This window comes from Mycobacterium sp., from assembly GCF_035274705.1.
Lineage (GTDB): Bacteria > Actinomycetota > Actinomycetes > Mycobacteriales > Mycobacteriaceae > Mycobacterium.
In genome coordinates this window covers 1-57,671 of the sequence record NZ_DATENY010000070.1, presented here as the reverse complement: position 1 = coordinate 57,671, position 57,671 = coordinate 1, and the positions used below count along the sequence as shown (strand labels likewise).

The 57,671-nt window shown below is 65.3% G+C and carries 50 protein-coding genes, 1 tRNA gene and 1 pseudogene (1 of these 52 running past the window's edge); 35 read left to right on the top strand and 17 right to left on the bottom strand.

Features of this window, described 5'->3' with window-relative positions; all coding sequences use genetic code 11:
- Both VJV41_RS16570 and VJV41_RS16565 read right to left on the bottom strand, forming a co-directional pair.
- Nucleotides 1-664, bottom strand: partial view of a S9 family peptidase gene (locus VJV41_RS16570; RefSeq protein WP_325335664.1) — the start only. The gene continues 1,439 nt to the left of window position 1, outside the view; the window shows 664 of its 2,103 coding nt (coding positions 1-664); the start codon lies at nucleotides 662-664; its stop codon lies beyond the left edge, outside the window.
- Nucleotides 664-1,551: a phosphoribosylaminoimidazolesuccinocarboxamide synthase gene (locus VJV41_RS16565; RefSeq protein ID WP_325335571.1), complete on the bottom strand. Its 888-nt coding sequence runs from the start codon at nucleotides 1,549-1,551 to the stop codon at nucleotides 664-666. Before VJV41_RS16565 ends, VJV41_RS16570 begins: the two co-directional genes overlap by 1 nt.
- A gap of 29 nt (nucleotides 1,552-1,580) precedes the next feature.
- Between VJV41_RS16565 and VJV41_RS16560 the strand changes: the two genes are divergently transcribed.
- Both VJV41_RS16560 and VJV41_RS16555 read left to right on the top strand, forming a co-directional pair.
- Nucleotides 1,581-2,204 (top strand): hypothetical protein, encoded by a 624-nt coding sequence (locus tag VJV41_RS16560; RefSeq protein ID WP_325335569.1) that lies wholly within the window; start codon nucleotides 1,581-1,583, stop codon nucleotides 2,202-2,204.
- Between the two features lie 120 nt (nucleotides 2,205-2,324).
- Nucleotides 2,325-3,185: a DUF559 domain-containing protein gene (locus tag VJV41_RS16555; RefSeq protein ID WP_325335567.1), complete on the top strand. Its 861-nt coding sequence runs from the start codon at nucleotides 2,325-2,327 to the stop codon at nucleotides 3,183-3,185.
- Here VJV41_RS16555 and VJV41_RS16550 read toward each other — a convergent pair.
- Genes VJV41_RS16550 through purB form a run of 3 tightly spaced genes read right to left on the bottom strand, consistent with a single transcriptional unit; the run spans nucleotide 3,148 to nucleotide 6,688 of the window.
- Nucleotides 3,148-4,029 carry a tellurite resistance/C4-dicarboxylate transporter family protein gene (locus VJV41_RS16550; RefSeq protein ID WP_325335565.1) on the bottom strand — a complete coding sequence of 294 codons (882 nt, stop codon included), beginning with the start codon at nucleotides 4,027-4,029 and terminating at the stop codon, nucleotides 3,148-3,150. The two genes, VJV41_RS16555 and VJV41_RS16550, sit on opposite strands and share 38 nt — an antisense overlap.
- Complete coding sequence (locus tag VJV41_RS16545) at nucleotides 4,026-5,264, bottom strand: cytochrome P450 (protein ID WP_325335563.1); 1,239 nt, start codon at nucleotides 5,262-5,264, stop codon at nucleotides 4,026-4,028. The genes VJV41_RS16550 and VJV41_RS16545 overlap by 4 nt, the downstream gene beginning before the upstream one ends.
- Nucleotides 5,261-6,688 (bottom strand): adenylosuccinate lyase, encoded by a 1,428-nt coding sequence (gene purB / locus VJV41_RS16540; protein WP_325335562.1) that lies wholly within the window; start codon nucleotides 6,686-6,688, stop codon nucleotides 5,261-5,263. Before purB ends, VJV41_RS16545 begins: the two co-directional genes overlap by 4 nt.
- A 40-nt stretch (nucleotides 6,689-6,728) precedes the next feature.
- Between purB and VJV41_RS16535 the strand changes: the two genes are divergently transcribed.
- A complete protein-coding gene (locus VJV41_RS16535; RefSeq protein WP_325335560.1) occupies nucleotides 6,729-7,586 on the top strand; it encodes a DUF429 domain-containing protein in 858 nt (285 codons plus the stop codon).
- Between the two features lie 10 nt (nucleotides 7,587-7,596).
- On the opposite strand, the gene VJV41_RS16530 is transcribed toward VJV41_RS16535, so the two are convergent.
- Nucleotides 7,597-8,226: a TetR/AcrR family transcriptional regulator gene (locus VJV41_RS16530; protein WP_325335663.1), complete on the bottom strand. Its 630-nt coding sequence runs from the start codon at nucleotides 8,224-8,226 to the stop codon at nucleotides 7,597-7,599.
- A gap of 93 nt (nucleotides 8,227-8,319) precedes the next feature.
- Here VJV41_RS16530 and VJV41_RS16525 point away from each other — a divergent pair, with 93 nt between their 5' ends.
- A complete protein-coding gene (locus VJV41_RS16525; protein ID WP_325335558.1) occupies nucleotides 8,320-9,228 on the top strand; it encodes an alpha/beta hydrolase in 909 nt (302 codons plus the stop codon).
- Between the two features lie 63 nt (nucleotides 9,229-9,291).
- Here VJV41_RS16525 and purD read toward each other — a convergent pair whose 3' ends face one another.
- Nucleotides 9,292-10,560: a phosphoribosylamine--glycine ligase gene (purD, locus tag VJV41_RS16520; protein ID WP_325335556.1), complete on the bottom strand. Its 1,269-nt coding sequence runs from the start codon at nucleotides 10,558-10,560 to the stop codon at nucleotides 9,292-9,294.
- Between the two features lie 86 nt (nucleotides 10,561-10,646).
- On the opposite strand from purD, the gene VJV41_RS16515 reads away from it, so the two are divergent.
- From VJV41_RS16515 to VJV41_RS16505, 3 genes are read left to right on the top strand one after another with little or no spacing between them, the layout of a single operon-like run.
- Nucleotides 10,647-13,106: an Ig-like domain-containing protein gene (locus tag VJV41_RS16515; protein WP_325335554.1), complete on the top strand. Its 2,460-nt coding sequence runs from the start codon at nucleotides 10,647-10,649 to the stop codon at nucleotides 13,104-13,106.
- Between the two features lie 40 nt (nucleotides 13,107-13,146).
- On the top strand, nucleotides 13,147-14,376 hold the full coding sequence (locus tag VJV41_RS16510) for a cytochrome P450 (protein ID WP_325335553.1): 1,230 nt from the start codon (nucleotides 13,147-13,149) through the stop codon (nucleotides 14,374-14,376).
- Nucleotides 14,377-14,403: 27 nt separating this feature from the next.
- Nucleotides 14,404-15,048, top strand: a complete 645-nt coding sequence (locus VJV41_RS16505) for a TetR/AcrR family transcriptional regulator (RefSeq protein WP_325335552.1) — start codon at nucleotides 14,404-14,406, stop codon at nucleotides 15,046-15,048.
- Here the strand turns inward: VJV41_RS16505 and VJV41_RS16500 are convergent.
- Genes VJV41_RS16500 through VJV41_RS16490 form a run of 3 tightly spaced genes read right to left on the bottom strand, consistent with a single transcriptional unit; the run spans nucleotide 14,987 to nucleotide 17,512 of the window.
- On the bottom strand, nucleotides 14,987-16,213 hold the full coding sequence (locus VJV41_RS16500; protein ID WP_325335550.1) for a hypothetical protein: 1,227 nt from the start codon (nucleotides 16,211-16,213) through the stop codon (nucleotides 14,987-14,989). The genes VJV41_RS16505 and VJV41_RS16500 overlap by 62 nt on opposite strands.
- Nucleotides 16,203-16,658 carry a carboxymuconolactone decarboxylase family protein gene (locus VJV41_RS16495; protein WP_325335548.1) on the bottom strand — a complete coding sequence of 152 codons (456 nt, stop codon included), beginning with the start codon at nucleotides 16,656-16,658 and terminating at the stop codon, nucleotides 16,203-16,205. Before VJV41_RS16495 ends, VJV41_RS16500 begins: the two co-directional genes overlap by 11 nt.
- A gap of 2 nt (nucleotides 16,659-16,660) precedes the next feature.
- Complete coding sequence (locus tag VJV41_RS16490; RefSeq protein ID WP_325335545.1) at nucleotides 16,661-17,512, bottom strand: NAD(P)-dependent oxidoreductase; 852 nt, start codon at nucleotides 17,510-17,512, stop codon at nucleotides 16,661-16,663.
- Nucleotides 17,513-17,795: 283 nt separating this feature from the next.
- On the opposite strand from VJV41_RS16490, the gene VJV41_RS16485 reads away from it, so the two are divergent.
- On the top strand, nucleotides 17,796-18,281 hold the full coding sequence (locus VJV41_RS16485) for a transposase (protein WP_414684978.1): 486 nt from the start codon (nucleotides 17,796-17,798) through the stop codon (nucleotides 18,279-18,281).
- 50 nt (nucleotides 18,282-18,331) lie between these two features.
- Here VJV41_RS16485 and VJV41_RS16480 read toward each other — a convergent pair whose 3' ends face one another.
- Together VJV41_RS16480 and VJV41_RS16475 are read right to left on the bottom strand one after the other, a co-directional pair.
- Nucleotides 18,332-19,084, bottom strand: a complete 753-nt coding sequence (locus tag VJV41_RS16480; RefSeq protein ID WP_325335541.1) for an SDR family oxidoreductase — start codon at nucleotides 19,082-19,084, stop codon at nucleotides 18,332-18,334.
- A gap of 80 nt (nucleotides 19,085-19,164) precedes the next feature.
- Nucleotides 19,165-20,634 carry an aldehyde dehydrogenase gene (locus tag VJV41_RS16475; protein ID WP_325335539.1) on the bottom strand — a complete coding sequence of 490 codons (1,470 nt, stop codon included), beginning with the start codon at nucleotides 20,632-20,634 and terminating at the stop codon, nucleotides 19,165-19,167.
- Between the two features lie 139 nt (nucleotides 20,635-20,773).
- On the opposite strand from VJV41_RS16475, the gene VJV41_RS16470 reads away from it, so the two are divergent.
- The 11 genes from VJV41_RS16470 (at nucleotide 20,774) to VJV41_RS16420 (ending at nucleotide 31,112) form a co-directional block, all read left to right on the top strand.
- Nucleotides 20,774-21,358, top strand: coding sequence for a TetR/AcrR family transcriptional regulator (locus VJV41_RS16470; protein WP_325335538.1), 585 nt, complete (start codon nucleotides 20,774-20,776; stop codon nucleotides 21,356-21,358).
- Entirely contained in the window at nucleotides 21,355-22,557 is a 1,203-nt protein-coding gene (locus VJV41_RS16465; protein WP_325335536.1) for a cytochrome P450, read from the top strand. Before VJV41_RS16470 ends, VJV41_RS16465 begins: the two co-directional genes overlap by 4 nt.
- Before the next feature lie 9 nt (nucleotides 22,558-22,566).
- A complete protein-coding gene (locus VJV41_RS16460; RefSeq protein WP_325335534.1) occupies nucleotides 22,567-23,385 on the top strand; it encodes an SDR family oxidoreductase in 819 nt (272 codons plus the stop codon).
- A gap of 11 nt (nucleotides 23,386-23,396) precedes the next feature.
- Nucleotides 23,397-24,740, top strand: a complete 1,344-nt coding sequence (locus tag VJV41_RS16455; RefSeq protein ID WP_414684977.1) for a cytochrome P450 — start codon at nucleotides 23,397-23,399, stop codon at nucleotides 24,738-24,740.
- 11 nt (nucleotides 24,741-24,751) lie between these two features.
- Nucleotides 24,752-24,958 carry a ferredoxin gene (locus VJV41_RS16450; protein ID WP_325335530.1) on the top strand — a complete coding sequence of 69 codons (207 nt, stop codon included), beginning with the start codon at nucleotides 24,752-24,754 and terminating at the stop codon, nucleotides 24,956-24,958.
- Nucleotides 24,958-25,542, top strand: coding sequence for a nuclear transport factor 2 family protein (locus VJV41_RS16445; RefSeq protein WP_325335528.1), 585 nt, complete (start codon nucleotides 24,958-24,960; stop codon nucleotides 25,540-25,542). Before VJV41_RS16450 ends, VJV41_RS16445 begins: the two co-directional genes overlap by 1 nt.
- Nucleotides 25,543-25,612: 70 nt before the next feature.
- Nucleotides 25,613-26,740: an NDMA-dependent alcohol dehydrogenase gene (locus VJV41_RS16440; RefSeq protein WP_325335526.1), complete on the top strand. Its 1,128-nt coding sequence runs from the start codon at nucleotides 25,613-25,615 to the stop codon at nucleotides 26,738-26,740.
- Between the two features lie 7 nt (nucleotides 26,741-26,747).
- On the top strand, nucleotides 26,748-27,815 hold the full coding sequence (locus tag VJV41_RS16435; protein WP_325335524.1) for a dihydrodipicolinate reductase: 1,068 nt from the start codon (nucleotides 26,748-26,750) through the stop codon (nucleotides 27,813-27,815).
- Nucleotides 27,812-29,809: an NAD(P)/FAD-dependent oxidoreductase gene (locus VJV41_RS16430; protein ID WP_325335522.1), complete on the top strand. Its 1,998-nt coding sequence runs from the start codon at nucleotides 27,812-27,814 to the stop codon at nucleotides 29,807-29,809. The genes VJV41_RS16435 and VJV41_RS16430 overlap by 4 nt, the downstream gene beginning before the upstream one ends.
- A gap of 15 nt (nucleotides 29,810-29,824) precedes the next feature.
- Nucleotides 29,825-30,259 carry a nuclear transport factor 2 family protein gene (locus VJV41_RS16425; protein ID WP_325335520.1) on the top strand — a complete coding sequence of 145 codons (435 nt, stop codon included), beginning with the start codon at nucleotides 29,825-29,827 and terminating at the stop codon, nucleotides 30,257-30,259.
- A gap of 25 nt (nucleotides 30,260-30,284) precedes the next feature.
- Nucleotides 30,285-31,112 carry an SDR family oxidoreductase gene (locus VJV41_RS16420; protein ID WP_325335662.1) on the top strand — a complete coding sequence of 276 codons (828 nt, stop codon included), beginning with the start codon at nucleotides 30,285-30,287 and terminating at the stop codon, nucleotides 31,110-31,112.
- On the opposite strand, the gene VJV41_RS16415 is transcribed toward VJV41_RS16420, so the two are convergent.
- Nucleotides 31,109-32,113: an AraC family transcriptional regulator gene (locus tag VJV41_RS16415; protein WP_325335518.1), complete on the bottom strand. Its 1,005-nt coding sequence runs from the start codon at nucleotides 32,111-32,113 to the stop codon at nucleotides 31,109-31,111. The genes VJV41_RS16420 and VJV41_RS16415 overlap by 4 nt on opposite strands.
- A gap of 159 nt (nucleotides 32,114-32,272) precedes the next feature.
- Here VJV41_RS16415 and VJV41_RS16410 point away from each other — a divergent pair, with 159 nt between their 5' ends.
- Nucleotides 32,273-33,646, top strand: a complete 1,374-nt coding sequence (locus VJV41_RS16410; protein WP_325335660.1) for a DUF1254 domain-containing protein — start codon at nucleotides 32,273-32,275, stop codon at nucleotides 33,644-33,646.
- A 3-nt stretch (nucleotides 33,647-33,649) separates the two neighbouring features.
- On the opposite strand, the gene VJV41_RS16405 is transcribed toward VJV41_RS16410, so the two are convergent.
- Entirely contained in the window at nucleotides 33,650-34,882 is a 1,233-nt protein-coding gene (locus tag VJV41_RS16405; protein WP_325335516.1) for a bifunctional glycosyltransferase family 2/GtrA family protein, read from the bottom strand.
- Nucleotides 34,883-34,963: 81 nt separating this feature from the next.
- On the opposite strand from VJV41_RS16405, the gene VJV41_RS16400 reads away from it, so the two are divergent.
- Nucleotides 34,964-35,368, top strand: a complete 405-nt coding sequence (locus VJV41_RS16400; protein ID WP_325335514.1) for an HIT family protein — start codon at nucleotides 34,964-34,966, stop codon at nucleotides 35,366-35,368.
- 3 nt (nucleotides 35,369-35,371) lie between these two features.
- On the opposite strand, the gene VJV41_RS16395 is transcribed toward VJV41_RS16400, so the two are convergent.
- The gene (locus tag VJV41_RS16395) at nucleotides 35,372-36,802 is read right to left on the bottom strand and encodes a HAMP domain-containing sensor histidine kinase (RefSeq protein ID WP_325335512.1); all 1,431 of its coding nucleotides are present in this window, start codon (nucleotides 36,800-36,802) and stop codon (nucleotides 35,372-35,374) included.
- Between the two features lie 21 nt (nucleotides 36,803-36,823).
- Nucleotides 36,824-37,543 (bottom strand): response regulator transcription factor, encoded by a 720-nt coding sequence (locus VJV41_RS16390; protein WP_325335658.1) that lies wholly within the window; start codon nucleotides 37,541-37,543, stop codon nucleotides 36,824-36,826.
- A 126-nt stretch (nucleotides 37,544-37,669) separates the two neighbouring features.
- Between VJV41_RS16390 and VJV41_RS16385 the strand changes: the two genes are divergently transcribed.
- From VJV41_RS16385 to VJV41_RS16370, 4 genes and pseudogenes are all read left to right on the top strand, one after another.
- The gene (locus tag VJV41_RS16385; protein WP_325335510.1) at nucleotides 37,670-38,371 is read left to right on the top strand and encodes a hypothetical protein; all 702 of its coding nucleotides are present in this window, start codon (nucleotides 37,670-37,672) and stop codon (nucleotides 38,369-38,371) included.
- Nucleotides 38,372-38,394: 23 nt separating this feature from the next.
- Nucleotides 38,395-38,469: transfer RNA gene (locus VJV41_RS16380), tRNA-Thr, on the top strand.
- A 319-nt stretch (nucleotides 38,470-38,788) separates the two neighbouring features.
- Nucleotides 38,789-39,118, top strand: a pseudogene (locus VJV41_RS16375) (LysM peptidoglycan-binding domain-containing protein); the annotation flags it as partial.
- A gap of 2,340 nt (nucleotides 39,119-41,458) precedes the next feature.
- Nucleotides 41,459-42,736, top strand: a complete 1,278-nt coding sequence (locus tag VJV41_RS16370) for a hypothetical protein (RefSeq protein ID WP_325335509.1) — start codon at nucleotides 41,459-41,461, stop codon at nucleotides 42,734-42,736.
- A 166-nt stretch (nucleotides 42,737-42,902) separates the two neighbouring features.
- On the opposite strand, the gene ponA2 is transcribed toward VJV41_RS16370, so the two are convergent.
- A complete protein-coding gene (gene ponA2 / locus VJV41_RS16365) occupies nucleotides 42,903-45,365 on the bottom strand; it encodes a transglycosylase/D,D-transpeptidase PonA2 (protein ID WP_325335508.1) in 2,463 nt (820 codons plus the stop codon).
- A gap of 227 nt (nucleotides 45,366-45,592) precedes the next feature.
- Here ponA2 and VJV41_RS16360 point away from each other — a divergent pair, with 227 nt between their 5' ends.
- From VJV41_RS16360 to VJV41_RS16315, 10 genes are all read left to right on the top strand, one after another.
- Nucleotides 45,593-45,997: a hypothetical protein gene (locus VJV41_RS16360; RefSeq protein ID WP_325335507.1), complete on the top strand. Its 405-nt coding sequence runs from the start codon at nucleotides 45,593-45,595 to the stop codon at nucleotides 45,995-45,997.
- Between the two features lie 168 nt (nucleotides 45,998-46,165).
- A complete protein-coding gene (locus VJV41_RS16355; protein WP_325335505.1) occupies nucleotides 46,166-46,825 on the top strand; it encodes a cutinase family protein in 660 nt (219 codons plus the stop codon).
- A 108-nt stretch (nucleotides 46,826-46,933) separates the two neighbouring features.
- Nucleotides 46,934-48,196, top strand: coding sequence for a hypothetical protein (locus VJV41_RS16350; RefSeq protein WP_325335503.1), 1,263 nt, complete (start codon nucleotides 46,934-46,936; stop codon nucleotides 48,194-48,196).
- Nucleotides 48,193-49,155 (top strand): glutamate ABC transporter substrate-binding protein, encoded by a 963-nt coding sequence (locus VJV41_RS16345; protein ID WP_325335501.1) that lies wholly within the window; start codon nucleotides 48,193-48,195, stop codon nucleotides 49,153-49,155. Before VJV41_RS16350 ends, VJV41_RS16345 begins: the two co-directional genes overlap by 4 nt.
- 2 nt (nucleotides 49,156-49,157) lie before the next feature.
- Complete coding sequence (locus VJV41_RS16340; protein WP_325335500.1) at nucleotides 49,158-50,303, top strand: hypothetical protein; 1,146 nt, start codon at nucleotides 49,158-49,160, stop codon at nucleotides 50,301-50,303.
- Nucleotides 50,300-52,501, top strand: coding sequence for a serine/threonine-protein kinase (locus VJV41_RS16335; protein WP_325335498.1), 2,202 nt, complete (start codon nucleotides 50,300-50,302; stop codon nucleotides 52,499-52,501). The genes VJV41_RS16340 and VJV41_RS16335 overlap by 4 nt, the downstream gene beginning before the upstream one ends.
- Complete coding sequence (locus VJV41_RS16330) at nucleotides 52,498-53,523, top strand: protein serine/threonine phosphatase 2C family protein (RefSeq protein ID WP_325335496.1); 1,026 nt, start codon at nucleotides 52,498-52,500, stop codon at nucleotides 53,521-53,523. The genes VJV41_RS16335 and VJV41_RS16330 overlap by 4 nt, the downstream gene beginning before the upstream one ends.
- Nucleotides 53,510-54,799 carry a VWA domain-containing protein gene (locus VJV41_RS16325; protein WP_325335494.1) on the top strand — a complete coding sequence of 430 codons (1,290 nt, stop codon included), beginning with the start codon at nucleotides 53,510-53,512 and terminating at the stop codon, nucleotides 54,797-54,799. The genes VJV41_RS16330 and VJV41_RS16325 overlap by 14 nt, the downstream gene beginning before the upstream one ends.
- Complete coding sequence (locus VJV41_RS16320; protein ID WP_325335492.1) at nucleotides 54,799-55,422, top strand: FHA domain-containing protein; 624 nt, start codon at nucleotides 54,799-54,801, stop codon at nucleotides 55,420-55,422. Before VJV41_RS16325 ends, VJV41_RS16320 begins: the two co-directional genes overlap by 1 nt.
- 2 nt (nucleotides 55,423-55,424) lie before the next feature.
- Nucleotides 55,425-57,671: AAA family ATPase (locus VJV41_RS16315; RefSeq protein ID WP_325335490.1), on the top strand; the 2,247-nt coding region annotated here is incomplete at its 3' end.

Genomic DNA, 57,671 nt, shown 5'->3' with positions numbered 1-57,671 from the left:
CGGTCGGCAACCCTGAGCCGAGGCGGTGTCGCCATACCGTGTCGGGCCGCCAGGCGTCGTCCACGGTGACGTAGTAGATGGTGCGGTTGTCCGCGGCCCAGGTCGCGCCGGCTCCGATGCCGACGATCTGCTCCTCGTAGAGTCTGCCCGTGCGTAAGTCCTTGAACCGCAACGTGTATCGCTCGTCCCCCTTGACGTCTACGGAATACGCCAGGATGTTCCCGTCGGGGGTGACGCCGGCGGCGCCGAGCGCGAAGTAGTCGTGGCCTTCGGCCTCGACGTTCTCGTCGAGCAGGACCTGCTCGCCCGGAATTTCGGTGCTCTCGTCCAACTGCGGCGGTACCCAGTCGTCGGGATCGGTTACCGGGCAACGGCAGTGGACGCTGTACTGCTTACCCTCGAAGCTGCGGCCGTAGTACCACCATTCGCCGCGGCGGGTGGGCACCGACAGGTCGGTTTCCTTGGTGCGGGCCTTGATTTCGTCGAAGATCTTCTGCCGCAGCGGCGCGAGATGCTCGGTGGCCTGTTCGGTGTAGTCGTTCTCGGCCTTGAGGTGGTCGATCACCTCGGGGTTGGACTTGTCGCGCAGCCACTCGTAGGGGTCGACGAACACGTCGCCATGATTCTCCCGACGGGCGTCGACGCGTTTGGCCTCGGGCGGCATCACGGCTTGATCCAATCGCCGAACTTCAGCCCCGAGATGCGTTCGTAGGCTTCGATGTAGCGCTCGCGCGTCGCATCGACGATGTCGGGCGGCAGCGGTGGTGGCGGCTTGTCGCCGTCGCGGTCCCAGCCGGATTCGGGGCCGGTGAGCCAGTTGCGGACGAACTGCTTGTCGAAGCTCTGCTGCACGACGCCTTCCTGATACTGGTCGGCCCGCCAGTAGCGGCTCGAGTCGGGCGTGAATACCTCGTCGGCGAGTCGCACGTTGCCATGCTTGTCGACGCCGAATTCGAATTTGGTGTCGGCGATGATGACGCCTTTCGTGAGGGCGTGGTCGGCGCCCTGGATGTAGGTCTGGAGTGTGCGTTCGCGCAACTGCTTGGCGCGTACCGTACCGACGAGCTCGATCACGTCGGCGAATGTGATGTTCTCGTCGTGTTGGCCCAGTTCGGCTTTGGTCGCCGGCGTGAACAGTGGCTGAACGAACTTGCTCGCCTCGGCCAGCCCGGGCGGCAGTGCGATGCCGCAGACGGTGCCCGTCTTCTGGTAGTCGATGAGGCCGGAGCCGGTCAGGTAGCCGCGTGCCACGCACTCGACGGGCAGCATCTCGAGCTCTTGAACGACCAGCGCACGGCCGAGCACCTTCTGCGGGATGCGCTCGTCGTCGGGTGGACCGGCCAGGTGGTTGGGCGCTTCGACGTAGTCGAAGAAGAACACGCTCATCGCGGTCAGGATGCGGCCCTTGTCGGGGATCTCGGAGTCGAGGATGTAGTCGTAGGCCGAGATGCGGTCGGTAGCGACGAAGAGCAGCGTCTCGTCGTCGATCCGGTACAGCTCGCGAACCTTACCGCTGGCCAGATGCTGGTAGTCGGACAGAGCGGGGCGCATCGGGCCAGCCTATCGGGCAGCATCGGTCCATGAGCTCCCGCTATCTGCCGTATGCCACCACACCGGCGCGACTGGTCGCACAGCTGGTCAGCGACATCGTGGTGATCGCCTGGACCACGCTATGGGTGCTGGTCGGGATGGCCGTTCACGCGGCCATCTCCGAAATCGCTGATGTCGGTCACCAGGTCGAGACCGGGGCCAACGGCGTCGCGCACAACCTCGACTCGGCGGGCAACGGCGCGCATAAGGTGCCGCTGATCGGCGACACGTTGAGCAAGCCGCTGGAGGCCGCCGGTGATGCGGCGCGGGAGATCGCCGGCGCAGGCCACACCCTGGACACCACGGCCAGCTGGTTGGCGTGGCTGCTGGCGCTGGCCGTCGCGGCCCCGCCGATCCTCGCTCTCGTAATGCCGTGGCTGTTCCTGCGGGTGCGGTTCTTCCGCCGGAAGTGGACGGCTCTGGCATTGGCTTCGACGCCGGCGGGTGAGCAGCTGCTCGCGCTGCGCGCGCTGGCCAACCGGCCGCTGGCCAAGCTGGCGGCCATACATGGCGACCCGGTAGGCGCCTGGCGGATGCAGGACGCCACAGCGATACACGGCCTGGCCGCGTTGGAGCTGCGCGCCGCGGGCGTCCGGGCCCGCCGCCGCCGCTAGCTCGCCCAGCCCCGCCCGTCCGCCCGCGATTTGTGTGCGTTTCGGAGCGCTGACCGCTCCTGAATGCTCCGAAGTCGCGGGCTGGGGAACCGTTTCGGGGTCGCTGACCATCCATTGTGGGTGCTCGATGACTATTTGCGTCGCAATGACGGCGTAATCACGCTTGCTCAAGCCATACGATGTGGCCTGTCCCGGCATGCAGTGAACCGTCGAGAGCGAAACGGCCACTGGCAGCGCTGCTCGCCTGGCGTTTATTTCGTTGACGATCGACCGTTTACTGAGGCAGCACGCGTTCGTGCTGCCGTATGGGCTTTCGGTACACAAGCGACTGCTAGCGGCTTGGCTGCTGCGTGGTGGCACGGTCTCACCAAATTCGCCCCCAAAGTCGTCGAAGTCACTGTTCCTCGAACGACACACCATCCGAAACGACCAGGAACCCGGCTGCGGCGTCGGGATCTGGATCCGAAGGACATCGTCGAGCGCAACTGGTTACGAGTGACGGCGTTGCCACTGACGGTCGTCGAGGCCGCGGTACGGCGTGGCGGCGGAGCCAAACTGATGGACTCCGCACTGCAGCGCCGTGTCGAGCTGGAACAACTATGGCGTGCGCACCTACGCAACAAGGGCCGCCACGGCTCACCAGCCGCGAGGCGCCTGTTGCAAGCCGCATCCGACGGTGCGCGTTCGGAAGCCGAACGGCTGTTGGTCAAACTGCTTCGCGAGAACGGCATCACCGGATGGAAAACCAACTACCCCGTGGGCGGTTACAAGGTCGACGTGGGTTTCCCTAAGCAGAAGGTCGCCATCGAGACCGACGGGTGGGCCTTCCATAGCAGCCAGGAAGACTTCCAAAACGACCGCGAACGACAGAACAAGATCGCGCTGCTCGGCTGGCAGGTATTGCGGTTCACATGGCTTGACTTGACCGAGTATCCAGAGCGGGTTATCGCCGAGATAAAGTTCGCGATTGGGTCGCGGTGACCCACACCCATGCCGCCAACGCGATCCACAAGAACACCAGCGACACAGTCGTGAACCACCGCCAACGGGTTTCGACGAACATCGCGAACGTCGCCGACGAGTACATCCCCAGCGGGAACACCGCCGGCCACGAGATGCCGACACGTCGTCGCACCGCGACGTAAACCAACGGCGGAATCCACGCCGTCGCAACGATCCACGTCACCACAGTCACCGGCCAAATGCCTTCGAGCCCAGCCTTGTCGATGTGATCACCCGCGAGCGTCGCGATCGCCGCGCCGCCCATGAGTATCCACATATCCGGCCGCGCCAACTCCGGAGCCAAGGGGTCGTGCACAGCCCGCCAGACAACCAGTCCCGTGATCAACAGATACACGCAGATGGCCAACGCCCAGAACAGCATCGCAAGGAAGACGATCTTCAAATCGGCTGACACGATGGCCAATCCGGACATCGCAACGCTCGCCAGCTCCCAGCCGCCATGCGCACGCGCACACAGACCCGCGCGGTCGCGCCACATCCGCCTAACCACCACCGGCGCCAGCGACAGCCAACCCTGCAACGCCATGCCCATGAGCACTAGTAGCGCAATGTGATACTCGGCCAGTCGTGCCGCGAGCACCGCGCACGCCGCCACATATGTGAACAGCCCCAGCGCCACGTCGAGATCGGTGATGTCCCAAGACTCTTGGCGCCACGACGTGGCTACCATGACGACAAGTACAGGCAGCGCGACCGCCGCTACAACCAAAAGGATCTGGCTGACGACGCGATACCCGTGGTCGGCCGCTGCGATAGACACGATGCCGGTCGCCATGACCGCCGCGAACGCATCGGGCTTCACGACCGCAGCTCGACCACCAAATGGCGGATGCCGGTATGACGATTGCTACGAGTCCACTCGACCGGCTTGACCACCTGCACCGACGCAAACCGGCTCAGCATCTCCTCGTACAGCACCCGCAACTCCAGCCGAGCCAAGTTCGCACCAAGGCAGTAGTGCACACCCTGTCCAAAGCCCAAGTGCGGATTGGGTTTACGCGCAACGTCGAACGAATCAGCATCAGCGAACACCGCCGGGTCTCGGTTCGCCGAGCCCTCCCAGATCTGCACCTTCTGGCCTGCCTCGATCGCGCATCCGCCCAACTCGACGTCGCGCGTGGCGGTGCGCCGTTTGGACGGCGACGGCGACGTCCACCGCACCATCTCCTCGACGGCCGTGGGCAGCAACGCAAGATCGGAGCGCAGCGCCTCGAGCTGCGACGGATTCTCGGCCAACGCCAGCAGTCCACCAGCAACGGCATTGCGGGTCGTCTCCGCGCCCGCACTGAACAGAAGGCTGAAGAACAGATAGAGCTCCAATTCCGAAAGGAGGGACGCGGACAAATCGCCATCCTCGACGGTGGCGTTGGCCACGACGGACAGCATGTCGTCGGTCGGCGAAACACGCTTCGACGCGATCAACTCCTGGCCATAGGAGTACATCCGCGACCCGGCGTCCTCGACCGTCATCTGCCCGAGGGCCGCCTTGCGTGAGCCGCCGAAATCGAACTGCGGCTCGATCGCGTGGAACAACCAATGTCGTTCGGACTCCGGCACTCCCAACAGGATGCAGATCATCTGCATCGGCAGTTCGGCGGCGATGTCGACGAGGAAATCGAAGGGCTCCCCCGGCGCCACGGCGTCTAACAAGCCCCGCGCCCGCGCACGCAGATCGTCCTCCACGCGACGGATCATCCGTGGCGTCAGGCCCGAACTGACCAAGCGACGGATCTGCGAGTGCCGCGGGTCGTCCATCATGTTGAGCACCTGACCGGCGATCGACAGATCCTGCAGCAGCGTGCCACCACACGGCCGCGAGCCGCCGGTCACCGACGAGTACGTCTGTGGATCACGAAAAACCGCAAGGGTTTCCGCATACGACGCCACCGACCAGAAACCCTCACCGTCCGGAGTGTTCTCCGTCGGCGCATGCCAGTACACCGGCGCCTCACGACGATGCACCGCGAACAAGTCATGCGGAAAGCCAGAAGCAAAGTTGTCGAGATCGGCGAAGTCGATCTGCGACAACGAAGTCACAGGATCGCACCCGAGGTGTACTTCGCCGCCTCGGGGTAGCGGCTCACCAGTTCGTCCACCGCGTCGACGACGCGGTCGACCTGAGAACCCGCCGCGCCCGTGAATGCCTGCTTATCCGATAAAGCCGCATCCAACGCCGGCCGATCCAGCGGCAGCCGCGGATCGGCGGCCAACCGGTCGAGCAGATCCGGCTCCACGCCCTTCTCACGCATCGCCAACGCCACCGCCACGGCGTGCTCCTTGATGACCTCGTGCGCCGCTTCGCGGCCCATCCCCGCCCGCACCGCAGCGATCAGGATCCGCGTCGTGGCGAGGAACGGCAGATAGCGGTCGAGTTCACGCTGAATCACCGCCGGGTAGGCACCGAACTCGTCGAGCACCGTCAGGAACGTCTCGATCTGACCGTCCAGAGCGAAGAACGCGTCGGGCAGCGCCACGCGACGCACAACCGAGCAGAACACGTCGCCCTCGTTCCACTGCGCGCCCGCCAACTCCGCCGCCATCGACGCGTATCCGCGCAGCACGACCTGCAACCCGTTGACCCGCTCACACGAGCGCGTGTTCATCTTGTGCGGCATCGCCGACGAACCGACCTGCCCGGGCGCGAAACCCTCGGTCACCAACTCGTGGCCTGCCATCAACCGGATGCTGTGCGCCAACGACGACGGCCCGGCGCCGACCTGAACGAGCGCAGATACCACGTCATGGTCCAGCGAACGTGGATAGACCTGACCGACGGACGTGAATACCTCTGTGAAGCCGAGGAATTCGGCGATCCGGCGCTCCAACTCCGCGAGCCGCGAGACGTCGCCGTCGAACAGATCGAGCATGTCCTGTGCGGTGCCCATCGGCCCCTTGATACCGCGCAGCGGGTATCGGTCGATCAGCCCCCGAAGTCGCTCCAGCGCAAGCAGCAACTCCTCGGCAGCCGACGCGAAGCGCTTGCCCAACGTGGTGGCCTGCGCGGCGACGTTGTGGCTGCGGCCCGCCATCGTGAGGTCGCGGTAGCTGATCGCCTTCTCGGCAAGCCGCGCCACGACGGCCACACCATGCGCAAAAACGAGCTCCAGCGATCGGCGGATCTGCAGCTGCTCAACGTTTTCGGTGAGGTCACGGCTCGTCATGCCCTTGTGCACATGCTCGTGGCCGGCCAGCGCGTTGAACTCCTCGATGCGCGCCTTGACGTCGTGACGCAGCACCCGCTCGCGCGCCGCGATCGAGGACAGGTCGACGTCGTCCAAAACCCGCTCGTAGTCTTCGAGAACTGAGGAAGGCACGACTGCGCCCTCTATGCCCAATTCGGATTGCGCCCGTAGCACCGCCAACCACAGCCGGCGTTCGGCGACGACCTTGGCCTCGGGCGACCAGATCGCCACCATCTCGTCGCTGGCATAGCGGCTGGCCAGCACATTAGGGATCGTCACAGACACACAGCTTACGGCGCGGGTGCGGCAGGCTAGGCCTATGTACTTCGTTGGACTCGATCTTGCATGGGGCGAGAAAAACCACACCGGCGTCGCGGTTATCGATTCTGGCGGCCGCCTGCTGCACGTCGGTGCCGAGCATGACGACGCCAGCATCGAGGCCGCGATCGCTCCCTACGTCGGCGACGAATGCCTGGTTGCCATCGACGCCCCGCTGATCGTGCCCAACGTAGAAGGCCGCCGGATCGCGGAGATCGAGTTGGGCAAGGACTTCTCGCGGTTCGATGCGGGTGCCCATTCCGCCAACAAGACCAACCCGTTGTTCGATCCGCCGCGCGCGGCGGTGCTCTGCGGTCGGCTGGACCTGGACATGGACCCGGAGTCCCGGTCGAAGCGGCGGGCCATCGAGGTCTTTCCGCACCCGGCGACGGTGGCGTTGTTCCGTCTCCCGAAGATCCTGAAGTACAAGAAGGGTGAGGTCGAGGACCGCAGGCGCGAACTCCTGCAGTTGATGACGTTGATCGAAGGCCTCGACAAGGCGACGCCACGGCTGCGCGTGAACCACAACGTGGCCTGGGTGGAGCTGCGAAACAGGATCGCAGCCGCGACGAGACAGGTGCAGCTCGACAGGGACGAGGATCCCGTCGACGCCGTGATGTGTGCCTACGTCGCGCTCTACCGGTTTCACCGGCCGGACGACGTGACGACCTACGGCGACTTCGCGTCGGGCTACATCATCACGCCGACGCTGCCGGGCGATCTCGCACCCACACCGCGGCGCCGCCCGGCACAACAAACCGATTCCGACGATGTCCTTGCGCGCCTCGAACAGGTTCAGGCACTGATCGAGAGGGCACAGCGCGAGATCATCGTGATCCGTAGACAGCTGGGCGGTTGAACCCTTCGAGTTAGACGCGCACCACGCTGTCGTCGAAGGGCGCGAGCACGTCGATCACATCAATCAACGTCGCACGGGCCGATGCCCGCGGTCCGTCGCCGTCGCCGACCAGTGCGGCCACTACCGCACCGTCGACCGCGCAGACCAGCGCCGTGAGCAGTTCGGCGCGCACCGAACGGCCGGACCGCTCGACGACCTCGACCACCGCGTCGGTGCGCTGCTGCAGAATGCGCCGCTCGATATCGCGCAGCCCCGGCTGGCGCGCACACGCGATGTAGCGCTCGTAGCGCGAGATCAACTGCTCGGTGACGCGCAGCCCGGTCGCCTCACCGACCAACAGGTCGACCAAGACGTCGGCCGTGGACTCTGCACCCCTGCGCCGGCGCGACAGCGCGGCCACCCGCGCGCGCAGCTGCTCGGCCTCGCGCGCGCCCGCATGCTCGACGGCCTTTGCGGTCAGGTCCTCGAGCGAGGAGAAGTAGTACGTCGTCGACGCCAGCGGCAGCCCGGCACGACGGGCAACTGCGCGGTGCCGCACGGCATCGAACCCGCCTTCGCACAGGAGATCAGCGGCCGCGCTGACCAGCGCATACCGCCGACGTTCTCCCTTGGGAGTGACTGCTGCCGTCACGTCTAGCACTCTGCCAGTCACGGGGTTGCGGCATCGCGCTTTCGGCCAATCATCAGGCTTTACTCAGACAAGTCGACGACAGGCGGGCAAGCGGCCGATGGCATGATGGCCGGCATGCCCGAACTGACCCGCCGCGCGATTCTGCGTCTCGGTGTCGGCGCGGCCGCAGGGGCCGCCGGCGCTTTCGCGCTCGGCACGTCGCTGCGCGAGCCAAGCACTGCCAGCCCGTCGGTGGCGATGACGAGTGCCGGCGCGCCGCTGGCTCCGCCCCCGCCACTTGAACCCCCGCCGGCAGCGGCGACACCGACATACATCGAGGGCTCGTTCGTGTCCGCGGCGCGCGGCGGCGTCACAACGAATTGGGCGATCGCCCGGCCGCCGGGTCAAACCGCCCCTCTGCATCCAGTCATCGCGCTGCACGGCAAGGGTCAGGATGCTGCGGGCGTCATGGCCGGCGGCGTGGAGAACGGGTTGGCGCAAGCCGTCGGCGCAGGCATTCCGCCGTTCGCCGTCGTTGCCGTCGACGGCGGCGGAGGCTACTGGCACAAGCGCGCGTCCGGTGAGGACTCTGGCGCCATGGTGCTCAACGAATTGATCCCGATGCTTGGCTCGCAGGGATTGGACACGTCACGCGTGGGGTTTCTCGGATGGTCGATGGGCGGCTATGGGGCTCTGCTGCTCGGCGCCCGCCTTGGTCCCGCCCGCACCGCGGCGATCTGCGCGGTGAGTCCGGCACTGTGGACGTCGTCCGGCGGGGCTGCTCCCGGCGCATTCGACGGCGCAGACGACTACGCCGCCAACTCCGTCTGGGGACTGCCCCAACTGGCGTCCATTCCGATCCGAATCGATTGCGGCAACAGCGATCCGTTCTATTCGGCGACCAAGCAGTTCATCGGCCAACTGCCCAACCCGCCCGCCGGCGGCTTCTCCCCCGGCGGCCACGACGGCGCGTTCTGGAGTTCGCAGCTGCCTGCCGAGATCGCCTGGATGGCTCCGCTGCTGACGGGGTAGATCCCCGAGTCGTCCCCCTGCGCTTCGCGCGGGAGGCGCCCCCACCGCTCCTGCCCGCCGGACCTAGAGCTTGATGCGCCCCTCGGCCGCTGACAGCCCAATGTCGCTGCGAAAATGGCTGCCGGGCAAGCGGATCGACTTCATCAGCGTGTAGGCGGCCTCCCGTGCGGCCGTTAGGTCTTGACCCGTGCCGACGACGGACAGCACCCTGCCGCCCGACGATACGACCGCGCCGTCGTCGCGGCGTGCGGTACCGGCGTGAAGCACGCCGTCGGCTTCGGCGCCGTGGATGACGTCGCCCACCCGCGGCCGGCCCGGATAGTTCTCCGCGGCAAGCACCACCGTCACCGCGGCGCCGTCGCGCCATTGCAGCGCCGGCTGCCCGGCCAGCTCACCGGTCGCGGCGGCGCGCAGCAGCTGCCCGAGTGGGGTTTCCAGCAGTGCCAGCACTGACTGCGTCTCGGGATCGCCGAAACGGCAATTGAATTCGACGACCGCCGGACCTCGCGAGGTGATCGCCAGCCCGGCGTAGAGCAGGCCCGAAAAGGAGCTGCCTCGCTTAACCAGTTCGGCGGCAACGGGTTTGATGATCTCGTCGACGATTTTGGTGGCCACCTCGTCGGGCAGCCACGGCAGCGGCGCATAGGCGCCCATGCCTCCCGTATTGGGTCCGGTGTCGTTGTCGCCGACGCGCTTGAAATCCTGCGCAGCCAGCAGGGGCACGACCGTTTCGCCGTCGACGATGCTGAACAGCGACACCTCGGGCCCGTCGAGGAACGATTCGAGCAGCACCGGATGGCCGGCGTCGAGCAGGCTGGCGGCATGTGCCCGTGCCGCGTCGCGGTCGGCGGTCACCACCACACCCTTGCCAGCGGCCAAGCCGTCGTCCTTGACCACCCAGGCCGGATCGCCGGCTGGCGGCCCGAACCGGTCGAGCGCCGCGTCCAGGTGCGCCGGGTTGTCGACGATCTCGCTCGTCGCGGTTCGCACACCCGCCGCGGCCATCACGTCCTTGGCGAACGACTTCGACCCTTCGATACGCGCCGCGTCCTTCGTCGGCCCGAAGCAGGCGATGCCGGCGTCACGCACGGCGTCGGCCACGCCGAGCACCAGCGGCACCTCGGGCCCGACGACCACGAGGTCGGCGCCGATGCGTTTGGCCAGCTGCGCGACAGCCTCACCCGAGGTGATGTCGACGTCGTATTGATCGGCGATGATCGCCGTTCCCGCGTTACCCGGTGCGACGGCTAACTCCTCGACCTCCGGGTCTCGGTGCAACGCCAGCAGCATTGCATGTTCACGGGCTCCGGATCCGATAACCAGGACGCGCACAAGTGCCAACCCTATCCGCGGGTCGCTGCGCGGGGCGGTCCGGCACGATCATTGACATATAACGCTCATTGTCGTAGGCATAAGACATGTCGGGGTTTTTGTCTCATCGAGCGCCCGACGCGGGCTGCGCCAAATACATCGGCCGGGTGGGTGCACTCGCGGTCGCAATGGGACTCGGTGCGGCAATCGCCAACAGCCCAGGGATCGCGCTGGCCGATACGGGCACATCGGCGCAGACGGACTCGTCGGCTGAGGCGGGCCCGGCCGCGGCTTCCACATCAGAGTCGACGTCCACGCCGTCGACAACGTCGTCGTCAAACTCCCCGGAAACGCCGGCAGGTTCGTCGACGACCGAATCGACTGACGATCCGCCATCGGGCGTCGTGCAGGCGTCCGGCGGCGCCAACACCACCGTCACAGGCGAGAAACCGAAAGGGGCCTCGCACAAGTCCGACACCAGTGAGCAACCGTCGACCGCACCACATCGCAAACCGGCGCTGAAGTCCGAGACAACCGTTACCCGGACGGTGGCCACCACCGAGGCCGAGCCGGAAAGTCCAGGAACACACGCCAATTCGTCACCAGAGCCGACGATGCGGATGCAAGTCCAAACGACTTCGGCTCCGGTTCAACCGGTTTCGCCGTCGATCAGCACGCCGCCCCCGCCTGTCGGCATCGTCACCGGGTTGGTCTCCAGTTTGTTGTCCTGGGTTGGGCTCGGCCCGCAGGCGAGCAGCAACCCGGTGGCACCTCCCGGAGCTCCCACACTGTGGGCCGTGCTGGGCTGGGTGCGGCGCGAGGTCGAATACACGCTGTTCAACCAGACCCCGACGATGGCGTACAAGTCGACAGAGAACAGCCAAGCCGTGGATGGGGTGGTCAGCGGCGACCTGCACGCGAGCGATGCCGACGGGGACACGTTGACCTACACCGTCACCTCGGCGCCCCAGCGCGGCACCGTTGCGGTCAAGGCGGACGGCACGTTCACCTACACCCCCAATGCCACGCTGGCGTCGGCCGGGGGCACCGACACCTTCACGGTCAGCGCGAGCGACGTGCCCGGCAATCCGTTCCACATCCACGGGCTGAACACCCTGCTTGCCCCCGACGCCGGCTCCACCGCGACCACGCGGGTGACAGTCCTGGTGAACCCACTCAGCGCGACGTCAACCAGTCCGCTGGCAACCGCCGATCAGCTCGCCGCCGAGCAACTGGTCGACCAGGTCGTCAACAACCCCATCGTCTGGCTGGCCAAGCAAGTGTTGAGGGCAAGGTGGCTGGCCGCCGCGCAGCAGCAGTTCGCGTTGGTCGGCGGCCCCGACGAAGAAAATCTCGCGCAGCTCGACAAGGCCCTTGACGAGTACGTCCGTCAGGCGGCGATGGAGGTGCTGCTGCTCGATCCCAACAATCCCAAGGTTCTGCAGCAGGTCATGCCACCGCACACGTGGTACGGGCAGACCGTCGGCGGCACACGCATCGTCTACGACAACCCCGACACGATCTATCGGTTCATCCCGGTCAACAACGCCTCGTCGTATGTGATCACCGGCCGCTTCGCGGGCGCCATCCCGGCCGACACCAACTTCAGTGTGCTCACTGGCCTCAACGGGGCGACGGCGGCGAATCTCAACGGCAAGGATCTGATCGTCGCGCCCGACGGTATGTTCACGATCACGCTGGATTCCAGCCCCGGCGTGCCCGGCGAAAACCATCTCCAATTGCCCTCGGGCGCAACGCTTATTCTTGCCCGCAATACGTTGTCCGACTGGAACGCGCAGGATCCGATGAGCCTGTCGGTCGAACGGGTCGGCGGGCCGCCGGACAGCTTCTTCAGTCAGATCGGCGGGTTGGACATCCCGTTGATCGGGCCGCTGGTGTCGGGCAATCCGCTACTGCTGTCCCTCGTTTCGGTCATCCCTGCCTTCGCGTCGTCGCCGCCGCTGCTGATGGCCATCGAAGCGGCGGCAGTGACGCTGATCGGTCCGCAGGTGCCGGATTACATGGCACTGGCCACGACCGACAGCGAGACCGGCCAGCTGCGGCCGCCCAATGAGTTCACCGACCCGGCCCACAACGCGGCATTCCTCGCCACGCAGTTACAAAGCGTGGGGTACTTCCAGTTGACCGATCAGCAGGCACTGGTACTGACGATCGACCCCGGAAATGCCGACTACTTCAGCGTTCCGGTGACCAATGACTGGACGATCACCGACAACTACTGGGACGAGCAGACCAGCCTGAACAACGCCCAGGCCATCGCCAATGCCGACGGGACGTACACGATCGTGGTCTCCCCGACCGATCCCGAGGTGGCCAACTGGGTGTCCACCGGTGGGTTGAACCAGGGCACGATCTCGATCCGTTTCCAGCATTTCGACTCGAGTTCGACGGCCAGCCCGACGGTGAGTTCGCAGGTGGTGTCGATCGACCAACTCGGCTCGATCATTCCGGCGGACCAATTCGTCACGCCGGCGGAGCGGGAAGCGCAGCTGGCGCTTCGCAAGAGCGGCTTCAACAAGCGTTTCGCGCCGTATCCGCAGGCTTGAGCTTGGCCATACACTTGACATCGCAGTGTATGGTCAAGGTATGACGCAGACCACATGTCCGTTCGGACCTCGATACGACTTCACCGACCCCGACGTCTTGGTCAAGGGCATTCCCGTCACCGAGTTCGCAGAGCTGCGCAAGACCGCTCCGGTGTGGTGGAGCGAGCAACCCGAATCGATCTTCAGCGACGGCGGCTACTGGGTGATCAGCCGCCACGAGGACATCAAGGCGATTTCACGCGACGGCGACCTGTGGTCCACGAACCGCAAGGGCGTGGTCATGCGGCTGCCCGACGGCACAACACCCGACCAGCTGGAGCTGACCAAGGCGCTGCTGATCAACCACGACGCGCCTGAACACACGCGGCTGCGCAAGTTGGTGTCGCGCTTGTTCACCCCGCGGGCCGTGTCGACTTTGGAGCAGAAGCTGGCCGTCGCGGCGCGCGAAATCGTCCGCGCGGCAAAAGAAAAGGACAGCGGTAACTTCGTCGACGACATCGCAATGGGGCTGCCGCTGTTGGCGATCGCCGATCTGATCGGAGTGCCCGAGGCGGATCGGGAGAAGTTGTTCCACTGGACGAACTCGATCATGAACACCGACGATCCCGACTTCGCTTCAGACTATGCGGCCGCCAACGCCGAGTTGATGGGCTACGCCTACACCATGGCCGAGGAGCGCCGCCGTTGCCCGGCCGACGATATCGTCACCCGCCTGGTCCAGGCCGATATCGACGGCGAATCCATGGAGGACGTGGAGTTCGCGTTCTTCGTGATCCTGCTCGCCGTCGCAGGCAACGAGACCACCCGCAACGCCATGACGCACGGCATGAACGCGTTCTTCGACAACCCCGACCAGTGGGAGTTGTTCAAGCGTGAGCGGCCAGAGACGACGGCCGACGAGATCGTTCGCTGGGCCACGCCCGTGCACTGCTTCCAGCGAACGGCGTTGGCGGACACCGAGCTTGGTGGAGTCGCGATCCGCGAGGGTCAGCGCGCCGGGCTGTTCTACAGTTCGGCCAACTACGACGACGCGGTCTTCGAGTCCCCCTTCCGATTCGATATCCAGCGCGACCCGAACCCGCACCTTGGCTTCGGCGGCAACGGCGCCCACTACTGCATCGGCGCCAACCTGGCGCGCATGGAGATCAAGCTGATCTTCAACGAGATCGCCGACCAAATCCCGAACATCGCCAAACTGTCCGAGCCGCAACGGCTTCGGTCGGGCTGGATCAACGGCGTCAAGGATCTGCAGGTCTGCTACAGAGGCTGAACGGGCTGGCTGACGTACCATTCGGTCGTGCGCACCCACGGCTGGTCCGGTTCGACACCCGCAACCGACGACGAAGCGATCGCGCGGATCCTCGACGCGGCCGGCAAGGCGATCGACGCCCGCGGCGCCGACTTCTCCATCGCCGATGTCGCCCGCACATTGGGCGTCACCCGCCAGACGGTGTACCGGTACTTCTCCAGCACCGACGCCCTGCTGCAGGCGTCCGCGCAACGTGCGGCCACCGGCTTTCTGGACCGACTGGCCGCGCATCTGCACGGCGTTACCGACCCCGTGGAGGCGGTGGCCGAAGGCATCGCGACAGCGTTGGAGTGGTTCCACAAGGACAAGCACATCGGCCTGCTGTTGACGCCCGGGCGGGCCAGCGCATTCAGCCAGACCGTGACGTCGGACGTCGCACTGCAGTTCGCCAACTCGATGCTGCGGCGCATGGATGTCGACTGGGCGGGCTTGGGATTCACCGACGCCGACCTCGACGAGCTGGCCGAACACCTGCTGCGGATCATCCAGTCGTTCGTGATCGACCCGGGGCGGCCGCCCCGCAAGGGCGACGAACTGCGCGACTATCTCCGGCGCTGGGTCGGAGCGGCGGTCATAGCACCGTCAACGGCAGTGACTTCCTCGGCTCGAACACGAACGTCGCACCGCCGCTGACCTTCGCGACCGACACCTCCGGGAATTCCTTTGTCGCCGTTTCGGTCTCGACAACGCGCGCGATCCAATCGGTCTCGGATCCCGTAACGTCCACGTCGAGATGCGGGTCGACGCCCGCGACGATCGCCTGTAGGGGCCGGATCTCGGCGGGGCTGACCAACGATATCCACGCCCCGTCCTCATGCGCCGGCGACCGGTGCGCATGCACGGTGTCCGGGCCGAACTCGGCCGACACATAGGCCACGGGATTGAACAGCGGATGCAACTCGAGTGCCCGCACGGCGCCTTCGACACCGCCCGGCAGGTCGAGCGCGCGATGGAGGCGTCCGGCGGCGATGCCCGCCAAGCCGATCAGCTGCTTGGTGCAGATCTCCTTCGCCAGTACGGTATTCGTCCCCGCCCGCTTGCCCACGGCGATGACGAAGGACAGGTTCAGCAGCTGCATCTGCAGGCAGACCTCGTCGGCGATGCGCACCAGCGCGGAATGCGAGAACGCACCGAAATCGAAATCGGAGACCAACGCACCCGAGTAGTCTGATTGCCCCTCCTCGGATGAGTCGATCGGGTCGAGTTCGGTTCTGGCGGCACGGGTTCGGCGTATCACGTCAAGAACGGGATGGTCCTCCACCGGCGGATACGACTCGTCGATGATCACGGTCCACGCGCAGTGCGGGTGGCGGTCGTCAGGCACGCGCGGCGGCCGGTGAATCGGCCGGATCTGCGCCTTGCGATTGGTGGCGACAGCGGTGGCGTCGAACGTCGGGTCCTCGATGTCGTGGCACATGCCGCGGACATAGTCCTCACCCATCGGTTCGACGTCGAGCAGCGCGCCGCAGTGGTCGAGGTGAAACTCGCCGTGCCAGCGGTCCTGCACCGTGTAGCGGAAGTCCATGAACTGCGGTGGCGCACCGATATCGAGTTGTAGGCCCTTGAAGATCGTGATGACATCATTGCCCTCGTACCGCAGGGCCTTCTGCATCCGCTTGGTGTAGATCGGGCTGCACCCCATCCACTCCTCGATCGCGATCTGCAGCATCTCCTCGCGGCCGAAATTCTGGATGCACCACGCCATTCCGGAGCGGTCGATCATCTGACCGATCAGCAGCAGCTCGGGGACCAGCGTCGCGAGCTGGTCCCTCGGGAGGGCGGCGTACCTACTTGTCATCGAGGGTCTTGCCGGTATGCATCTTGACCGCGTCGTTGACGTTGGCTCGCCTTACTTCGGCCGTGTCACGGCCACTGCCCTTCTCCTCGGCCTTCTTGCGCTTGGCGACGACGCGTCCGAGGACGCCGTTGAGGCCGGAGCCGAGCGGGAAGCCGACGTAATGGGTGAGGAAGACGGCCATCTCCTTCAACTCGTCCTCGGTCAACTCCTCGTTCTGTAAGGCGGCGTTGACCTGGACCTCGCACAGATCCTGCAACCCAAGCGCGGTGACCACCGTCAGCGTCATCAGGCGCTTGTCGCGCATCGAGAGTCCTGGCCTGGTCCAGATGCTGCCGAAGAGGTGATCGACGGTCAGGTCGAAGTACTCGTCCCCTTCCATGTTCGGCATCTCCCAGGCGTAGACCTCGTTCATCTTCGCGAGGCCCTTGCGCCGCAACTCGTCCATCGTCACTCCTTCGTGTGCGGCACGCCCAACCCCGCCGCCAGGTTCTTCTGCGCGATCTCCGCCAGAGGCAACTCGACACCAAGAGCCTCTCCTAGTGCCAGCGCAAGGCTTAGGTCCTTCTCGCCGAGCCGGGCTGCATGGCCCAGTGGTCCGAAGAGAAAGTTGTCAGGCTCCAATGGCTCCATGTTCTCCCGGACGATGACAGCGCCCGGTCCGCCGCTCTGCGCGTCGGTGTGCCGCACGACCCGGCCCAGTTGCTGGAGGTTGATACCGGCCTGTTCGGCAAGCTTCATTGCCTCGCAAGCCGCAGCATAGGAGGTGAACGTCAACATGTTGCGCGCCAACTTCATTCGCGTTCCCGCGCCAGGCTCCCCGGCGTGCACCACCATCGAGGCGAATTGTTTGAATGCCGGCTTGATGCGCTCGTACACGTCGCGCTCGGCGCCCACCATGACGGCCAGTTCGCCGTTTTCCGCGGCACCACCGCCGCCGCTGACCGGCGCGTCGACGATGTGGATGCCTCGCGGCGCCAGCTCTTCGGCGAGCTCGACGGCCGTGTCGGGGCTGATCGTCGAGTGGATGGCGATCACGGTGCCCGGCTTGGCGTGGCCCGCCAATTCACCGACTACCTCGCGAACCTGTTCGTCGTTGAGCACAGTGACGCTGATGATGTCGGCAGCGGCCACGTCGGCCACACTGTCCGCCAACGTGGCGCCCGCTTCGGCCAGCGGCGTCATCGCTTCGGCGCGGACGTCGAAAACCGTTACCCCGCCGGGCCAGTCGACAAGTCGCTTAGCCATCGGGGTGCCCATGTTCCCGAGGCCGACGTAGCCAAGCATCGCGTGCTCACTCATGATCGCTCCTTCGGCTGGAAATCCGGGACTTCAGCCCGTAGAGGTACCCCATCCTGAGCGGTGCCGACGCCCGACGTGGCGCAAGGCCAGCGTGCACGAAGGGTTTCGGCAAGTCGCGGTAAAACCACATCACGTTGAGCGGTTGAACCGCCGCGTCGGTCGGGTATGGGTGCCCAAGGTGGGATGGGTGCGATTTCGCCTGTCGCGGCCGGTGCCCGATGGTGTCAAGTCTTACCGGGTCACCCGCGATCGGTCCGGGCGCTGACATGTCGCCTTCGTCCACATCCCCCACCCGATCCCCGGTCCGGACGACTGCAGTGTGGTCGGCATCGACCGCGGCGCGGCCGTATCGGCGGCGCTGTCCACCGGTGAGCTGCTGCATGTCCCTGGTCTTACCGGGGGTGAGGCCAAGCGGCTGAAGGTGTTGCAGCAGCGGCTCGCGCGCTGCCAACGGGGTTCCAACCGGCGCGCACGAACGAAACAGGCGGTCGCGAAGCTGAAAGCGCGTGAGGCCGACCGGCGAAAGGACTGGGTCGAAAAGGTCACAACTGACATCGCGCGCCGTTTCGACACGATCAGGATCGAGGCCCTTGACGTGCGGGCGATGACCCGCACTGCGCGCGGAACTGCCGAGCAGCCCGGTGTGCGTGTTTCGCAAAAGCGCGGATTGAACCACATCGCCGCCGGACGGGCGGTGACAGCACGGGGAGACCTCGCCGCTGGGCGGTCTGCGAACCGTGAACCTCAACTCGCTACTCCTGCCGCATAAGTCGCTGGGATAATGGGTTGGAATCCCCGGACTTCAGTCCGAGGAGGACGTCAAGAGCGGATGATCTGGCCGCCGTCGACGTTGAAGATCTGGCCGGTGATCCACTTCGCTTGATCTGAGAGCAGGAACAGGCACATGCCGACCACGTCCTCCGGTTCGCCCATGCGGGACAACGGAATACCCTTCACGATGTCGGCGACCATCTCCTGCGGCGTGGTGGTCCGGTTGGCCTCGGTGTCGATCGGCCCGGGCGCGATCGCGTTGATCCGGATGTTCATGCCGCCCAACTCGCGCGACAGCTGCTGGGTCAGGCCGTTGATGCCGACTTTGGCCAGGCCATAGAAGTTGGCGTACATCCACGCCGCGGTGGACGACTGGTTGACGATGGCGCCGCCACCCCGCTTGGCCATCTTGCGGTACACCGCCCGCGTGCAGACCAGCGCGCCGTCGAGGTTCACGCTCATGAACTTCTTGTAGTAGTCCCAGTCGACGGTCAGAAGCAGGTCGAGCTTCATGCCACCGAAGATCGCCGCGTTGTTGACCAGGTAGTCGATGCCGCCGAACTCTGCCAGCGTCCGGTCTGCCATCGCCTTGGCCGAGTCGATGTCCGATACGTCGACCGGCACGCTGATCGCGGTGCCCCCGTCGGCCACGATCTGCTTGGCGACACGGTCGGCACCCTCGGCGTTGATGTCGGCCACCACCACCGCGGCGCCCTCGCGGGCCAGCGCCTCGGCGTAGGCCTGGCCGATGCCGCCACCGGATCCGGTGACGATCGCGACCTTCTCGTCGAACTGACCCATCCTGTTCCTTCCTCACTGCCGAGTGTTGGGTTGTGTCACGGTTCTCACGAAGAAGCGTGTCTTAACCCGACACTCGCCGGTCAATTGGCTGCTGTGGCAATGGCTTTGGTTTCCAGGTACTCCTCGAAACCGGCGAGGCCCATCTCCCGGCCGATGCCGGACTGCTTGTATCCGCCGAACGGCATGTCGGCCGAGTACCACACACCGCCGTTGACGTTGACGGTGCCGACACGCATCCGCGCGGCGATTCCCGCGGCACGCCCGGGATCGGCTGAGAACACCGTGCCCGACAGCCCGTACGGCGAATCGTTGGCGATGCGCACGGCGTCGTCGTCGCCGTCGTGTGCGATCACGGTCAGCACCGGCCCGAAGATCTCCTCACGCGCGACCTTCGCGTTGTTGTCAAGCCCCGCAATGACGGTCGGCTCGATGAAGAAGCCGGTGTCGCGGTCCGCGGGACGACCGCCGCCGCAAGCGAACTTGCCGCCCTCGTCGACGGCCGAATCCAGGTAGCCCTGAACACGATCCCGTTGCCGCGCCGAGATCAGCGGACCGCAGATCGTGCCTGCGTCATTCGGGTCGCCGGGCTTGAGCGACGCCATCGTCGCCGCCGCGGCCTCGACGGCTTCGTCGTAGCGGGCACGGGGCACCACCAGTCGGGTGGTGATCGCGCAGCCCTGTCCGGCGTGCATCGAGGCAGTGAACGCGGACATCGAGCAGGCGCCCGACAGATCCGCATCGTCGAGTACGAGAAACGCCGACTTGCCCCCGAGTTCGAGGAAGACCTTCTTGAGCGTGGCGGCCCCGTCGGCCATCACCGCGCGTCCCGTCGCCGTCGATCCGGTGAACGAAACCATGTCCACCCGTGGGTCTTTCGACAACACCGCGCCGACGCCGTGGTCGCTGGAGGTGACGATGTTGAGCACGCCGGGCGGGATGTCGGTGTGCTCGATGATGAGCTCGCCGAGGATGGCCGCGCACCACGGCGTGTCCGGCGCAGGCTTGAGCACGACGGTGTTGCCCGCCGCCAGCGCCGGGCCGAGCTTGGCCAGATTGATCTGGTGCGGAAAGTTCCACGGGGTGATCGCGCCGACGACGCCGACGGCCTCACGGGCGACCGTGCGGTGCGTCTTGATGCCCATTGGTTCGGCGATTCCGAAGTCGGTGGTCCACTGATACGACTCGGCGGTGTCCGCGCAGAAACTCAGGTCGGCGACCGGGCCTTCCAGCTGAGCCATCGACGTCAGCATCACCGGCGCGCCCACCTCGGAAATCGTCAGTTCCCGCAATTCTTCAATGTGCTCGCGCAGCGCATCCTGCAGCTGGCGCACGCATCGCACCCGCAACTCGGTGTTGGTAGACCAGTCGGTGTCGTCGAACGCACGGCGGGCCGCCTCGATCGCGTGACCCATGTCGTCGGTGGTCGCATCAGCGGCGACGCCGAGTACCTCTTCGGTGGCCGGATTGATCGTCGGGAACGTGCCTCCGCTGCCCGCCAGGAGCTTGCCGTCGATGAGCAGTTGACTCTGGCGATCGTTCAACAGGCCCATGCCAACTCTCCGCTTCTTTGCTGGACAACTGTCCGACTGAGTTCATTCGAACGATAGCCCCAGACGGCGATGTGAGGCAAGCATGGTCGTTTTACCTGCATGCTTGCCTCAGGCCGACCTCGTCAGATAACTTGGACATGTGTCCAGCGATGCCGTGGTCGCGATCACAGAATCGCCGCGTAACCGCCGCCAGGAGGAAACCTTCCGCAAGGTGCTCACCGCCGGCATGGAAATGCTGCGCGAGTCGTCGTACGCCGACCTGACCGTCCGCGCTGTGGCCGCCCGCGCCAAGGTCGCCCCCGCGACCGCCTACACCTATTTCTCGTCGAAGAACCATTTGATCGCCGAGGTCTACCTCGACCTGGTCCGCCAGGTGCCGTACTTCACCGACGTCAACGACAGCCGGACGAGCCGAGTCGAGAAGGCGTTACGGGCGTTGACGTTGATGATCGCCGACGAACCCGAAGTTGCGGCCGCCTGCACGACGGCACTGCTGAGCAACGGCGACCAGGCCGTGCGTTCGGTCCGTGACCGCATCGGCGCGGAGATCCACCGTCGTATCCGTTCGGCGGTGGGCCCGGACGCCGACCCGCGCACTGTTTCGGCGCTGGAGATGACGTATTTCGGCGCGCTGGTTCACGCCGGCAGCGGTGTCGTCACCTACCACCAGATCGCCGACCGCCTCACCTATGTGGTCGGTCTCATCCTGGGAGAAGAACGGTGACTGTAGACACCAGCGATCTCGTGTTGGACCCGTACGACTACGACTTCCATGAAGACCCGTATCCGTACTACACGCGGCTGCGCGACGAGGCGCCGTTGTATCGCAATGACGAACTGAAGTTCTGGGCGCTGTCGCGGCACGCCGATGTGCTGCAGGGCTTCCGAAACAGCACGGCGCTGTCCAACAAGTACGGCGTCTCGCTCGATCCGATCTCACGCACCTTGGACGCGCACAAGGTGATGTCCTTCCTCGCCCTCGACGACCCGGCGCATCTGCGGCTGCGCACCCTGGTGTCGAAAGGCTTCACACCGCGTCGCATCCGCGAGCTCGAGCCGCGTGTCACCGAGATCGCCGTGCAGCACCTCGACACCGCTTTGCAGTCAGACACTTTCGACTACGTCGACGAGTTCGCCGGCAAGCTGCCGATGGACGTCATCTCCGAACTCATGGGGGTGCCCGAACCCGACCGGGAGCGAATCCGCGCCCTGGCCGACGGTGTCATGCACCGCGATGAGGGCCTGGCCGACGTGCCGGCATCGGCCATGCAGGCATCGGCCGACCTGATGGTCTACTACGCCGGGATGGTCGCCGAGCGCCGCAAGAAGCCGAGCGACGACCTGACCTCGGCGCTGCTCGAAGCCGAGGCCGACGGCGACCGCCTCACCGACGACGAGATCATGGCGTTCCTGTTCCTGATGGTGGTCGCCGGCAACGAGACGACGACGAAACTGCTTGCCAACGCAGCGTATTGGGGCGCGAAGTTTCCCGACCAGCTGGCGCCGGTGTTCGACGACCACTCCAGAGTCCCGTTGTGGGTCGAGGAGACGCTGCGGTATGACAACTCCAGTCAGATCCTGGCCCGCACCGTCGCCGGCGAGCTGACACTCTACGACACCACCCTTCCCGACGGTGACGTGCTGTTGCTGCTGCCCGGCTCGGCCAACCGCGACGACCGGGTCTTCGAGGACGCCGACGAGTATCGCATCGGCCGTGAAATCGGCTCGAAACTGGTGAGTTTCGGCAGCGGCGCCCACTTCTGCCTCGGTGCGCACCTGGCCCGGATGGAAGCCCGGGTGGCGCTCACCGAGCTGTTCAAGCGAATCCGCGGATACGAGGTCGACGAGGCCAACGCCGTCCGAGTCCACTCGAGCAATGTCCGCGGATTCGCTCAGCTGCCCGTAGCAGTAACGGTCCGTTGAAAGGTAAGCATGCCCCGGTTCGACCCACTCCCTGACCGCAGACCCGCGATCGTCGCAGGTGCCTCGTCCGGTATCGGAGCGGCGACGGCTGTCGAGCTCGCCGGCCGCGGCTTCCCTGTGGCGCTTGGTGCGCGCCGTGTCGAGAAGTGTCAGGAGCTGGTCGACGAGATCCGTTCTGCGGGAGGCGAAGCCGTCGCGCTCCCGCTGGACGTCACCGACGCGGAGTCGGTGAAGGGGTTCGTGCACCGCGCCACCGAGGAACTCGGTGACATCGAATTGCTGGTCGCCGGAGCGGGCGACACATACTTCGGCCGGCTGCACGAAATCAGCACGGACACCTTCGAATCGCAGGTACAGATCCATCTCATCGGCGCCAACCGGTTGGCCACCGCCGTGCTGCCCGGAATGGTGGAGCGTCAACGCGGCGACCTCGTCTTCGTCGGATCCGACGTCGCGCTGCGCCAGCGTCCGCATATGGGCGCCTACGGCGCCGCCAAGGCGGCACTTGTCGCGATGGTCACCAACCTGCAGATGGAATTGGAAGGCACGGGCGTTCGCGCATCGATCGTGCATCCCGGTCCGACGAAGACCGCCATGGGGTGGAGCCTGCCCCCCGAATCGATCGGGCCGGCGTTGGAGGACTGGGCCAAGTGGGGCCAGGCCCGCCACGACTACTTCCTGCGCCCGCAGGATCTGGCTCGGTGCATCGCCTTTGTGGCCGAAACGCCGCGCGGCGGGTTCATCGCGAACATGGAGATCCAGCCGGAAGCGCCACTGGCCAGTGTCACAGAGCGTCAGAAGCTGAAGATCGAGACGGAGGAATCGTGACCAGCCAAGAGCTGAAAGAAGTTCCACGAGTATCCGGCGGACACGAAGAACACGGACACCTCGAAGAGTTCCGCACCGATCCCATCGGATTGATGAAGAGAGTGCGGCAGGAATGTGGGGATGTCGGCTGGTTCCAGCTGGCCGGCAAGCAGGTCGTGCTGCTGTCGGGCGCCGAAGCGAACGAGTTCTTCTTCCGCTCGGCCGACAGCGATCTCGATCAGGCCGAGGCCTACCCGTTCATGACGCCCATCTTCGGTAAGGGCGTGGTGTTCGACACCGACCCGGAGCGCCGCAAGGAGATGCTGCACAACGCGGCCCTGCGCGGCGAGCAGATGAAGGGCCACGCGACGACGATCGAGAACGAAGTGCGCCGGATGATCGCCAACTGGGACGATTCCGGTGAGATCGACCTGCTCGACTTCTTCGCCGAGCTGACCATCTATACGTCGTCGGCCTGCCTGATCGGCACCAAGTTCCGCAATCAGCTCGACGGCCGGTTCGCCAAGCTCTACCACGAACTCGAGCGCGGCACCGACCCGCTGGCCTACGTCGACGCCTACCTGCCGATCGAAAGTTTCCGCCGCCGCGACGAAGCGCGAAACGGCTTGGTGGCGTTGGTACAAGAGATCATGGATAACCGCGTCGCCAATCCGCCGAAGGACAAGAGCGATCGCGACATGCTCGACGTGTTGATCACGATCAAGGACGAGCAGGGCAGTCCGCGGTTCACCGCCGACGAGATCACCGGCATGTTCATCTCGATGATGTTCGCCGGACACCACACCAGCTCAGGCACGGCGTCGTGGACGCTGATCGAGCTGCTGCGCCATCCCGACGTGTACGCCGGTGTGCTCGACGAACTCGAAGAGCTCTACGCCGACGGCCAGTCGGTGAGTTTCCATGCGCTGCGCCAGATTCCGAAGCTGGAGAATGTGCTCAAGGAGACGCTACGGCTGCACCCGCCGCTGATCATTTTGATGCGAGTGGCCAAGGGCGAGTTCGAGGTCGAGGGCTACCCGATTCACGAAGGCGACCTAGTGGCCGCCTCCCCCGCCGTATCAAACCGCATCCCCGAAGACTTCCCCGCCCCGGACAGCTTCGTGCCCGATCGCTACGAGCAGCCGCGGCAGGAAGACCTGATCAACCGGTGGACGTGGATCCCGTTCGGCGCGGGGCGCCACCGCTGCGTCGGCGCCGCGTTCGCGACCATGCAGATCAAAGCGATCTTCTCGGTTCTGTTGCGCGAGTACGAATTCGAAATGGCCCAGCCGTCGGAGTCCTACCGCAACGATCACTCCAAGATGGTGGTGCAGCTGGCCCAGCCCGCCAAGGTGCGCTACCGCAAGCGCTCCTGAGGAGGCACATCGTGGGATACAGAATAGAAGTCGACCTGGACCTGTGCCAGGGTCACGCCATGTGCGAGCTCGAAGCGCCCGACTACTTCAAGGTGCCCAAGCGCGGTCAGGTCGAGATCCTCAATGACGAGCCGCCCGAAGAAGACCGGGCGCAGATTCAACAAGCCGTGTGGGCGTGTCCCACCCAAGCCTTATCGATCAAAGAGAAGGAAGACTGATGCCCGAAAAAGGTGGGCTGTCTCGCGAGAAGCTCGAAGACTTCGTCGAGCAGTGGCTCGAGGCCAACCGGAAAGCCGAAAGAACCGGTGACTGGCGGGTTTTGGCGAACTTCTACACCGACGATGCCACCTACGGCTGGAACATCGGGCCCAAGGAAGACGTGATGTGCGTCGGCATCGAGGAGATCCGCGACATCGCGCTGGGCCAGGAGATGGAAGGCCTCGAGGGTTGGCGCTACCCGTACCAGCGGGTGGTCATCGACGACAAGATCGGCGAGGTGGTCGGCTTCTGGAAGCAGATCGCCGGCGGAGCCGGCGCAACAGACCGAGTGACGGACTCCGAAGAATTCGAGGTGTACGGCATCGGCGGCAGCTGGTTCCGCCTGACCGAGATCGACGGGGCCGCCAAGATCGAATGGCAGCGCGACTTCTTCGACTTCGGCCACGTCTCGGCGCTGTACATGGACCTGATCAAGGCAGGCAAGCTGTCAGAAGGCATGCAGAAGCGCATCGAGCGCGGCATGGCCGGCGAGAAGGTCCCGGGCTACTACCCGCTGGGGAAAGCTCCGTCGCCGATCTGGTAACCCGCCGTACCCAAGTGTGACCTAGGTAACTTAATCTGTCGCTACAGTTCTCCGACGAAAGCAGGACGCGATGAAGACAAAAGGGGCTCTCATCTGGGAGTTCAACCAGCCGTGGTCGATCGAGGAGATCGAGATCGGCGACCCCCATCGACACGAGGTGAAGATCCAGATGGAGGCGTCGGGGATGTGCCACTCCGACCACCATCTAGTCACCGGCGGCATCCCGATGGGTGGGTTCCCGGTGCTCGGCGGCCACGAAGGCGCTGGCATCGTCACCGAGGTCGGCGAGGGCGTCGAAGACATTGCGCCAGGCGACCACGTCGTGCTGTCGTTCATCCCGTCGTGCGGCAAATGCCCGTCCTGTCAGGCGGGTCTACGCAATCTCTGCGACCTGGGCGCCGGGCTGCTCAACGGCGCGGCCGTTTCCGACGGCACGTTCCGGATCCAGGCGAAGGGCCAAAACGTCTTCCCGATGACGCTCCTGGGCACCTTCTCGCCGTACATGGTGGTTCACGAAAGCTCGGTGGTGAAGATCGACCCGTCGATTCCGTTCGAGGTCGCCTGCCTCGTCGGCTGCGGCGTGACCACCGGCTACGGCTCCGCGGTGCGGACCGCCAACATCCGGCCCGGAGAGGACGTCGCGATCGTCGGCGTCGGAGGCGTGGGCATGTCGGCGCTGCAGGGCGCAGTCACCGCCGGCGCACGGCACGTTTTCGTCATCGAGCCGGTCGAGTGGAAACGTGACGCTGCGCTGAAATTCGGTGCCACCCATGTGTATCCGGACATCAACGCCGCGCTGATGGGCATCGGAGAGGTCACCGCCGGATTCATGGCGCACAAGGTCATCCTCACCATGGGTGAGCTGAAGGGCGAGGACATCGACTCCTACCTGATGATCACCGCCAAAGCCGGCACGTGCGTCGCAACCGCGATCGGCAGCCTGCTCGACACCCAGGTGACGCTGAACCTGGCGATGCTGACCCTGATGCAGAAGAACTTGCAGGGCACCATCTTCGGTGGCGGTAACCCGCACTACGACATCCCCCAGCTGCTGTCGATGTACAAGGCAGGCAAGCTCAACCTCGACGACATGATCACCCGGCAGTACAAGCTGGAACAGATCAACGAGGGCTATCAGGACATGCTGGACGGCAAGAACATTCGCGGCGTGATCCGCTACACGGACGACGATCGGTAGGAGCCTTATGAGCAGCCCGTTGCGGGTTTTCCAGGTGGCGTCGGGGAACGTCGGCACCGAGATGATCAAACGTATCCAGAATCATCCGGACCTGGAGCTGGTCGGGCTGCACTGCTACTCGCAGGACAAGGTCGGGCGCGATGTCGGCGAGATCGCCGGCATCGGTCCGATCGGTGTCATGGCGACCGGCACGGTCGACGAAATCCTGGCTGGCCGCCCGGATTGCGTGACATTCCATGGGGTTTGGCCCGACGTCGGCCTCTACGTGCAAGTGCTGGAGGCCGGCATCAACGTCGTCACCACGGCCGACTGGATCACCGGGCACCACCGCGACACCACGGAGTCGGACATCCTGCAGGCCGCCTGTAAGCGGGGCAACGCGACGTTCTACGGCACAGGCATGAACCCCGGGCTCGCGCAGATCCTGACGATCGTGCATTCTGCCGACGTCGCCGACATCGAGAGCGTCACGTGCATCGAGTCGGTTGACGTGTCCTGCCATCACTCGGCGGAAACCTGGGCGAACTGCGGCTTCGGCCGACCGATCGACGACCCCGAGGTGCCACGGCTGCTCGAGCTCGGTACCCGCGTGTTCGAAGACGCTGTCCGGCTGATGGCAGACTGCCTCGACATCGAGCTCGACCCCGGATCAAGCGGAGTGAAGTTCTCCTACCAGTTAGGCGCCTGCACAAAGGATGTCGACCTCGGCTGGTACCAGCTGCCGGCGGGCTCACTGGGCGGCTGCGTGCTGCGATACGTGGGCACGGTCGGCGGTGTCAAGCGGGTCGAGTTGCGGATGGACTGGCAGATGACCCCGCACACCGAGCCGCATTGGGACATCCAGGGCTGCTACATCACCAAGATCGACGGCGACCCGTGCATCTATAGCAAGCACATGATCCTGCCCAAGCCCGCCAGGGACTTCTCGTCGGCTGAGTCGTTCGCGACGATCGGCATGACGGTGACCGGCTTGCCCGCGCTGAACTCCATTCGCGCGGTCGTCGATGCTGCGCCGGGGGTCGTCACGAGCGCCGACCTGCCGCTGCGCGCGTTCGCCGGCCGCTTCGCACGGTGAAGCAGTTCCCACATCTCTTGCAGCCGGGCCAGATCGGCTCGATGACCCTGCGCAACCGGCTGGTGATGTCTCCGATGGAGACCATGTACGGCACACCGGACGGGCTTCCATCGGAGCGCACCCGGGACTACTTCGCCGCCCGGGCTAAGGGCGGCGTCGGGCTGATCACCGTGGGCGCCACCGGCATCGACCACCACCATCCCGAGACGCCGGGCGGCCTGCACCTGGGTACCGACGCGGCCGTCGACGCCCACCGCGCCCTGGTTGAGGCCGTACATGAGCACGGCGCCAAGATCCAACCGCAGATCGTGCACGCGGGACCGGACGGGCTCGGTCCGGAGATGCACGGCGTGACTTCGATTGGGCCGTCGGTCATTCCGTCGTACCTGACCGGCAGGCCGTCTGCCGAGGTCACCCACGAGCAACTCGTCGAGGTGTTCGACCTGTTCAAGGCAGCGGTGCGGCGAGCCGCCGAAGCCGGCTACGACGGCATCGAACTGCACGCCGCGCACGGCTACATGTTCCTCGGCTCGTTCCTGGCGCCGCAGCGCAACCGCCGCACCGACGACTACCGCGGCGACTCGGTCAAAGGCCGCATCCGCGTGGTCCTAGAAGCCCTGGCCGCCATCCGGTCGGAAATCGGCGATGCGCTGCCCGTCACGCTGCGCATCTCCGGCTACGAACGGGTCGCAGGCGGCCGCCCGATTTTCGAAACCGCCCAGGTGGCACCGCAACTGGTGGCCGCGGGCGTCGACGCATTCCACGTCAGCGGTGGCGTGATCGACCGGCTCGTCACCGGCATGGTCAACTCCGCCGACGACGGCGACGCACTCAACGTCGGCGCCGCCGCGGCCGTGAAGCAGGTGGTCGACGTGCCGGTGATCGCCGTCGGCCGCATCCACGACCCCGAGCGCGCCGAGCAGATCCTCGCCGACGGCCGCGCCGACTTCATCGCGATGGGCCGCCCGATGCTGGCCGACGCCGAGCTGCCGAACAAGATCGCCTCCGGACGCGCCGACCGCGTCCGGAAGTGCATCTCGTGCGAAAACTGCATCGACGCCATGGAACAGCGCTTCTCGGTCGACTGCGCGGTCAACCCCCGCACCGGCAAGGAAAGCGAGCTGACCGCACCCCGCGCATCCCGACCCAAGAAGGTGATGGTGATCGGCAGCGGGCCGGCAGGCATGGAGGCGGCGCGAGTGGCCGCAGAGCGCGGCCACCACGTGACCCTATTCGAGCGCAACAACCAGACCGGCGGCGCACTGCTTTGGGCGTCGATCCTGCATCCCGAGAACGAACCGTTCCTGCGGTGGCTGCGCGACGAGGTTGGCCGCAGCTCGGTGAGGCTCGAACTGGGACACGAGGTTTCGGCCGATGACACCGTCGCCCTGCGGCCCGATGCGGTGGTGGTGGCCAACGGCGGCCAGGTCGTCGTTCCGACCATCCCCGGTAGCGCGCTACCGCATGTGCAAACCGGCCAAGCGCTTCGGGAGCAGTTCAGCGGCTGGCGACAGCGGCTGGTTCGTCCCAGGGCTGTCCGGTTGGCGTCCAAGGCGTGGATGCCGCTCGGCCATCGCGTCGTGATCGTCGGTGCCGATCTGGTAGCGCTCGAACTCGCCGAATTCCTCGCCGCGCGTGGCCGGCTCGTGTCGGTGCTCGAGGCGGACAAGACGATCGCGCCGGAACTGGGCAACAAGCGCAAGACCGAGCACATGGACCGGCTCGACCGATTGGGTGTCACGGTGCATGTGCGCGCCGCGGTGGACCAGATCGTACCCGCCGGTGTGGACTTCACCCCATACGGCGGCAGCAGCCGCAGGCTCGCGGCGGACAGCGTCGTCGTCGCGGGCACCCTGCAACCGAACACCGAACTGTACGAGAAGCTCGTCGCCGCCCTGCCCAATGTCGCTGTGCACGCCGCGGGCGACTGCACCGGGCTCGGGCTGATCCGTAAGGCCACCGAGGACGGCGCCCGCGCAGCCTGCGCCATCTAACAAGAAGGAGTGAAAATGCCCCAAGAGACCGTCGAGAAGACGCCTGCCCTTGCCGCGTCCCACAATTCGTGGCGCTGCGTCCACGCACACGACAAAGAGGGTTGGCTGGCGCTGATGGCCGACGACGTCGTCATCGAGGATCCGATCGGGAAGTCCTTCACCAATCCAGACGGCAACGGCCTGCGCGGTAAGGAAGCCGTCGGCGGGTTCTACGACGCCAACATCGCGCCCAACGAGTTGAGGGTCACCTGCGAGGACACTTTCCCGTCCAGCTCGCCCGACGAGGTCGCCCACATTCTTGTGTTGCGCAGCAAGTTTGAGAACGGCATGGTCAGCACGGTGCGGGGGGTGTTCACCTACACGGTCAACGACACCGGCCTGCTCACAAATCTGCGCGGCTACTGGAACATGGACGCCATGCAGTTCTCCGAGCCGGACAAGAAGGATTAGCGCTCTTCTCGCCGGCCGCGGCGCCATCGTTGTCGGTGGCAGCCGCGGCATCGGTCTTGCGGTAGCCGAACTCCTGGCAGCGCAGGGTGCCGGCGTGGTGGTTAACGGGCGAGACAAGGACGCGGCCGCCGAAGCGGCCCAACGCATTACCGGTGCGGTCGCATTCGCGGGCTCCCCGGCCGAGCCCGCCGTCGCAGACGCGTTGATCGACACGTGCATCCAGGAGTTCGGCCGGATCGACGTCTTGGTGAACTGCGCGGGCACCGCGGGGCTGGCCAGCGAGTCGATCCTCACCGTGACCAGCGCCCAGTTTCACGACCTGGTTGACGCGCATCTCGGCACGACGTTCGAGACGTGCCGAGCGGTGGCGCCGAAGATGGTGGCGCAGGGCGGCGGTTCGATCATCAACACCAGCTCATTCGCATATCTCGGCGACTACGGCGGAACCGGCTACCCGGCGGGTAAGGGTGGCGTGAACGGGTTGACGATGGCGATCGCCGCGGAACTGAAGGAGTACGGGGTCCGCGCGAACGTGGTTTGCCCAGGCGCGAAGACGCGGCTGTCGACCGGTGCGGACTACGGCGCCCACATCGTCGCCTTGCGCCGCCGCGGCCTGCTCGACGACGTCAGCATGCAAGCGGCACTCGACGCTCCCCCACCCGCTTACGTCGCGCCGACATACGCGTACCTCGCCAGCGACCTCGCCAAGGACGTCACCGGCCAGATCTTCATCGCTGCAGGCGGTTTCGTTGGCCGCTTCGACCGCCCGTCGCCGTCAATCCTCGCGTATCGCGACCACAACGGCTCGCCGCCGTGGTCGATCGACGAGATCCATGCGGTGGTGAACGACTAAGTCTGGGCGCAATTCTGGCGGTACGCGCTGGGTGTGGTTCCGAACCAGCGTTTGCAGGATCGGGTGAACACGCTCTGTTCGGCGTAGCCGAGTTGTCGGCAGACGTGGTTCAGGCTCAGATCGGTGTCGAGGAGCAGACGTTCGGCGGTTTGGCGACGGGTCTGATCGGCGAGTTCCGCGAAGGTGGTCCCCTCGCCGCTGAGCCGTCGTTGCAGCGCTTTGGGGTGCATCCCGAGCTGAAGTGCGATGTCGCCGAGGGTGATTGCACCGCTGGGCAGAAGTTGCCGGACGAGGCTGCGAACCAGCTGGCTTGTATTGCGTTCCTGCTCGGACACGGTGTCGGCGAGGTAGTCGACGGCCGTCTGGTGGGCGAGACGGTCTTTGGGCAGCGGCTGTTGTAGGTCGGCGGCGCGCAGCGTGAAACCGGCGACGGGTTCGCAGAAGGCTGGAGCGCAGCCGAAGTAGCGCCGGTAATCCGACGGCGGGGCGAGGGCAGGGTGTGGAAGATGAACGGACACAGGCCGATAGCCATTGCCCAGGAAGAGATGCAGCACTCGCAGGGTAACACCGAGGGACAGTTCGATTGCTTGGGCCTGCGGCGGTGGCGGGTCGAGAAGGTATTCGAACTCGAATCGGCGCAGTGTCGGGTCGGCGTGGGCGGTCACGCGTGCACTGATGGCGGGACAGTAGGCGGCCATGAACTTGTCGAAGATGACGAATGCGTCGGCGACGGTTCCTGCGCTGCGTGCCGCCAGACCGACGGGGCCGAGGATCTCGATGCCCTGTCGGCGCGCCAATTGTCGCCCGAAGTCGGGTGTACTCACCGCCGTGGCGGTGGCTTCCAGTGCGCGAGCACTGTTCGGTAAGGAGATGAAGCGGTCGTGCCGGCCGACATCAGCGGGCGAGATGTGCTCTGCGCTGAGTAGTTCGTTGCCGTCGCCGCCAAGTTCGGTGACCAGTTGGTGGTAATTCGTCAGCGCCGTGCCCCGAATCACCGCCATGTCCCAGACTGTTAATTATCTGTCCCGAATTGTCAAGACGAGCGGGTGTCATTTGCTGCAAGGTTGACGGTCGGCTGGTCCGCAGGTGACCGGGACGGAAGGAACACACCCGTGACGGGTAGGAATTGGCGGCTTGTCATCTTGAGCACTGCCGTATTGATGGCCAGCATGTCCGCATGCTCGAAGTCGCCTGAACCCGAGAAACTTTCGCCGGAGGAGGCCAAGGCGATCGCGTTGGACGCCTACGTTTACGGCTACCCGCTGGTGACTATGGAGATGACGCGTCGGGTGATGACCAACGTCGAAAGGCCCGACGCTCCGCGCGCACCGATGGGGCAGCTGATGCGGATGCGCGAGTACCCGAACGCATCTTTTCGGGATGTGACGGCGCCCAATGCCGACACCCTGTATACCAACGCGTTCGTGGATGTCGGCGAGGAACCGTGGGTGCTCAGCCTCCCCGAGGCCGACGGCCGCTACTACCTGTTTCCGATGCTCGACGGCTGGACAGACGTGTTCGAGGTACCCGGTAAACGCACCACGGGCACCGGGCCGCAGACCTACGCCATCACCGGCCCCGGCTGGACTGGCACGTTGCCGCCGGGGGTCACCGAGTACAAGTCCCCGACTTCGATCGTGTGGCTGCTGGGCCGCATCTACTGCACCGGCACTCCCGAGGACTACGCGGCCGTGCACAAGATGCAGGACGAGATCTCGCTGGTGCCGCTCAGCTCCTACGGCAAGCCCTACACCCCTGCGCCGGGCACCGTTGACCCAAGCGTTGACATGAAAACGCCTGTGCGCGACCAGGTTAACGGCTTGAGCACCGAGGCGTATTTCGACCTACTTGCCACTCTGATGAAGGACAACCCGCCCGCCGAGGGCGATGCGCCGATCGTCGAGAAGATGGCGAAGCTCGGGATTGCTCCGGGGGAAGAGTTCGACATCGACAAGCTCGGCGCCGATACCGTCGCTGCGCTGCAGTCGGTGCCCAAGGACGGGTTCGACAAGATCATGGCCCACTTCAAAGACGCCGGCAGCGATGTCAACGGCTGGCAATTCACCACCGGCACTGGGCTGTACGGCACCGACTACCTGCAGCGCGCAACGATCACGGCGATCGGCCTAGGGGCCAACCGGCCACAGGACGCCGTCTACCCCACCTCGGAGGCCGACTCCGCGGGCCAGCCGTACGACGGCGCGAACAAGTACGTGCTGCATTTCGACAAAGGCCAACTGCCGCCCGCGGAGGGATTCTGGTCGCTGACGATGTACGACGCCGGGTACTTCTTCGTCAGCAACCCGCTCAACCGCTACAACCTCAGCCAGCGCAACAACTTCGCGCTCAACCCCGACGGTTCGGTGGACCTCTACTTGCAGCACGACAACCCCGGTCCGGACCGTGAGGCGAACTGGCTGCCCGCACCGCAGGGCAAGTTCGTCCTGATGATGCGCCTGTACTGGCCGAAGGAAACGCCACCGTCCATCATCGACGGCACCTGGAAGCCACCCGCCGTGACTCGGACCCCTTGACGGTTACGCGCTGAAGACCCGCCGCAGCGCGACGAACCGGACCAGCGTCGCCACGAGGTTGGCCGCCACCAGCACCGACAGCTCCACGCCCTTGCCGACCGTCGGATCGAACCGGTGCAGGCCGAACAGCGCCCCACTGGTGATGGCCAGACAGAACGCGAACACCAACAGGCCGTTCAACTGATGACGCGCGACGCCGGTGCGCCCCCGAATGCCGAACGTGAAGGCTCGATTGGCCGCCGTGTTGGCGATCGCGGTCAACAACAACGCGGTGAGATTCGCCGCCTGTGCGCCCATCAGGGGGTGGAGCAGCAGATACAGCAGGGCGAATGCAACCGTGCTCGCAATGCCGACAATGCCGAACCGCACCATCTGGCCGACCATTCCGCGCGGCACACCGGGCACCAGCGGCTCGCGGCCGAGACTGCGCTGCAGCTCGCGAATCGGCAGCTCGCCCGTCGCCAGCGCCCGGCCCACCCGCCAGCAGCCTTTGAGGTCGTTGACCGCCGTGCGGACGATGTCGACCCGCGAGTCCGGATCGTCGACCCAGTCGACGGGCACCTCGTGGATGCGCAGCCCGGCGCGCTCGGCGATCACCAGCAGCTCGGTGTCGAAGAACCAGCCGGTGTCGGCGACGTGCGGCAGCAGCTGGCGCGCAACGTCGGCGCGCACGGCCTTGAACCCGCACTGCGCATCGGAGAACCGGGCACCAAGTACGCTTCGCAGGATCAAGTTGTAACTGCGAGAGACGAATTCGCGCTTTGGCCCGCGCACCACGCGAGACGTGGCGGCCAGCCTCGAGCCGATCGCGACGTCCGAGTGGCCCGAGATCAGCGGCGCCACAAGTGGCATCAACGCCGACAGATCAGTGGACAGGTCGACGTCCATGTAGGCGACCACGTCAGCGTCCGAGGCCATCCACGCGGTGTACAGCGCGCCGCCGCGACCCTTGGCGTCGAGGTGGATGACGTCGACATCCGGCAATTCCGCGGCCAATGAGTCCGCGACCGCCAGCGTGCTGTCGGTGCTGGCGTTGTCGGCGATCGTGATTCGCGACGGGTAGGGCACCTCGGCGGCCAGATAGTCATGCAGCCGGCGCACGCTTCCCGGAAGGTCGCGCTCCTCGTTGTAGACCGGGATCACGATGTCGAGGACGTAGCTGCGCGTTGGGCATGCGGCCACCTCGGCCGTGCGGGGAGATGCCAGGTCGGTCACGGAGCCGCCCGGCGGCGACATTCAATCACGGTGTTGAGCGTCCCTAAGTAGGCTGCTACCCCACTGCGGCGAAGCTGGGAGCTTGCTGGAATGCTCGTGCGCATGGCCACCGTGTTCACCAAGATCATCAACGGGGAGATTCCAGGTCGATTCGTCTACGAAGATGACGACGTCGTCGCATTCCTGACGATCGCGCCGATCACTCACGGCCACACCCTGGTGGTCCCGCGCGAAGAGGTCGACCAGTGGCAAGACGTCGATGCCCCAGCGTTCAACAAGGTCATGAGCGTCGCACAGCTGATCGGCAAGGCAGTGACCAAGGCGTTCGACGTCGAGCGGGCCGGTGTGATCATCGCCGGGCTCGAGGTCCCTCACCTCCACGTGCATGTCTTCCCGGCGCGCGACCTCAGCGACTTCGGCTTCGCCAACGCCGACCACAACCCGTCGCCGGAATCGCTCGACGAGGCGCAGGCCAAGATCAAAGCCGCTCTGGCCGAGTTGACCTGACCCTCAGCGCACGGATGCGGGTACGTCGGCGATGCGCGGCAGGTTGACGGTGAAGCGGCAACCCTGGCCGGGCGCGGTCGTGACGCTGACCGTGCCGCCGTGCGCGTAGACCAGTGAATCGACGATCGACAGGCCCAGACCCGTGCCGCCGCTGGCCCGTGCGCGGGAGGAGTCGGTGCGATAGAACCGCTCGAACACGCGATGCGCGTCCTCGGTGCTCATACCGGGCCCCTCGTCGCACACCTCCAACACCGCATTGCCGTCGACGGTGCCGACCCGCACGGTGATGCCCGCAGTTTCGGGGGTGTGCTGAAGCGCGTTGGCGACCAGATTGCCCAGCACTTGGCGCAGCCGCGCTTCGTCGCCCAGCACTTCGGGAGTGCCGGGCCCGTCGAACACTTCCATGGTGATATTGCGTTGCGGCGCAATGGATTGCGCGTCGTGCACGGAATCGCTTGCCAGGGCAAGCAGGTCGACCCGGTGCCGTTCCAGCGGTCGTTGCGCGTCGAGGCGGGCCAGCAGCAGCAGGTCCTCGACGAGCAAACCCATTCGACGGGACTCACTTTCGATTCGGCTCATCAACATCTCGATGTCGTTGGCGGCGCCTTGGCGATACAGCTCGGCGAAGCCGCGGATGGTGGTCAGTGGAGTGCGCAATTCGTGGCTGGCGTCGGTGATGAACCGTCGCATCCGGTCTTCGGAGGTGCGGGCCTGCTCGGCAGATGACTCCGACGTCGCCATGGCGCGCTGGATCTGCGCGAGCATTCCGTTGAGCGCCAACGACAATCGACCGACCTCGGTACGAGGATCGCGTTCCGGCACGCGGCGGTCGAGTTGGCCCGCCGCGATCGCCGCCGCGGTCTGCTCGACTTCGACGAGCGGGCGCAGGCTGCGGTGGACCACCCAGTACCCGGCGACGCCTAGCACGAGCAGCACCGCAGCGCCGATGCCGACCTGCGCGTAGATCAGCGCGCGAACGGTCGACTGCACATCGGAGAGATCGATCGCGACGGTGGTGAGCTCGCCGCGAAGGCCACGCACCGTCATCGCGCGCCATTCGACCTTCGAATGGTCGATGGAGCCGACGGTGACCGGTACCGGTCCGACGTCGTTGTCGTCGGGCAGCGCCGGCTCGGCGTCGCGGTCGTTGACCGCCATCCAGATGCGACCGTCGGGATCGATGCCGCGGACGTAGAAGTTCGACGGAGGCCGTGCCGGATTGGGGCCTTCGACGGGCGGGGAAGGTCGCCGGGGGGCCTGCGCCCAACTGCGGGAGGCGTCGAGCAATGTCTGGTCGACGCGGCTGATCAGGCTGTGCTGCAGGATCGAGGTGACCGCGATACCGGACGCGAGCAGGCCGCAGGCCACCAGCACGAGGGTTGCGGCCACCAGCCCCACCCTCAGGGGTATGCCACGTCCGCGCAGTCCGGCCACGCCTCTATTGTTCGCCAGAAGCTACCTCGGTTCACGCAGGACGTAGCCAACGCCCCGCAGTGTGTGCAGCAGTCGCTTCTCGCCGGTGTCGATCTTGCGGCGCAGGTAGGAGACATAGGATTCGACGACGTTGACGTCGCCACCGAAGTCGTAGCGCCACACGTGGTCGAGGATCTTGGGCTTGGACAGCACGGTGCCGGCGTTGATGATGAAGTAGCGCAGCAGAGTGAACTCGGTCGGCGACAGCGAAACGGGCTGGCCGGCCTTCCAGACTTCGTGGGTGTCTTCGTCGAGTTCGATGTCGGCGAAGGTGAGTCGCGAGGTGCGCTGCTCTTCGACACCGCGGCCGGCGCGCCGGAGGATCACCCGGAGCCGCGCGACGACCTCTTCCAGGGAAAACGGCTTGGTGACGTAGTCGTCGCCGCCGAGCGTCAGGCCGGCGATCTTGTCCTGCAGCGAGTCGCGGGCAGTCAGGAACAGCGCGGGCGCGTCGATGCCGTCGGCGCGCAGCCGGCGAAGCAGCCCGAAGCCGTCCATGCCGGGCATCATCACGTCGAGGATCACCGCGTCCGGGCGCACCTCGCGTGCCTTGTCCAGGGCGGCGGGGCCATTGGAGGCGGTGTGAACCTCGAATCCTTGAAACTTCAGGCTCACTGAGAGGAGCTCGACGATATTGGTCTCGTCGTCGACGACGAGGACCCGCGCCTCGGTGGTGTTCTCGGGTAGTGCAGCCATCGCCATCTCGCTAATGTCCACGACTTCACTTGGAACCATGCTGCAAGAAGCCTGTGTGCTTCCTGTGAGTTTAATTCCAGGCACTACGCCCAAGCGGCGGGTCCGCCGCCCCGACGCCCATAGACTGAGGTCATGAACCTCGGCAAAACGCTGACGGATCTGGCCACCGCACCGGTGCGGGTGGGGCTTGCCGTTGCCGACGCCGGCCTCGACATCGCCAACAGCGCGTTGGGCCGGGCCAGGTCGGGGTCGGGTTCGGTGGCACACATTCTCGGCATCGACGACGCCGTCGAACGGGCGAATCGCCTGGCCAGGTTGATGAACGAAGATCAGCCGCTGGGCCGGGCGCTGGCGCCGGACGGGCCGGTGGATCGGTTGTTGCAGCCCGGCGGACTGGTGGATCGGTTGACGGCGCCGGGCGGAGTGCTGGATCGGCTGACGCAGGAAGACAGCGGGTTGATGCGTGCCCTGGAGCCGGGCGGGCTGGTCGACCGGTTGCTGGACGACGACGGATTGATCGAGCGGGTGCTGGCTGAAGATGGTGTGGCCGAGCGGTTGTTGGCCGAAGGCGGCGTGATCGACACGTTGACCGCGCGCAATGGTCCGCTGGAGCAGCTGGCTTCGGTGGCGGACACGTTGAATCGGCTGACGCCAGGGTTGGAAGCGCTGGAGCCGACGATCGAGGCGTTGCGCGAGGCGGTGATCACGCTGAGTCAGGTCGTGAACCCGTTGAGCACCATCGCCGACCGCATCCCGTTCCCGGGCCGCCGGCCGCGCGGGCGATCGTCGACCCGGCCGGTGACATCGCAGCGGGTTATCGACGTCGACGAGTGACCCGATAAACTCGGGGCCCGCAGGCCTCCTTAGCTCAGTGGTAGAGCACTCGCCTTGTAAGCGAGCGGTCATCGGTTCAATCCCGATAGGGGGCTCCACTCGGCAACGGGCGAGACTACCGTTCGACGCCGATACGCCAACAGGCCAATCGTCCTGAACGGGCGAAGACCGACTATTTCATCTCATGACCACGTCGGCGATCGCGACTGTCGTCGCTGCCCTGACGGTCCGGCTCTTCGCCCGTGGCCAGAGTCTGGAAGCACTTGCCCGCAGTTGCGAGTAGCGCACCCGGTCTGAGCGCTGAACTACGAGGGTGCTTTCGTAGGAAACAAGTAGTCAGCTACTCGTGTGTCCACCCGTCGATGCCAAATACCTTGCTATCAGGCCAATCAATGGCCTATCTCGAGGAGGCGGGCAATGGCAATGAACTACACGGTCGCGGCGGGTGACACGCTGTCGGCGATCGCGGAGCGCTTCTACGGTGACGCCACATTGTTCCCGATCATCGCGCAGGCAAACGGGATCACCGACCCCGACCACATCTCAGTCGGTCAGCAGTTGGTCATACCAGATCGACCCGGCACGCCGGTGCCGACCAACGTGCGCACCTACACCGTTGTCTCGGGCGACACACTGTCGGCGATCGCACTGCGCTTCTACGGTGACGCGACACTGTTTCCGGCCATTGCCCAAGCGAACAGCATTCCCGACCCGGATCGGATATTTCCGGGTCAAGTATTGGTGATACCGGATCACCCCGGCGCGCCGTCGACCCCAAAGCCGCCGCGCAGATTCGACGGCGAGTTGCCTTATGCCAGTGAAGAACTCGGCGTTTATCAACCCCTTGCCGGCTGGTTCGGCCGTAGCAACACCCAACGCGTCGCCGCTCTGACGACCGAACATGTCGACCACCTCGCTGACGAAATGTTCATCGGTGACGACGCTCGGGACTTGGCCGCACCACCACTCAAGCTGCTCGCCGCGACATTCGATGCAGCCGACGCACAGGCGGTGTTGTCGCCAGTGGGGCTGGTGCAACTGTTCCGGCAATACTTCTTCGAGTTCGACACCTTCCTTGGAGCTCCCACAGGTCACATCTGGCTCTCCCCCGGCGGCACGGTGGAGGTGGTCGAGAGCAGTACACGTCGCACGACGACCGAACGGACGGCCGAGCAGTCCGAACAAACCACTCGTAAGACCGAGGAGAGTCTGACCGACCAGGACGATCTCGCTGACGCGGTCAAACAAGAGAATGCGAATGACCAAAAGCTTGGCGCCAGCGCGACGGCGGGTGGCAAGTTCGCTGGTTTCTACCACGCCGACGCCAGCACGAGTTACAGCGTCACGAACGCGACAAAAAGGAGCTCAGAAGACACCCACAAACGGAGCCGGACCCAGAGTTCGAAGGTCAGTAGCGAGATCATTCGAAACTTCAAGACAACCTTCAAGACCGTGACCGAGGCGACCGATACGACCAGCCGCCGCTATACGATCTCGAATCCGACGACGCGATTGGTCAATTACGAGCTTCGCAGGAAGATGCGCAAAGTCGGTGTCCAGATGCAGCACGTGGGCACGAAACTGAGCTGGCAGACATTCATGGATCAGCCCGGCAAACTGCTTGGGCTCGGAGAGTTGATCGACATAGTGCCTGCGCCGGACCTCACATCGATCAAGAAACCTGAGCCGCCGCCGCCCTTGGTGCCCAAGGACACAACCTTCAACGACACGTTCCCGATCATGAAATTTCCGGGCACTCAGGATCCGCCGGAGATCAATCAGGAATTCGTGTTGCATGACCACAACGCACCCAACATTCGCGACCATGACAACGCGCGGCACATCGTTGCCTCGAAGCAATTCAATCCTGTCCCGCCCGGACCCGGCTACACACTGTCGGCGGTGCGGCTGGTTGCCGCGAAAAGCCAAGGCCAAAACGTGGCATTCCTGCCGCAGCTGCCGATCGACCTGAACGACCCCGCGATGGCGGACCGGAATACGGGTCGCTTCACCATGTTCGTCGACAAGCTCAACACCGGCGACAAGAGTCCTATCCAGCTCGAGTTCAGCCTGACCTGGCAGCCACCGGCAACGGATGAAGTCCACGCCCAATACGACAGGGACATGGCCGATTACAACGCGCAAGTGGCTGAAGTGCAGCGCTTGGCCTACGCCACCGCGGTGCGTGATCGGGTGAAGGCCGTCAGCGGCATACAGCCTCGGCCCGCAGAGGATCTTCGTCGAGAGGAGCGCCAACTCGTCTATGGCAGCCTCATTCGACGGCTGAAGCTCTTCGAAGATCCCCATCTCGGCTCCGAATTGTTGCGGCAGATCTTCGATGTCGACGAGATGCTGTACTTCGTCGCCCCTGACTACTGGCGCCCGGGGGATGTCAACATCCCGCCAGTCTCGGCAACTACTGTCGGTCACTATCCCGTGCCGGCCCCGCCTACTCAGCAAGAGAAGACGGCCGATCCGCTCGCGGGTGAATCCGTCGTCAGTTGGTACTCACACACATCGAAGAACAACGCGCTGGCACCGGATCGGACGGCCACTGACGAATACCGCATCAACTATCCGATCACCCAAGACAGCGTGCCCGCGCCGCTCGGCAGCTCGCTCGGTTGGCTGATACAGATCGACGGCGACGCGCGGCGAAATCAATTTCTCAATGCCGCATGGGTCAAAGCTGTACTGCCGATACGACCAGGGCATGAACTCGAAGCCCTGGACTGGCTGGCCAAAGCGAACGTCGAAGGTGAAGCAGGACTTGGCCTTCCGTACCCGGCGCAGCCCGGTGACCCGGACAACTATCAAGGCAAGACAGTCGGCGAGGTCCTGCAGCTTCTGGCGTCAGCTCTCCAGAAGGGCAACACCGATATGCAGAACACGCTGGCAACCGAGAAGGTCTTCGAAACAGGGTTCGATCCCCTCGAAGGCGGCTTCAGGCCTGCCGAGCCGTTCGAGATCTTCGATCAATGGCTCGAAGTACTGCCGACCGACCAGGTGGTCGCCGTCGAGGTGACCTACGACCCGGCCACCGGTCAACAGATCTGAGTCCGAGGCTCTGGCAACAGGTTTGCGGGAATGGACCCCGAGACAGCACGCCTTGCGGGTTCACCGCGCGCACTGAACAGCGACGCGTTCTTTACCGCCGACCGGTCATCGACCGCCGTCACCCGCAGCGTCACCCAAATCAAGTTGGACAGTAAAGGCAACGACGTACCGGGCTCGGGAACCATCGAGATGTTCGACGGCTTCACCAACAAGCACGCCGTCAAGTCCCGGAGCGCCACAAACCCTCTGCCGCACCAGCGAATGCTGCCGAAGGGCGGCGGAATCGATCCCACTATCGCCGGCTGGAAACACGACGTTTCATATACCGCGTTCTTCTCCAGTGCGGCACGCGCGCTGAGCGGGTCAAAACCCGACCAACCGACGCTTCGAGTCAAGCTCCTGTTCGGTACGGGGAGTGAGTACTACCGACACGGCGTCTGCGGAGCCGTCGAGAACAACGCGGATCCGACATTGCTGATCGTGATTCCGGGCATCGAACCGAAGTACGAGATCGAGTTCTGGAATCCCGCAAAGCCTTCCGAGAAAAAGAGACTGACCGCCAACAACCGGTGGGGAATCGGCATCACGGTCTCCACCATCGAAAGCATCATCTCGGATCAGTACGGCAAGTTGATCCCGTACAGCATCACAATGTGCGGCGCCTTCAGCACGGGCTACCTAGGTTTTCACGGAACCATTTCAAAGAGCCTGGTCCCTGTGGACCGGCTCGAAGTCGTCGCCATCTACGACTGCCTATACGGCACCCTCAAGCCGACGCTGGACCGAATCAAGGCGCTCAGATCGAGCTGTCACATCGTCGCCTACGTCGTCTCTCCCGGAGGGAACAGCTTCACCAGTAAGCCAGAGAGCTTCTCAACGCTGGCGCTCGGCGGAAATCCGGCCTGGCACTACATCAATCTGATGGGCAACCCGTCGTATCACGCGATCACTTCGGCCCGGCTGGTCGACGAAGCCCGGTCGACGACCGCCCGCATCATCGACACATTCCCCAGCGGGTATGAAGCGGACCTCACTGGTCTCGTGGCCAAGCTGGCGTCAAGGAACTCGGTGATCAGCGACGACGCCGTATTCCGCAAGGTGAAGGGATCGATACCGAGCGGCACCACGGTGTTGTCGGTCTTCGCGGCCGACAAAGCCAATGGAACAGCCATCCGAAAGTTCTTCTCGCACGTCGGGGTGACGCGGCACTGTATCGGTAGGGCGCGTCTACTCGGGTGGGCGGCGCCGCCGGGAGAGGAATGGCACGACATGCTGCTGATCGAATTCGGCTGGGAGTACCTGACTTAAGCCGGGCATTCCTTCGACTGGCCGCAGACGCAATTACGTCTCGTCGGCGATCTGATCGCGCTGGTCCTCGGCCGCGTTCGTCGCGTCCTTCGGTGTGGGCGGCGGATTGTTGATCTGCTCCACGCGCGTCAGAGTCGCCCGACATCCACGCCGCTGAACACGCCTATCACGGTGGCGGTGGTGGCGGTGGTGGCGGTGGTTCTGCAGGCGGCGGCGGTCCCAGCAGCGGCACCGTGATCGGCGGCAGCCCCGGGATCTCGACCACCGTCATGCCCACCGTGGGAGGGGCTGGCGGTTCGCCCGGCGGAGGTTCCGGCGGTGGCGGCGGTGGCGGCGGAACGCCGTTGCTGATGTTGATCGTGATGATCGAGCCCGGAATGGTCTGACCGCTCGGCGTCGTCCCGACCACCGCTCCATACGGCGAGCCACTGCTCACCGGCGTGGTTTGGTCGGCGACCTGAAAACCGGCCTCCCTCAACCGCTGTCGCGCCGCATCCACCTTCAGCCCGGTCACACTGGGCACGCGGCCGCCCGGCGCTCCCTCCACGTATCGCGGATCCGTCGGCGGAAGATGCACATCGCCGAAATCGCCTGCGATCGGCTTCATCGCCTCGAACCACGTGCGGGCGGGCTCGCTTCCGCCGTACAGGTCGCCGCCGTAGCACTTGCGCAATGGAAATGAACAGATTCCGGCCGGATCGTTGGAGTCGTCGAAGACGTATACCGCCCCTGCGTACTGATTCGTGAACCCCACGAAGCCCGCCGACCGATGCGACTCGGTGGTGCCGGTCTTGCCCGACATCGGCAGAGTCCAGCCCACCGACGCTGCCGAGCCGGCCGCGGTGCCCGGGCTTTGACTGTCCTTGCTCAATGCGTTCGCGAACGTGTTCGCCAACCCCTCGGGCACCGCCTGGTCGCAGGGCTGACTGTCGAACGAAACCTCCTTGCCGTGGCGGTCGAATATCTTGTCGATCGGGCTCGGCGGACACCACACGCCGCCCGACGCCAGCGTCGCGGCCACATTCGAAAGCTCGAGCGCATTGAGCTGGAACGGACCCAGAGTGAACGAGCCCATGTTCTGCCGCTTGATGAAATCCGCCAGGCTCTCGTTACTCTCCGGGTCGTAGGCGCGGGCCGTTCCCGGAAGCGCGTAGGACCGCAGCCCAAGCCGCACCGCCATATCGACGGCGCGGGTAACCCCCACCTGTTGAATCAACTTGGCGAACGCCGTGTTCGGGGAGGTGGCCAGCGCGTCGGTGACATTCAGTGAGCCCCGGTAATTCCCGGCGTTCTTCACACACCATGTCTCCTTGGGGCAACCGGGCGCCTCGCTGCTACCGAGACCCCTGGCCTGGAATGAGCCCGGCACCTGCAACTGCGCGTTGATGCCCATGCCCATGTCGAGTGCTGCCGCCGTGGTGAAGATCTTGTAGATCGAGCCCGCCCCATCACCGACGAGCGAGAACGGCAGTGGCTGCATCGTCTCGTGGGCGTCGTCGTTGAGCCCATACGTCCGGTTGCTCGCCATCGCCATCACTCGATGCGCATCCTTGCCGGGCTTGATCATGCTCATCACGCTCGCGACGCTGTCGAGCGTTGGGCTGGCGACATTGTCGATCGCCGACTTGACCGACGCCTGCACTTTCGGCTCCAGCGTCGTGCGAATCAGATAGCCGCCGCGGGCCACTTGCTCCTTGTTGATGCCGGCCCGCGCCAGGTAGTCGAGCACGTAGTCGCAAAAAAATCCGCGATCACCCGCGGCGATGCAGCCACCCGGAAGCTCGTTCGGATGCGGGAGCACACCCAAGGCCTGGGCCTTGGCGGCGCGCAACTCGTCGGCATACTTGGGCAAATTCTCGATCATCGTGTCCAACACGACATTTCGCCGGTCGAGCGCACCTTGCGGATTGGTGTAGGGGTCGAGCAGACTCGTCGACTGCACGACTCCCGCCAGCAGCGCGGCCTGCTGCCAGTTCAGCTGCGAGGCGTCGATGCCGAAGTAGGTCTGCGCGGCGTCCTGGATGCCGAATGCGCCGTTGCCGAAGAACACCAAGTTGAGGTAGCGGGTCAGGATCTCGGCCTTGCTGAACGTCTTGTCGAGTGTCAGCGCCATCCGGATCTCACGAAGCTTGCGTGCCGGCGTCACCGCGACAGCGGCCCGCCTCTCGGCGTCGGTCTGTGCCGTCACCAGCAACTGATAATTCTTGACGTACTGCTGCTCGATCGTCGAACCGCCGCGGGTGTCGAGGTCGCCCCGCAGATAGCCCGTCAGCCCGGTCAGCGTGCCCGGCCAGTCCACACCGTTGTGCTCGGCGAACCTCTTGTCCTCGATCGAGACGATCGCCAGCTTCATCGTGTTCGCGATCTGATCGGTTGCGACTTCGAACCGGCGCTGGGTGTAGATCCATGCAATCGGGTTGCCTTCGGTATCGACCATCGTCGACACCTGCGGTACGTCACCCTCGATGAGTTGCGCCGAGCCGTTTGCGACCACGTCCGCGGCCCGATTGGATATCAGCCCGATGCCGCCGACCATAGGGAACATCAGCCCCGCCGCCACCACTCCGGCCAGCAGGCAGCACCAAGCCAGCCTGATGACTGTCCCCGAAGTCGGCCGCCCCTCCGACATGCATCCAGGCTATCCGTGGCCCGGCTCGAATTCGGTGCATTGGCCGAAACCTCAAGCTAGAGGCGGCAAGTCGGCACCGCCCAGCAAGGCGAGGAACTCCCCATCCAGGCTTGAGCCTTGAGCTGTGGGCATAGGACGGCATCGTTTTTGGGATCGGTAGCCACACCCACGGTCTGTACTGACAACTACCAACGCCAGCGGGTGGCGCGTCATGAAAGGAACCGACCATGAACCGAGTTTCGCGGTTCGCAACTGCCGTCGCGCTGTCTGGTGGTCTCGGTCTGGCCGCTCTTGGCCTGGCCGCAGGAACTGCTCAAGCAGATGGCCCCAGCTACCAAGGCGGGAACTGTCCGGGCGGGCTGACCTGCACGCATTGGTGCCCCGGCGACCCACTGATTCCGGGCAGCCAGGTCATCTCATGGGACTGGAACATCTGCCACGACTGGTACTGGAACTCCGAGGGCGTCGTCGACGTCGACCCCAGTTTCATCTATCCGTGGCATGGCGTTCCGCATGCGGTTGCACCTCCACCTCCTCTGCCGCCTTACACGCCTCCTCCGCCGCAGCCTCTACCGGCGGATTGCCCGCCGTGGTCCCCGATCTTGGCTCCATCGCGGTGCGGCGGGCTGTAGTCGGCCGACCCATGCCACGCAAACCCGCCCGACGTGGTTTGCCCGTCGCATAGCTTGGGTAGTTACAAGATCGCGCGAAGCGAGCGTGAGGCCCAGCAGAGCGTCAGGAACCATATTCAAGGCGGGGTCGGGATGTTTGTCAGTCGTCTAATCGGTGCAGTGGTGCTCATGAGTTCAGCCCTGCTAGGCCCTGGCATTCCTATCGCATCCGCCGCGCCATGCCCGGACGTCGAGGTGGTGTTCGCGCGCGGCACGTTCGAGCCGCCTGGTATCGGCTCGACCGGAGAGGCGTTCGTCGACTCGCTGCGAACACTCGCCGCGGGAAAGTCGGTCGACGTGTATCCGGTGAACTACCCCGCGTCGCTCGATTTCGCCACGGCGGCTGACGGTGTGATCGACGCGAGCAACAAGGTTCGCGACATCGCTGCGACCTGTCCGAACACCAAGATGGTGCTCGGCGGATACTCCCAAGGTGCGGCCGTGATCGGCTACATCACCGAGGACGCGGTCCCTCCTGGTTTCACTCTGCCGGCCGGCATCACCGGGCCGATGCCGGCCTCGGTGGCCAACCATGTCGCCGCGGTCGCCTTGTTCGGTAAGCCCTCGAGCGGCTTCTTACAGACGATCAACACGTCCGCGCCGCCGATCGCAGTCGGTCCGCTGTACGCGGCGAAGACCACCGACCTGTGTATCCCCGAGGACCCGATCTGCTCACCGGGCGGGAACGACAACGGCGCACACACTCTCTACGCGGTCAACGGCCTGACAGTCCAAGCCGCCGACTTCGCTGCGCGTCGCCTCTCGAGCGAAGTAAACACCACATCCTGAGCGCTCCTCAGTACCCCCGGCGGCGCCCCAACCTGCATCTTAAGTATCCAGACACTGATACGAGCAGCCCCTCTCGCGATTACGATCTCGTCGGGAGGGCTGAACGACATGGAGTCTGCGCCCACGCTGGACACGGGGGGTCTAGTGGCGTGGGTACGACGTATCGCCCGCACCACGCCCGGAGTCGTCGGCATCATCGCGGTCGTCGTCGCGGCCTTCTGCGTGATTGCCGGGCTGGTCTGTGGCGGGCAGCTCGACGGGCGAATCGCCGAGCACAACGCCGTTCTTGACCGCTCCGAGCCGCTCGCCTACTCCGCGCAGAATCTGTACGCCGCGCTCTCGGCCGCCGACGCCGCCGCCGCATCAGCGTTCCTTTCCGGCGGGATCGAAACGGTCCCGGTGCAGGCGCGCTACAGGCAAGCCCTCGCCGACGCCGCGTCGGCACTGACGGATGTGACCGCGGGGACCACCGATACAGAAACCCGCACCGCTGTGGCGGATATGTCCGCGAAGCTGGCTGCGTACACCGGGTTGGTCGAGTCGGCGCGGATGAACAATCGGCAGGGCTTCGTGATCGGCTCCGCGTATTTGAGGGAAGCGTCGGCATTGATGCAGACCTCGCTGCTTCCGAGTGCACAGAAGATCTACTCCGAGAATCTGGAGACGCTCAACGTTCATCAGCGCGCCGTCGGTTCGGTGCCGACGATCGGTCTCGTGCTGCTGGGGATCGTCCTGGCCGCGATTGTTGTCGGCTCCGTGATCCTTGTCCGCCGCACGAACCGCCAATTCAATTTGGGGCTCATCGTCACCGCCGCCGCGGCGTTGCTGGTTATCGGGTGGATCATCGTGGTCACCCGCTTGGCTGCAGGCAACATCGAGACCAGCCGAACAGACGGCACCGCGAGGTTCGGGCACCTGGCGGAGGCTCGCATCCTCGCGCAGCAAGCCCGGACCGACGAGAACCTGCAGCTGATCGAGCGTGGTGACATCACGGCCCGTGAACAGTCGTTCAACAGCCGCATCGAACAACTGACCAAGCTGCTCGACGCGGGGTCGCCGGCCGCCGAAGATGCCGTCACGAAATGGACTGCCAGTCACCGCAAGCAGGTACAGGCCTACGAGGGCGGCGACTACTCCGCTGCTGTTGCCCAAGCGATCGGTCCCGAGCCGGACGGTTCGGCAGCGCAATTTGCCGCCGTCGAAGCCAGCCTGCGCAACGAGATCCAACAAACCCGCGCCACGCTGCGCGATCGGGTTGCCTCTGCGGGCGCCGAGTTGGCGTGGAGTCCCACAGGGACGCTCGCGCTGATGGTGGTCGCCGCGGTGGTGGCTGTCGTCGGTTTGTGGCCACGGCTCAAGGAGTTCCTGTGAGAGCGCGAATTGCGCTGGCGCTGCTGGCAATTGTGTTCGTTGTCGCCGGTTGTGAATCCTCGGCCGCGCCGGCGCCTGTGACGGTCACGCCGGTCGAGGTGTTGCCGTCCGGTACGCAGCCAGTCACCTCCGCCCCGGATCCGGTAAGCACCGACTGCGATCCGGAGGCCAGCCTGCGCCCCGGTCCACTGCCATCTCCGGGCGCCATGCCGCAGGGTTCGCCGATGGCGGCGATCGCCGAGCGCGGTCGACTTGTCGTCGGCGTCGACCAGAACACGTATTTCTTCGGCTCTCGCAACCCTGCCTCGGGCCAGCCTGAGGGCTTCGACATCGACCTCGCCCGAGAGATCGCCCGCGCCATCTTCGGCGATCCAAACCGCATCCAATTCCGGGTCGTCGATGCGACCCAACGGGAATCCTTCTTGCAAAAGGGTTTGGTCGACCTCGTGGTCCGTACCTACACAATTACCTGCGACCGCAAACAGAAAGTGGACTTCTCCACGGTTTACTACACCGCCCACCAACGCATTCTCGCCGTAAAGGGTTCGGGAATCGATTCTCCCGCCGCGCTTTCGGGCAAGCGGGTGTGTGCGGTGTCGGGCACCACCTCACTGTCGAGGTTGTATGAGCTGAACCCCAGACCGACGCTGCTCGGTGTGAGCACCTGGACCGACTGCCTGGTCCTGCTCCAACAGGGACAGGTCGACGCAATCAGCACCGACGATGTAGTGCTGAAGGGTCTTGAAAAGCAGGACCCGACCGTCGATGTGGTCGGTCCCGACATGAGCGTCGAGCCGTACGGTGTGGGCGTCAAGAAGGAGAACGACGACCTGGTCCGATTCGTCAATGGAGTTCTCGAACGGATACGCCACGACGGAACGTGGGAGCGGCTCTATGACGCCCACCTGCAAAGCCTGGGACCATCACCGGGCCCGCCGACGGCGAAGTACCAGGATTGACCATGGCCGTGCTGACCACCGACGAGATCGACCGCGAACTCGCCTCCCGCGAAAAGGAAGTCGCGTCAATGTCGACGACGCTGGTGGAGCTGGACAACCACCCCGGGCTCGCACACGTGCGTCGTTATCCGCCAATCGGCATAACCGCACAGCGGTGGGCGGTGATAGAGACATCGCTGGCACAACTGTGGGACGACTTGGCGCGGATGACGTCGATCGTGGAATCCGCGCAGACGTTGCGGGCGCGCCGCTCGAAACCCGACGACGACGACCGCGCTGAATTGACGCGCCTGCTGCGCGAGCGTGCGCTGGAGGTGTCGCGCGAGCGAATCCCATTGGGGCAGCGTCAAATCAGCGGCCCCGGCGAAGCCGTCGAGTATGTCGGTCTCGCCGACACAGCCGAGCGGATGCGCGACACCTATCCCGCCGTTATCGAGTTCCTCGACGCGGTCGACGGGATCAACTCGCTGATCGCGGAACAACTCGGCCCGTCACAACAACGACTCGACGAGGCCGGCACGGCCGGCCCGAAGGAGCTAGTCGAGCTGTTGGCGGTTTCCGCAACCGATCCGCTCTCCTTGACGACGAGCGATGTCGAGACGCGCATCCGCATCATTGCGGACAGTATCGACCGGCAATCGCGTGAATTCGCCGACCTCGCTGCGCTGAAAGCCAATTGGTCCGCTGCCCTCGCCACGACCACGTCCCAGCTTGACGCACTGCGGGAGGCAATTCAGCGTGCAGCACAGACGCGCACGCACGCCGAAGAAGCGGTGGTGGCCGGCCCGATCCCAGTGCACACCGACGCCGAGTCGCCCCTGCGCGAAGAGCTTCAATCGATCACCGCACCGGACCCCGCGGCGTTGCTGTCGCTGCAGCGCCGAATCGAAGCGGCACTGCAGGTTGCGCGTGAAGACGAGGAACTTGCGCAGGGCCTGCTCGACCGCCGAAGCGAACTCAAGGGACGGCTGACGGCGTACCAAGCCAAGGCGGCCCGGCTCGGACTCGGAGAGGATCCAGACCTATTGGCGTCCAATCGGATCGCTGCCGGACTGCTGTCGCGACGGCCGTGCGACCTACGCGCTGTGACTCGCGCGATCGCGGACTACCAGCAGCTGATCGTCAAGAAGCGGGATAACGCAACATGACCTGCGCCGAACCGGGCTGCGCCGGGACGATCGTCGACGGCTACTGCGATGTGTGCGGGACCGCGCCCACCACCGCTGCTGCGCCGCAAGAGCCGACGGCCGCGACGCCGCCCAGCACTCCGACCGCGAGATCGGCGCCAACGGCCCGCACCGGCTCATCCAGCTCGGCCAGCTCTCGCGGCCGACTCGGCGCGGGAATCGTCGAGATACCGCGGATACCGAAGGTCGATCCAGCCACCGCGATCCTGACCGACCCGCAGGTGCCGGAAAGTCATCGTTTCTGCGGCAACTCCGAATGCCACAAACCTGTCGGGCGTGGAAGCGACGGTCAACGCGGGCGCCGGGAGGGCTTCTGCACTCATTGCGGAACGCGATACTCGTTCGTTCCCAAGCTTTCTCGAGGCGACCTCGTCGGCGGGCAGTACGAAGTCCAGGGCTGCATCGCACACGGTGGCCTCGGCTGGATCTACCTGGCGATCGACCGCAACGTGCACAACCGGTGGGTGGTCCTGAAGGGCCTCATCAATTCCAGCGATGCCGACGCGATGGCCGCGGCGGCTGCTGAAGTCCTCGCTCTCGCCGAAGTGGAACATCCCAACATCGTCCGGATCTACAACTTCGTCGAACATGTCGACTCCGCAGGTGTCCCCGTCGGCTACATCGTCATGGAGTATGTCGGCGGACAGTCGCTGAAGCAGATACGCAAAGCCCGAAACGGTCCCCTCTCCCCGGACCAGGCCGTCGCCTACATCATCGAGATCGCACCCGCGCTGGATTACCTGCACTCGGAAGGACTCGCCTACTGCGACTTCAAACCCGACAACGTGATACAGGCCGATGAGCAGCTCAAGCTGATCGACCTGGGCGCGGTCATCGCGATGGACGATACGGAAAGCTCGATCTACGGGACCGTGGGCTACCAGGCGCCCGAAATCGCCCACACCGGCCCGACCGTCGCCAGCGACGTGTACACGGTCGGACGGACGCTCGCCGTCCTCGTGATGGATGTTCCTCAAGAGCACGGACGATTCGTCGAGCAGCTACCCGGACCCGAGACCGTACCGGTACTGGCGGAGCATGAATCGTTGTACCGCGCGATCGTGCGCGCCACCGACTACGAACCGGAGCGGCGATTCTCGTCCATGGCGGAGATGGCCGACCAACTGACCGGCGTGCTGCACGAGCTCGCGGCGGCCGACGGTGACACCGAACGACCCCGGTTTTCGACCTACTTCAGCCCGCAGCGCGCGGTCTATTGCACAGGTCGGGACGTACCGTCGGATCCTGCCGATGTGATCGCGGCACTGCCTGTGCCCGTGGTCAATTCCGAAGATCCCGGTGCGGCGGTGCTGGCGACCACGAGCGGCACGCCGATCGCTCAACTCGAACACGTGCTCTATCGGGCCGGGGGCGGTGAGCTCCGAGGCCACAGTTCGTCCGTCGAGGTCCCGCTGCGACTGGTCCGCGCGTCGCTCGAGATCGGTGCTCCCAAAGACGCCCGTAAGCGGCTTGCCGATTTGAATGCGGTGATGTCCGGAGACTGGCGGCTGAATTGGTACGGCGGACAGTGCGCGCTTCTCGAAGGCGAATTCGACAAGGCAGCAACCGATTTCGATGCGGTGCTGTCCGTGTTACCCGGCGAGCTCCCCCCGAAGCTGGCGATCGCCGCCACCGCCGAAATGCGCGACGAGCGGACGGCCGCAACGCGCTATTACGAGACAGTCTGGCGCACAGACCACAACTACGTCAGCGCCGCATTCGGGCTCGCCCGGCAGCGCGCGCGAGCGGGAGACCGGCCCGGCGCGATCGCGGCCCTTGACGAGGTCCCCACCGCGTCGGCTCATTTCACCGCTGCGGCGACGACGGCGATCGAGATCCTGCTCGACGGCCGGCCCCCCGAGGACCTGGACGAGCAGACGCTGCTCGATGCCGGCAAGCGCGCCACAGCACTGACGCTGGAATCGGCTAGAAAACGGGCGAGGATTCAGCTGATGGTGCTCGGCGCCGCGTTGAGCTGGCTGCGGGCGGGGAACAAGCCCAAGGCCACGCGGCTGCTCGGGGTCTCCTTCGACGAGCCCGGCGTGCGGACCGGAATGGAGCGCTGCTACCGAGACCTGGCGCACGAGGTGACCGACATGTGGGAGCGCATCGCGTTGGTGGAGAACGCAAATGCGATCCGGCCGAGGACGCGGCTATGACCGACCAGCAGACGGCATGCCCTCAATGCGCAGGCGTGGTGGAGGGCACCGACCGGTTCTGTGAGAACTGCGGTGCGCCGTTGGCAGAGGTCCGCCGAGTCGCCGTACCGCGATCCGAACGATCGGAACAGGGGCCGTGCTCCGACTGCGGCAACGCGACGTACACCGACGGATACTGCACGGTGTGCGGCCATCGTCGCGCCGACCCCGACCGCGACGAGGCGGTTCTCGACGGCGTCGTGGTGATCACCGACCGCGGTCTTGAACACTCCCGCAACGAGGACGCCGCCGCGGCCGGTATCGTCCTCAGCAACGACACCGGGCGGCCGTACGCGATCGCCGTTGCCGTCTGCGACGGAGTGTCGACATCCGATGATGCGCACATGGCCGCGGTCGCCGCTGCAAACGCCGGTGTGGATTCGATGCTCACCGCGCTCGCCGCGGCCCGCAAAGGGCGCGCGGCCATGTTGGCCGGTCTGGCCGGCGCGGCGAAGGCTGCAGCCACCGCAAAGGCGGGCAACGATCCAGCCGTCGCGCCGTCATGTACCTATACCGCGGCAGCAGTGGTCCCTACCCACGCCGGACAGGTGCAGATCACGGTCGGCAATGTTGGTGACAGTAGGGCATATTGGCTTCCCGCACCGCCCGCGCCGCCACAACAGCTGACCGTCGACGATTCCCTGGCTCAGGAGTTGATCACCGCCGGCGCCGCGGCTGACTCTGAAGCCGTGCAACGTGGCGCACACACGTTGACGCGTTGGCTCGGCGCTGACAGCGACGCGAAGCCGTGGGCGGAATCGAGCGTGCAAACGATCACGCCGGATAGCCGGGGTTGGCTGTTGGTATGCAGTGACGGCCTCTGGAACTACCTGCCCGACGCTGCCGATATCGCACAACTCTGCAGGGGTCTCGACACGACCGCGGCATCGCGTGCGCTCGTCGAGCATGCGATACGGGCCGGCGGCCAAGACAACATCACCGTCGCGATAGTCCCGATCGGAGATCTCCATGAATTCGGCTGAACAGCAGGCCATTTCTGTTGATCTCGACCACAATCCGTATCTCGCCGAGGGCGCCGGGACGGTCGACGCGATCGTCAGCATCACCGCAGAAAACGACGTCGCCGCGGCGGCCACACCGACGGACCGGGTCGAGGCCATCATCATCGATTGCTCGACGTCGATGCAGGCGCCGATTGAAAAGTTCGATGCGGCAAAGCATGCAACCGCGGCCGCCATCGACGAACTCGTCGACGGCACATATTTCACGATCGTCGCCGGCACCGAAAAGGCTGCCGCCGTCTACCCAGAAGACGGATGGCCGACGCCGGCGAGCGCGTCGACCAAGGCGGCGGCGAAGCGCGCCGTCGACGGGCTGCGGCCGCACGGCGGAACCGCGATGGGCACTTGGCTCGCGCACGTCCGCGGAATCGTGGTGGCGCACCCGGGAGCCCTGATCCACGCAATCCTGCTCACCGACGGTAAGGACGAGCACGAAACTCCCGAAGAGTTGGGAGAGGAAATCGGGCTCAGCGAAGGTGAATTCACCTGTGACTGCCGAGGAGTGGGAACCGACTGGCACGTCGAGGAGCTGCGCGCCATCTCGTCGGCGCTATTGGGCACCGTAGACATCGTCGCCGATCCCGCCGATCTCGCAGAGGATTTCGCGGCGATGATGCGCACGTCGATGGGCAAGTCGATCGCCGACGTGACCTTGCGCCTGTGGACACCGGCGGGCGCCCGCGTCGTGTTCGTCAAACAAGTCGCGCCGACCGTCGAAGACCTGTCCCACCGTCGTGTCGAGTCGGGAAATCAGATCGGGGAATACCCGCTGGGCTCCTGGGGCGCCGAAGACCGCGATTACCACATTCAAGTCGAGATCGAACCCGCAGCGGTCGGACGCGAGAAGCTCGCCGCGCGGGTGAGTGTCGTTGCGGGTGACCAGGTTCTGGGCGAGGGGTTGGTGAAGGCGGTGTGGACCGCCGACACGGCGTTGTCTGCGCAGATCAGCCGCCGGGTGGCGCACTACACCGGCCAGGCCGAGCTGGCCCAAGCGGTCCAGGAAGGGTTGAGCGCACGCAAGGCCGGGGACGTGAAGACCGCGACCGCCAAGTTGCGGCGCGCGCTGGAACTCGCCCTGGAATCGGGCAATGACGGAACGGCCAAACTCCTCAAAGGCGTGGTCGAGGTCGACGAGCGTACCGGCACGGTTCAGCTGCGACGCGACGTCGCGGCCGCCGACGAGATGGCCCTCGACGCGCGATCGACCAGAACCGCGCGAGTGCGGAAGGAGACCTGATGCCAACGTGCGTCGAAGGGCACCTCTCGACAGCCGAGGACTACTGCGACGTGTGCGGGGCCCCGATCGCACCATCGGCGGCCCAACCCGCGCAGGCGCCTGCGCCAGAAGTGAAGGAATGCCCCGCGTGCGAAGCGCCCATGAGCGGCCGCTTTTGCGAAGCGTGCGGACACGACTCGGCCCTGCCCGAACCGGCACCGCCCGCGAAACCGGCCGCAGCGGGGGTCGGATGGACCGCAGTCGTCGCAGCCGATCGAGAGTTCTATCAACGCGTGCTCGCCCGCGGCGGCCCCGACACAGTCGACTTTCCGAAGTACTTCCCGGAACGCCGAATCCGACTGGACAAAAACACCATCGTGATCGGAAGGCACCATCACGACCAGGGCGTGGAACCCGAGATCGATCTCGGCATCCATCCGGTGGACCGCGGTGTGTCGACACAACACGCGGTGGTGCGGATCCGCGATTCCGGTCTTACCGTCACCGATCTCGGATCGACCAACGGGACCACCCTCAACGACAGCGAACAATTCCTGCCGAACGGCGAAGAAACGCCGCTGAACGACGGCGACCGCATACACGTCGGCGCGTGGACGACGATCACGATCGTGCAAGGCCCGTGAGGATGCGGTTGTCATGGCCACTGACCGGGCGGTCGGAAGAGATGCGTGCTATCGAGGCCGCCATCTTGGCTTCCGACGCATCCGGAATCGTGATCTGTGGCGCAGCAGGTGTTGGAAAGAGCCGAATCGCCCGTGAGGCATTGTCGGCCGCCGCGTCTCGGGGATACGAAAGCCGTTGGGCGGTCGGCACAACCGCCGCGCGGGCGGTTCCGCTGGGCGCTTTCACCGCGTGGGCACAGTCGGGTGTCACCGACACCGTTCAGTTGGTCCACGGGGTTATCGAGTCGCTGACGGCCGCACCCGCAGGCGCCCCGGTGGTGGTCGCTGTCGATGACGTGCACCTGCTCGATGATCTGTCGACATTCGTTGTGGAGCAGATTGTGCAGCGTGGCGCCGCGAAGAGTGTGCTCACCGTGCGCGACGGCGAGGCTATTCCCGCTGCGGTACAGGCAATTTGGCGGGGAGGCGAGTTCGAGCGGCTCGATCTTGCGCCCCTGTCGCTCGATGAAACCACCACGCTGTTGTCGGCCACCTTGGGCGCATCGGTGGATCGGGATGCCGCTCAGCGGCTTTGGACGCTGACTCGCGGTAACGCTTTGTATCTGCGCAATATCGTCGAGCAGGAGGTGGCCGATGGCCGGCTCGTAGAGCAGCAGGGGTTCTGGCGGTGGATCGATGATCCGATTGTGGCGCCTGGTCTGGTTGAGCTGATCGAATCCCGCATCGGGGACCTACCCGCGCCTGTTGCCGATGTCATCGACGCGCTGGCCATCGGGGAGCCGATCGAACTGCCGACCTTGACGCGCATGACCGATCCTGCGGCGGTGGAGGAGGCGGACACTCGTGGCCTCATCACACTTGAGCCCGTCGTCGGCGGTGTGGAGGTGCGGGTGGCACATCCGCTTTACGGCGAGGTGCGCAGAAACCGCGCGGCACCCACACGGCTGAGACGGCTGCGAGGACTGGTCGTCGGCGAACTGGCCGCATCCGATAACCGCGACGATGTCCAGGTCGTGGTGCGCCGCGCCACATTGAGTCTTGACTCCGACCTCACACCCGACGTCGACCTGCTCGTCAGGGCAGCCAACGGCGCGGTGTGGCTGGCTGATCTACAACTCGCCGATCGACTCGCGGAGGCGGCAATCCTTGCCGGAGCGGGACCGGAGGCGAACTTGGTTCGCGCGCACGCCCTCTCGTGGCTCGGCCGTGGCGAGGAGGCCGATACGGTGCTCGCCGAGATTCACACCGGCCAGTTGACCGACGTCGACCGTGCCAGATTCGCGTTCCTACGGGCCAGCAACATGTTGTGGATGCTGACCGACCCCGCGCGGGCGAAAGAACTCATCGACGATGCTTCGCGTACCACATCGCCACAGGAGCGAAGCTATATCGACGCCTTCCTCACGGTCTACTGGTTTGCGATGGACCGGCCGGATTTGGCGACGCAGGCGTCGAAAGACCTTGCATTGGACAACCTTCCCGCAGTCGTTGACGCCGAGATCGCCTGGGCGCTCGCCGTCATCGCCGCCGACGGGGGGCACACCACCGAAGCGGTGGCGGTCGCAGAGGCTGGATACACCGGTGCGACACGGTCTTTCGACGCTCCGCAGATGAGGTTCAACATCGCGGATGCACACGTCAGCGCACTGCTGCTGTCGGGCCAGGTCGGCGACGCCGTTGATGTGGCGGAGCGCATGCGCCAGCAGGCAGCCGACCTTCCGGGGACGGCGCAGTTGCTCGGTGCCGCCGTGGCGGGTCGGGCTGCGCTCGGTGCGGGTCGCCTGGACACCGCTTGTTCGTTGCTGCAGCAGGCAACCGTCGCGTTGTCCGCGTCGGGCCATGCCCTCGGCTGGGGATACCGTTATGACTTCCCACGCTCGACCGCCCTCGCAATCCTGGGTTCCACGAACGAGGCAGCCGCCGAGCTTGCCGCACTCGACAAGCTGCGCCGTCCGTTTCGGTCACTGGACTGTGAGCGGAGCCTGGCCCGCGCGTGGGTGGCCGCGGGCCAGGGCGCCGTCAGTGAAGCGGTCACCGTCTTGTTGTCGGCTGCTCAAAGGGCCGGAGCCAAGGGGCAATTCGCGGCAGAAGTGATCTGCCTGCAGACCGCCACCCAGTTCGGAGACCGCACGGGCGGGCCCCGGTTACGCGAGCTCGAAGCGATCGTGGAGGGGCCACGCGTAGGCCTTGCTGTCCGGTTTGCAGAAGCTCTGCGCGACGGCGACAACGCCGAATTGGCCACGGTGTCA

Bases quoted from the DNA above. Each gene is read 5' to 3' on its own strand.
- VJV41_RS16565 (WP_325335571.1), bottom strand. From the start codon at position 1,551: ATGCGCCCCGCTCTGTCCGACTACCAGCATCTGGCCAGCGGTAAGGTT.
- VJV41_RS16560 (WP_325335569.1), top strand. From the start codon at position 1,581: ATGAGCTCCCGCTATCTGCCGTATGCCACCACACCGGCGCGACTGGTC.
- VJV41_RS16535 (WP_325335560.1), top strand. From the start codon at position 6,729: ATGTACTTCGTTGGACTCGATCTTGCATGGGGCGAGAAAAACCACACC.
- VJV41_RS16525 (WP_325335558.1), top strand. From the start codon at position 8,320: ATGATGGCCGGCATGCCCGAACTGACCCGCCGCGCGATTCTGCGTCTC.
- VJV41_RS16515 (WP_325335554.1), top strand. From the start codon at position 10,647: ATGTCGGGGTTTTTGTCTCATCGAGCGCCCGACGCGGGCTGCGCCAAA.
- VJV41_RS16510 (WP_325335553.1), top strand. From the start codon at position 13,147: ATGACGCAGACCACATGTCCGTTCGGACCTCGATACGACTTCACCGAC.
- VJV41_RS16500 (WP_325335550.1), bottom strand. From the start codon at position 16,213: ATGACAAGTAGGTACGCCGCCCTCCCGAGGGACCAGCTCGCGACGCTG.
- VJV41_RS16495 (WP_325335548.1), bottom strand. From the start codon at position 16,658: ATGGACGAGTTGCGGCGCAAGGGCCTCGCGAAGATGAACGAGGTCTAC.
- VJV41_RS16490 (WP_325335545.1), bottom strand. From the start codon at position 17,512: ATGAGTGAGCACGCGATGCTTGGCTACGTCGGCCTCGGGAACATGGGC.
- VJV41_RS16480 (WP_325335541.1), bottom strand. From the start codon at position 19,084: ATGGGTCAGTTCGACGAGAAGGTCGCGATCGTCACCGGATCCGGTGGC.
- VJV41_RS16475 (WP_325335539.1), bottom strand. From the start codon at position 20,634: ATGGGCCTGTTGAACGATCGCCAGAGTCAACTGCTCATCGACGGCAAG.
- VJV41_RS16460 (WP_325335534.1), top strand. From the start codon at position 22,567: ATGCCCCGGTTCGACCCACTCCCTGACCGCAGACCCGCGATCGTCGCA.
- VJV41_RS16445 (WP_325335528.1), top strand. From the start codon at position 24,958: ATGCCCGAAAAAGGTGGGCTGTCTCGCGAGAAGCTCGAAGACTTCGTC.
- VJV41_RS16440 (WP_325335526.1), top strand. From the start codon at position 25,613: ATGAAGACAAAAGGGGCTCTCATCTGGGAGTTCAACCAGCCGTGGTCG.
- VJV41_RS16435 (WP_325335524.1), top strand. From the start codon at position 26,748: ATGAGCAGCCCGTTGCGGGTTTTCCAGGTGGCGTCGGGGAACGTCGGC.
- VJV41_RS16425 (WP_325335520.1), top strand. From the start codon at position 29,825: ATGCCCCAAGAGACCGTCGAGAAGACGCCTGCCCTTGCCGCGTCCCAC.
- VJV41_RS16415 (WP_325335518.1), bottom strand. From the start codon at position 32,113: ATGGCGGTGATTCGGGGCACGGCGCTGACGAATTACCACCAACTGGTC.
- VJV41_RS16410 (WP_325335660.1), top strand. From the start codon at position 32,273: ATGGCCAGCATGTCCGCATGCTCGAAGTCGCCTGAACCCGAGAAACTT.
- VJV41_RS16405 (WP_325335516.1), bottom strand. From the start codon at position 34,882: ATGTCGCCGCCGGGCGGCTCCGTGACCGACCTGGCATCTCCCCGCACG.
- VJV41_RS16400 (WP_325335514.1), top strand. From the start codon at position 34,964: ATGGCCACCGTGTTCACCAAGATCATCAACGGGGAGATTCCAGGTCGA.
- VJV41_RS16390 (WP_325335658.1), bottom strand. From the start codon at position 37,543: ATGGCGATGGCTGCACTACCCGAGAACACCACCGAGGCGCGGGTCCTC.
- VJV41_RS16385 (WP_325335510.1), top strand. From the start codon at position 37,670: ATGAACCTCGGCAAAACGCTGACGGATCTGGCCACCGCACCGGTGCGG.
- VJV41_RS16370 (WP_325335509.1), top strand. From the start codon at position 41,459: ATGGACCCCGAGACAGCACGCCTTGCGGGTTCACCGCGCGCACTGAAC.
- ponA2 (WP_325335508.1), bottom strand. From the start codon at position 45,365: ATGTCGGAGGGGCGGCCGACTTCGGGGACAGTCATCAGGCTGGCTTGG.
- VJV41_RS16360 (WP_325335507.1), top strand. From the start codon at position 45,593: ATGAACCGAGTTTCGCGGTTCGCAACTGCCGTCGCGCTGTCTGGTGGT.
- VJV41_RS16355 (WP_325335505.1), top strand. From the start codon at position 46,166: ATGAGTTCAGCCCTGCTAGGCCCTGGCATTCCTATCGCATCCGCCGCG.
- VJV41_RS16350 (WP_325335503.1), top strand. From the start codon at position 46,934: ATGGAGTCTGCGCCCACGCTGGACACGGGGGGTCTAGTGGCGTGGGTA.
- VJV41_RS16340 (WP_325335500.1), top strand. From the start codon at position 49,158: ATGGCCGTGCTGACCACCGACGAGATCGACCGCGAACTCGCCTCCCGC.
- VJV41_RS16335 (WP_325335498.1), top strand. From the start codon at position 50,300: ATGACCTGCGCCGAACCGGGCTGCGCCGGGACGATCGTCGACGGCTAC.
- VJV41_RS16330 (WP_325335496.1), top strand. From the start codon at position 52,498: ATGACCGACCAGCAGACGGCATGCCCTCAATGCGCAGGCGTGGTGGAG.
- VJV41_RS16325 (WP_325335494.1), top strand. From the start codon at position 53,510: ATGAATTCGGCTGAACAGCAGGCCATTTCTGTTGATCTCGACCACAAT.
- VJV41_RS16320 (WP_325335492.1), top strand. From the start codon at position 54,799: ATGCCAACGTGCGTCGAAGGGCACCTCTCGACAGCCGAGGACTACTGC.